A 57,671-nucleotide genomic window follows, 5' to 3' on the forward strand; every position below is an offset into this window, starting at 1 on the left:
ATTTCTCATTTCTCTGGTACTTCTATTTTAGCCGAATTAGGAGATATTGGCAATTATTCTAAGCCATCTCAAATCATTAAATTTGCAGGAGTAGCACCCTATCACTATGAATCGAGTCAATACAACGCCCAGCACACTGGCATAACCAAGAAGGGATCTAAGTATCTTAGAAAGACTTTGTATCAAATCATACTGACTGTAATTAACAATAATCCTGTATTTAAGAAATACTATCGACTAAAGATTTCTCAAGGTAAAGGACACCGTTGTGCTCAAGGTCACTGCATTAGGAAGCTGCTTAGAATCATTTATCATTTACTAGAAACAGGACAATCATTTGATCCTGCATTATTAAGATAAGACAAATGCATCTGAATGCATCTGAACTTTTAAAAAATCACATTTTAAAAGTTCTTTTCATCATGCCTAAATGTAATCCAATATTCACATTTTCAAAGATCAATTTAAAACTAACTAAAAAATCTAGTTATTTTATATTTTCAAACTTTTTCATAAAAAATACTTGAATTTTATATAGTTAGCTCCATGACACTTTCTGGATCTATACGGCACGCAAAATTTGAACATGTGGCCGGCTCATCAAAGCCACAGCCAAACGTAAAATCCGCACCACTATTTCTAAAATAATCGACTATATCATTTAAATCCTGCTTCAACTCAAACACCTCCACATGTGTATGCGGACCTGTTGAATTTCCACTATTTCCACTCTTCGCAATCACTGTACCCTGACTTACCTGCTGTCCACTTGTTACATAGATTTCATTTGATAAATGTGCGTACGTAATCGCATATAACTTTTCATTTACGGCAACCACCATACAAATCGTGTTACCACCACCATTAGGCCATCCACACATATTTCCAAGATAACCATTATTTGAATCCACTGGTGCGTGCGCATACAGTACGATTCCATTCGCAACTGCCTTAACATCACTATACATACCACTTGCGATATCTAAACCTAGATGTAAGCTTCCATCTGGATAGGCCCAGCACCTAGCACTGATTGTACCATTTTCAATTGGATTTTGCCAAAAAGAACTATATGAATCAATCTCATAATTACCACCTACTAAGCAGGACATTCCATTGTTTTCTAATGTCTCATAACCACCATAAGATGGTAATGCATATGAACCCGAAATTATTGAATCAACATTTGAATCTGTCTCATTCTTGAATTTTGATAAATAAGAAAAACGTTGAAATAAGCGATTCTGACAAACATTTATTCGTTTCATATAATCTTTATATATAGAAAGCTTAGCTGTTTGATGATCCAAGCTTTGTTTCTCATCCAAATAAACAGACTGTACTTTTTCATAATCTACAAGATAGGAATTTAAATTCTTTTCAATTCTATATGGCATAAGAATTGAATTCTGTTTTTGAATGCATACAAGCTCTTGACTATATTCCAACCTTTTAAACTCATATAGCCGTTTTTTATGATCGGCTTCCTTCTTTAATTTCTGTACCCTTTGATTTAACTTTTGAATTCTTTTATTCAATGTATCCATTTCATGATTTAATTCAAGTGAAACATCTCTACATTTCAAGGAAAGAAAGCTTGCTTTATCTTCGCTTATCACTTCCACTTTATTTTCTAATCCTGTAATTAAAGCATCATAAGTTGAAATAGATACAGATTGAAGTCCAATAAAAAAACAGACAAAAAGAGATATACATTTCATATGACTCCTTCTACTGTCTGTCTTCTATACATATTGTATTTATTTTTCTAAGTACATGCAAGCACTATTTAAAATGATAAAGCATAACGTACCTGTCGCCACAATGTTCAACGTGCAATCTAATAAACCATAAATCAACACAATCGCAATGAAACACATCATCATTCCAAATAAAGCTGGATTTTCTTTTCTTGTATTGGACGTAAAGATTTCTTTATTTAACACAAATATATAAACCAACAAGATAAGCGTACCCACTATTCCATATGATAAAATCGAATCAATATAAATGTTGTGTGCATGAGGTGCTTTATGTCCATGTACTAAAGGACAAAATTGCTTATAGGTTTGTGGACCCCACCCAAAAAATGGATACATCGAAATACATAAAAATGCCGTTTTCCAAATTTTGATACGCGATGCAAAGGTAGACATATCACTGATTCTAGGAATTAAGTTTGGCTTTAAAAAGACCAATCCACATACGCATAGTTCTAAAACAATGGATGTGATAAATAGTTTTTTCCATCGAATACAATAAAGAAAGATGGGAAAAATTATCACAAACGGAAGCAGAGCTGTTCTTGATCCCGTTAAATACAGTACAAAAAAATTAAAAAGTGCAACGATAAAATAGAAAATTCTATAAAGAATGTTCTCATTCTTTACAAAACGATACATACATATGACACATACAAAATCGATAATCATCGCATAAATATTCGCATTCATAAATGTAGATGTAATTCTTCTTGTTGGTGAATTAAAGATATGGAACTCTAAAAAAGCACGTCCATTCGCAATTGAAATTTGATTAAATTGATACAGTCCATAAATAGCTGCCAACACAGATAAAACAACAATCAAATCACACATCTTTTCAAAACAGTTCTTTGTGACGGACTTACGATAATAAGCTCCATAAAGGCCAATCAAGACAAATAACCATACGTTACCAAAGCCATTCCAATTCGCATGGAGGATCGTAACCACAAATTCCAATCCCACAAAGCTGTAAAAGAAAAGAGCACCTGTTTGTTGCTTAAGTGCATCCACTAATTTATGGCGACATAGAGCCTGCACTAAAATACATGCAATGCCTATACTTGCGATTTGATATGGCAGAAACAAAAATAGTGTTGCCAGTAAAATCATTTTTTCATCTAAATTAAATTCTTTTAACATATATTCTCCCATTAAAATAAGCTGGTTTCCCAGCTTAATTTTAAACGTGGTGCCGACTATCGGATTTGAACCAATGACCTACGCGTTACGAGTGCGTTGCACTACCACTGTGCTAAGTCGGCAAGTTGACTACCCTATAAGGATAGTCTTATTTTTTAAGATTGTAAAGCAGAAATCATCTGTTCATAATAGGTGATTTGTTGCTGTAAAGATGCTAACATCTGATTATTTGTGATAATCTGCGCCTGAATATCCGTAGTATCTTCACCTACCTGTTGTGCATAAGCCAAATCATCCTCTAAGCTCTTCGCATATTGGGAATATACATTATATTCATTTTGTGCACTCGCCAATGAATTTTGATATTCTTGTACTTTCGCTTTATTTTCTTCTTTTTGTTTTTCTTCTTCCTCTTTTGCCTTTTCCTCAGCTGCTGTCTTTAATTCTTCCTGCTCTTTACATAGATCCATAAACTCTTTGCCTGTCTTTGATGTTGATAAAGTATTTACCTCATCCTTCAAATCCTTAGACAATGAACTATAGGTAGACTGCATATCAACAACTGCCATTTTTTCAGTGTCTGATTTTGTATCCCAGTTATTTAATAAATCCATGATTTTTTGATAGCCTGGTAATTTTACTTCTTCTTTTGTTTCTTTAAGATTTTCCATCTTCTTCAACAATTGTTTGTATGTTTTACCCGTTTGTTCTTTAAAATATTCGTTGATAGAAATCTTTTGTTTATCAAGAAGCTTCTTATAATCTGCATCCAAATCAAGCAGTTCAAGCTTTTCAGCATCCGACATCATATTGTCTCCATATTCATCCGCATAAGATACAAGCTTATCGTATGTTTTTTGTTGCGATTCAGAAACAATATTTTGCGGATTATAAATCAACACCTTATATGAATAACCACCTAAAGCGACTAAGCCCGCAAAAATTACAGCCAACACAATCTTCGTCGTTGTTTTCATTGGTTTCTTAGACTTCTTCTCTTTTGGCTTTTTCTCTTTCTTCTCTACCTTTTCTTTTTTCTCACTTTTTTCTTTTTTCTTTTTAGGCTTCTTTGGTCTTTCTTCTTTAGCCACAGGCGCTACATCCTCATCCTCATCCTCTTCATCATTGGACATATCCTGTAACATCGCATGAACAAGATCTAAAGCCTCATTAGACTGTCCTTTTTCTAGTGAAGAAGTTGTAAAATCTTCATCCATATCCTTTAAATCATCTTTATGCTCTTGGTAAAAACGCTCTTCTTCCGCAATTGTTTTCTGACCACGCTCTCTACGAAGCATATCCAAGGCAGAAGATAATGTCTTTTCTGCTTGTTTTCTTTCAGCATCTGACATTTCTTTTTCTTCTTTTGGCTTCTTTAATTCATCGTTATATTCTGTTTTTTTATCTAAAAGTGCTTTTGAATAAGCATCTATATTTGTATCTTTTTTGCTCATAATTTATTTTCCTTAGTACCCATCTATTTTAGCACATTATAAGCCTTCTTTTTCAACAAATTCATAAAAAGATTTTTCCTTCACAAAATCCTCTTTTTTCACCTTTCCAATAGGCTGGGCATAAAAAATAAACTCATCTTGCCCATTCAATTCGAACTTCTTATCACAAATTGATGTTACACATGCCCCAATCCCACAAGTTCCAAGTCCAACACTCGTACTTGCTAGATATATATTTTCTCCGACATGTCCTAAATCCACCAAGGCAATTCGATGTGCAAAATCTCCATATCTCCATTCCGTTCGATAGGGAATGTAACTGAAATAGAAGATCACATTGGCTTTTAAGGCCCACGTCTGATCACACAAGGAAGCTGAAAGAACATCTTTCACCTGATCAAGTGGATTTAAAAACTCAATTTTATGTTCCATCGGTAAATAATGATACGTGCCTGGTTCTAACCCTTCTACATTTTGACATACAAAGTAGAGCTCAAAGCCATGACGAGCCCCACCAGATGGGACAGTACGCAAGGTTGCATACTTTTTGCCCCGTAATTCCTTTACACCTTGACAAGTCCACAACATGTAAGAAAGCTCTAACAGAGACATTGCTTCATTTGTATAGACTCTAGAGCTATGACGTGTATTTATAATATTTAGAAAATCAGTTTGAATCGATAAATCCTTAAAATTTCTAGGTAAATCTATCGATTCTTCTCGCATTCTTTCCTTCACAAGTGGTGGTTGGGGCAACTTTTTATCTTGGTCTGACTCAAAGTCTACATTTTCATATTTTAATTCAGAATAATCCATAGTATCTATTCTCCTAATGCTGTAGCTCATCTAACAAACGAGCTTTTTGTGTTCCTATCAATAAGACTTGTTTATACTTTTCATAAACCGTAATAGAATGAGAGCTTAAATACAAAGCCATCTCACTTGACATAGTCAAATTCGTGACAAAAATTGTCATTTCCTGTCCATTCTTAAATGCACTCTCCATAAATTCAAACGCATTTTCAATTTGAATCTTTAAATTTTCATCCAAGACATCCACCTTATTCTTTTGTTCAAAGAAAGATTTTGTACATTGATCAAAACGATCCTTAGGTGATAAAGCTTCATCCACATTTACCTTTTGAATTTGTTCTAAAACCACATCATATTCATGTTTTTGACGAACACTCAACAATTCACTTTGTACCTTATCATGATAGATATCCATAAATTCTTTAACACAAGCTTTATAAGAAGAATCCATCTTCTTTCGATACTCCTTTAAAAATCCGTACCAAAGATCGGTACAATTCTTTTCAAAAGAATACTGCATTACATTTCTTAATAGCCCATCTATAACTAAATTGACAACAGATACTCTTTCATCAAAATCAGCATTAAATAAGCGAGCATATATTTGACTGGATACATTGCCATTTAAAATATCATCAATTCCATAATCATCCTGATACTTTTTATAAACAAGGTAATACGCAAAGACATCTTCCGCGATATCTTCATGGTGCAAATATTCATAAATCGTATCCTGCGAAATTTCCAGATTCATTTTTTCATAAGTATATAATAAATGCGATAAGTCTTCCCAGCCTCGCGCCGTCACAAATTCCATACCATCTACACTTGTTGAAACCGTATAGAAATGGTTCGGTTTTAATTCTAAATAGCTTAGAATCATTGGATGAATATGACTTGAAATCGCATATTCCTTCCACACATAATAGTCCGTTTCCACATTTATATAGCGAATTCGGTCCATTGTCACAACATCAAAATCACGAACCGATTTATTATATTCACTCGGATTTCCTGCAGCCACAATAATCCAGCCAGCTGGAACTTTCTGATTTCCAAAGGTCTTATTTTGTAAAAACTGCAGCATTGTAGGTGCGAGTGTTTCCGAAACACAATTGATTTCATCAATAAATAGTATTCCTTCCTTTAAGCCTGTATCTTCCATCTTTGAATATACACTCGCAATAATTTCACTCATTGTATATTCCGTAATTGAATAGTTTTTTCCATCAAATACTTTTTCTTGAATAAAAGGAAGCCCCACAGCACTTTGTCTAGTGTGATGCGTAATCGTATAGCTCACTAAACCAATTTGGCATTCCTTTGAGATTTGTTCCATAATCTGTGTTTTTCCAATTCCAGGAGGACCAATCAGCAATAAAGGTCGTTGATTTTTCGATTCAATCGCATATTCACCAAATGAATTCTTTGACAAATACGCCTTAACTGTATTTTTAATTTCATTTTTTGCTTGTAAAATATTCATAATTTTTCTTCCAATCTATATTGAACAGCCCAAGAAGGCACTTTACTTTGATCATAGTCATCTAAATATATAAAAGCCGTTTTATAAGCTGGATTTTTTTTAGGATAGATTCCCTTTCCATCAGTAAAATAGAGTAATCCACAAAGATTTTGAAAGGCATGTCCATCGATCAAATCATTCACATAGCTAAAAACGGGTCGAAAATCAGTATTGCTTCCACCCACTAATGTAAATGAATTTAACAATATATCCATTTCATTTTGGTTTGACACCACATCATCCTTACGAATTCTGTCATCACATTGAATAATATGTACCTTACAGGTCTTATAAAACATGTTAGAAGTACTTAAAATACTGTAGGTATTTGACACAAAACGCTTTGCGAGGGCTTCATCAATCGAATAGCTCGTATCTAATGCGATCACAAACTCATAAATCTTCTTAACCTCTTTGGTTTCCAAAGGTTCCATTAATGGCATGTTTTTATATACGGACAACCCATATGTGTAATAGGATAAATCAAATTCATCTGGGTTAATTTGCAGTTCTTCTTTCATGATGCTAAAACGCTTTAAAAATTGTGCAAAGGAATATTTTGATTTTTTCGCTTGTAAATGCGTCACAAGAAAGGCATCCCCTTCTTCATTGTCTTTCCCTTTTTGTTTGTGATCAAAAAGCGTTTGTTTGGCAACACTCTGCCATTTTTTTTGTAGCGAAGAAGCCATTGGCATTTGTTCATCTTGCTCTTTAGGCCACAAAGCATGATCATCCACCACAAATTCATAATATAGATTTTGTATATCTTCATACGTAGTTAGCCATTCATACACAGTTATACAACTAATCCCTGGAAGGCTTTCAAGCTTACTATAAACATCCTTTCGAGCATAGGATAAAATACGTGAAATACTCTTTTTATGCATCGAATCTAACGTATACTCTACGATAATATCGCAGGCTACATTCCATATAAAATCAATACGATTCTTTTTTAGCCATATATGATTATATAGACAGTGCAAAATACTATGTAAGTAAGCACGATTTAAAAATATTGAATTTCTTTGAAACAAATCAATAATCTTCAATGGATTGTAATAAAAATACATTCCATTCGTTGCACACGTCGCGATTCTATCATCTGCTGTAAATTCTAATGTATTCAGTGCGGTTAAAAAATGTGGCATATCCATATAAAGCTCAGTTCTAACTAGTTCTAAAATATGGATTGCCTTTTCTATTTCCCAATCTTTTTGTCGCATTAAAAATCCTCAAAAGAATACGACGATGACTGACTAAAGTACGTATTCTTTAATTCCATCAATATAGTTCGTTTTTCTAAATCCTTCTCATTCGAAATTAATCGGACCAAATCATTTTGATCCATACATTTCTCATCAATTAACTTTTCAACCATAACACATACATCTTTATATGAATGAAGATAAGAAGTCAAATCATGTGCACGTAAATAAGAATTATATTGTTTTGAACCCATCATGAAGCGAAGAATCGCAACATGAAAGATACAAGCATCGCTTTCTTCAGCACATAGTTTCTCGAAGCAGGCATCATATCCATCAAAGTCGATTCTTCCATCCTTAAAGCATTGACGCATACGAAACCCTTCTCCCTCAATATTTAAGGCAAAAATATGAGCAGGCCCTACTTCATCATAACCACCATTGTATTCTGGATAGAAAATCGAGCCATCCAAAAAGTGAATTTCAATATCCCAAGTGATTTGCGTTAGAATTTGTTTCAAGAAAGTAATGTCCATAACGAAACAATCATAATAGATATGATTCAGTCTTAAACAATTCATAAATACATCACTGCCAATACTCGATAAACCGGATGGTAAGCTTAATTCTTTTAGTTTTCGACAATTGTAGAAGGCATAATCCCCCAGCTTTTGAATCGTACTCGGTAGCTTCACACTTTCTACATCACTTCCACTACATTCATGATAAGAAGCTGGAATATCTAAATTTAATATAGCTTGTGATAAATCTACTTCTTTCTTTGAAAAACAATAGTTTCCTATTTCACATACCTTATATCCATCAATATATTCTGGTATATCAACAAATGGATTAGAGGAATATACTCTTTTTATACGTATCGAATCTTCATTTATTTTTTCATAATATACACAAATTTCCATACAAAAATTATAGCACAAATAGAAAAAAGACAACTACCGAAGTAATTGTCTTGATTTACAAGTGGTGCGGGTGAAGGGACTCGAACCCCCACGCCGAAGGCGCCAGATCCTAAGTCTGGTGCGTCTGCCAATTTCGCCACACCCGCATTTCCAACGTGCTCACATATAATACACTAAGGTAATACAAAATGCAAGCACTTTTTCAAAAAAAAAGAAACTATCTTCATAGTTTCTAATGTAAAATCGTAGGTTTATGCATCATTTCGATTTCATCTTGTATGTATGCCTCTACTTTTTCAAGAAGCTCATCCGTAACCTCAATGTCACCCACCATAAAAGGACCATCTCCCATGTCAGCCTCTTTCACAAACTTAACTTGTGGAAGCTGTGCCATTGGACGATCACCAAATTCTTTTTCAAATTTTTCTAATTGCTTAATAATAGGTTCTGCAATTTTTTTAATCATTTCATCTTCTGTCATACTCAGTATTATAATCAACATAAATCTTTTTGACAAGTTTTATAATTTGTTTAAAAAACAAGCTATATATATATTGATTTCCTTTCAAATCTGAGTAGCAAAACAAGTGAGCTACTAGAAGCATACTACTTCTAGATTTGCTCATAAGCATCCTGCCTACGCCTTTCAGCATAGGTTTTGGGTGCCTTTTTTATAAAATTGATTCAAGTTCCTCTAAAGAAATTGGTCCTGGGCGTAGAATCTGTAGATTTTCTTTTGTACAATCCACAATCGTACTTGCCTGTAAAGCCTTGCATGTGCCTAAGACAATACCATCAATTTTTGGCAATTGCTCATATACATCATCACTCGTAAGCGCTGTTTTTTCTCCTGACTGGTTAGCACTTGTAACCAGAATTGGACTATTCAATTCATCAATCACATCCAAAATAAATTTTTCATCCGGAATACGAATCGCAATCGTGCTCAAGCCATTGGTATAAGCTGCATCAACGCTATCCTTCACATTTACAACTAAAGTCAATGCACCTGGCAAAAAATGTGCGGCAATCTTTTCAATTCTTTCATCTACTAATGCCACCTGCTTCATTTGTTCTACATTAGAAACCATCATCGGAATAGGTTTGGTTTCTGGGCGGTGTTTAGCCTGCTTTAATCTTTCTAAATCCTTTAAATCTCCATATTTAACACCAACTCCATACACTGTATCTGTTGGTAGTGCAATAATTTTATGTTCATTAAATGCACACGCTACTTCATGTACTTGATTTTTTGTATATTCTTTCATGTTCACACCTCTGTCTAAGACATTATACATCTTTTATGATAAAATACACTAAGAAAGAAAGGATGTATACCCATGTTTGAAAATACAATTGCGGCCATTTCCACTTCACTACAAGATGGAGCCATTTCTATCATCCGTTTAAGTGGAGATCAGGCTATTGAAATCGCTCAAAAAATATTTGACCGTAATATCATGGATGCGAAAAGTCATACGATTCATTATGGTTTCATTATAGATCAAGATAAAAATCCAGTTGATGAAGTACTTATCTCTATTTTTAGAGCCCCACGAACATATACTCGTGAAGATATTGTTGAAATCAATTGTCATGGAGGAACCTTTATCACACGTAAAATATTATCCATGGTATTAAGTGCAGGAGCTGACCTGGCAAAACCTGGTGAATTTACCCAACGTGCATTCTATCATGGAAGAATTGATTTATCACAGGCTGAGGCTGTTCAAGATATGATTGAAGCCAGCAACAACACCGCTGCCAATATGGCAATACACGGCATTAAGGGAAGTGTTAAAAAGCTTCTGCAACCATTGATTGATGATTTAATGGATATTATTGCGCAGATTGAAGTAAATATTGATTATCCTGAATATGAAGATGTCGAACAATTAACCACAAATGATTTGCTTCCAAAAACAAAAGAATGGCTAAACAAGATTGATCATATTTTAGCTCGTGTACAAACAGGTCAAATGTTAAAAAAAGGTATTGATACAATTATTGTAGGTAAGCCAAACGTTGGTAAATCTAGCTTACTAAATGCGCTTCTTGAAGAAGATAAAGCTATTGTTACAGATATTGCCGGTACAACTCGTGATTTAGTCGAAGGACAAATTCACATTGGAAGCGTTCAATTAAACTTGATTGATACGGCGGGTATTCGTGAATCAAGTGATAAGATTGAGCAGATTGGAATTGAAAAGAGTCAGGAAAAATTAAAGGATGCCAAGCTTGTTCTTTTGGTTTTTGATGGTTCTAAAGAGTTGGATGATGAAGATAAACAACTATTAGAGCTTACGAAAGATAAGATGCGCTTAATTATCTATAATAAGCTTGATAAAACAGAGGCTGATAAAGATGGTATTTGGATTTCTGCCGCCAACAAAGACATTCAGCCTTTGATTGATGCCTTAGAAAATCTATATCATGAAGATTTGTTGAAGGAAAATCCGTTGCTTTCAAATGAACGACAGATTGGTTTATTAAACCAGGCCAAAGAAGATATGCTACGTGCAAAAGAAGCCATGGATATGATGGTTGAGCCAGACTTAATTGAGATTGATATTCAAGCCGCTCATGATCACTTAAAGGAAATTTTAGGTGAAGTACACCGAGAAGACTTGTTAGATACTTTATTCTCTAAGTTCTGTTTAGGTAAGTAAAAAAATGCGATGATTTTAACCAATCATCGCATATTTTTTATCTACTTTGTTCAATACTATACAACCATCTTCTGTCACAAGAACTAAGTCTTCAACACGAACACCCATTTTATTTGGCAAGTAAATACCTGGCTCAATGGAGAAGATCATACCTGGTTTTACTGTATTTGTATTTGATGAACTTACATCTCCATATTCATGATCCGTTTGTCCAATAAAATGTCCTAAGCGATGTGTAAAATATTCGCCATAACCAAAGCTTGAAATATAGTCACGTGCGGCTGCATCAATATCGCATAGACGAACGCCTGGACGAATGATTTCTTCGGCCTTTTCATTCGCTACACGAACAATATCATGAATCTTCTTATATTCTTCACTTGCTTCTTTACAGAAATATGTACGTGTCATATCGGAACAATAACGATCTTTTTTTCCACCAATATCTACAACAATACTTTCCCCTGCTTTTAAGATGGAATCATCTGGCATATGATGAGGATCTGCTCCATTGGCACCAAATGAACAAATCGGTGAGAATGAAACATCTTGACATCCTAACTCTTTATATTGTTCTAAAATAAAGGCTTCCACTTGTTTTTCAGTCATTCCTTCTTTAATAAAATCTCTTATGCGTTCCATCACAACATCATTGATCTGTGAATTCTCAATCATACATTCAATTTCTTTTTCATCCTTAATAGCACGTGTATCATCCACATATTTAGATCCTAATACAACCTTTAATCCTTCACACTTTTCCATTAAAGGAATCAAGAAGCGTGCTGTCCATTCTTTATCAATACCAAGTGTTTCATTCGAATTGATTACACCTGCCAATAATGAAATAGAATCGTCCGTATCGCTAAACCAGATTTCTTCACAATCCTTTTGTTCCACTGTAAATAATGTATTTAAAAATAAAACTTTTCTTCCTTCATCATTCAAATATAGCGCAAACAATCTTTCACCTGGACCCACATCGACACCAGTCAAATAATAGATGCTGCTTGGTTCACTGACTAAAATTTGTTTAAGTCCATCCGCTTTCATTTTTGAAATAACTTCATCCACTCTTTTTTGAAACATAATTACCCCCCTAGAAAGTCAAAGTAAATTCTGTACCTTGTTTTTCACTGCTTGTCACATTGATTTTAATTTTATGACTTTGTGCAATTTGCGTCGCAATCGATAAACCTAAGCCTGCACCACCTTGATACTTTCTAGATTTATCAACACGATAGAATCTTTCAAATACATGCTTTAAATCTTCTGGTGGAATATAGCTATCTGTATTTCGAATCGTGACAACTGGTTTATTTTGTACTTTTACTAATTTAAAATAAATCTTGCCACCCTTAGGCGTATACTTGATCGCATTATCTAAGAAAATCAAAATCAATTGTTTTAACTGTGACTCATTACCCTGTACCTCTATATTCTCTTCTACTTCGTCTATTAATTCAATACCTTTTTCAAAGGCAATCGATTCAAATGGTAAAACGCAATGAAAACATATGTCACTTAAAGAGCAATTCTGCATCGAAATCTCAATTCGATTGGCATCATTCTTGGCAAGAAACAACATATTCTCCACAAGCTTACGCATTCGATTAGCCTCACTTTGTATGGATTCAACCCATTGTTTTTGCGAAGAAATCGATTCTTTAGAGTGATTCATCAGCACATCACTATCAGCCAAAATAACCGTTAATGGTGTCTTTAGTTCATGACTGGCATCTGCCACAAATTGTTTTTGTTTATCCCATGCCTGCTCAACTGGTTTTAAGGCCCATTTACTTAAAAGGCAACTTAGTATAAAGAATACAAGTAAAACAGTAGATCCAATTTGTAGGGATATAACTAACATTCTTTGAAAGGAGGATTGCATATTGGATATATCGACAAAGGCCACCGCATATCCAGAAGGTATAATCGTATCTTCATCTACTTGAAAATTCTTGATTTTTTCTTTTTTATACGCAAAACCCAATTTTTTAAGAACACCCACATCTTCTTTGTGCTCCACACTTTCAATTAAACTTTGTGCATCATCCGCATAAATATTCCATACCGTACGACTTGTGATCATATATTCATAGTCGTCATCCGTATATATCACAAAGGAATTTCCATTAAAATTCCGATTGTTCGCAAAGGAAATAGAAAAATCTTTGTCCTTTAATCTTAAGGCCATTTCTAAGTTTCGTTCTACATCCTTTTTATCATGCACATAATTCGAGCAGCATACCACGCCAAACACCGAAAGTAGGATGATACTGACAAAGGACATGAGAATCAAAATGAATTTGGTCTGTAATTTTTTAAGCATCGCAAACCTCTAGTCGATATCCAACTTTTCGAATCACCTTAATAGAAACCTTACTCTTTAAAAATTTCAATTTCTTTCTTAAAAAAGAAATATAAACCTCTACATTATTATCCATCGCATCACTTTCACTTCCCCATACTGAGATAATCAAATCATCTTTGGATGTGATCATTTCTGGATGTGACATCAAGTGCTTCAAAATTTCAAATTCTTTGTAGCCCAAATGAATATGTTGACTTTGACAATACAATTCACAAGTATCTAACTGTAACAACAGATCTTCATACTTTAATTCATGTACAATAACTTCTCCTTTTCGTCTTGTCAAGGCGTTGATACGTGCTACAAGCTCGGCAGAAGAGAATGGTTTTGTCATATAATCATCAGCCCCTACATTTAAGCCTTTAACTTTATCTGGAATTTCATCCAATGCCGACAATAAAAGGGTTGGTGTATCCACCTTGTTTTCACGCATTTTTTGAACGATTTCAAACCCATTGATACCCGGAAGCATAATATCTAAAACGGCTACATCATAATATCCGCTTAAAGCTAGATCTAAGCCTTCTTGTCCATCATAGGCCATTGTTACCTGCCATTTTTGTTCTTCAAATATTTGTGCAATCGCATACGCAATATTCTTTTCATCATCTACAACCAATATATTCATAATTTAACACCCTTCTTTTATTAATTTATATATTAACACACAGTTCCATGTTTTCCTCATTAATTTGAATGGAAACGCAAGACTGCAATGCCTTTAGCTTCCGATTTAAGTAGGATACATATAGTGAAACTGTATTATGGTTCACATCTACACGATTTTGCCAAACTCTTTCAAGGACAAGCCATATAGGTAATGTATGAGATTTGCTTTTAATTAAGTATGAAAGAATTTCACACTCATATTTAGATAATTGATATTTAATATTCTTATACGCCAAAGTCTCTTCCTTTTTATTTAAAAGAATATCTTGAAACTGCAGATACGTATCGTCCACTACATTCTCTTTTAACATCACCTTCACACGAGCAATCAATTCCTTTGTAGAGAATGGCTTAGATAAATAGTCGTTGGCACCTAAATCAAAACCAGTAATCTTATCATCTACTTCATTTAAAGCACTCAGCAATAATACAGGAATACCCATTTTATTTTTTCGAATCGACGACAAGACTTCATACCCATTTTTTTCAGGCATCATAATATCTAAAATCAAGCCATCATACATTTCTTTAGAAACTAAATGAATCGCACTATTTCCATCATAACATACATCACAATCATACCCTGCATCCTCTAATACTGCCTGAAGTGCTCTAGCTAAGTTTACTTCATCATCCGCAATCAATAATCGCATATTATCCCTCGATTCTATCCTTAATGGTTTGGAAAGATAAATCTAACGAAGCAATTTCATCAGCGCATCGTTTTAGTTCACTACGAATCAAAGCTTCTTCTAGTATGTTCTTCTTATAATGAATTTGATGTTCTAGATTCGCCCAGAAGTCCAGTGCAATCGTTCGTACTTGAATTTCAACTAAGCAGCCATCCACCTCACAAATCACATGAAGACTTCGGTATCCACTTGGTTTTGGTTGTTTTAAATAATCTTTGATTTCTACGACATGAAACAAAGATGTAAGCCAATCTTTTATCTCATATATTTCGTCTACAAACGAACAAATGATACGAACACCAATCACATCATGAAGAAATGAATAATTCTTTCCTACCTTATGTATAACACTATCTGGCGATTTGATTCTTGAAGTTGTGTATTGTATACATTCTAATGAACTTGTTTCAATTGAACTCAACACAAAATCCAATACTTCTTTAAACCGTTCATAATCCATTCCATAAAACTCTTCATACGTCATATAGTTATCACCATTCTAAACATACTAAACAAGGCTTAAAAAAGGCTTAAAAAAAGTTAGAGATTTGCTCTCTAACTAAAATAATATCCGTTGTAATCATAATAATAGATTCGATAAATAAAACGATTGTTTTTCTTGATACTGAATTGTTCTTCTAAATTTCCATCTGTATCATAGATAGACAATAGTCCGGCAATGCCAGAATCTACGACAATATGATTTCCTAAATTCTGAGCGCTTGATACATAGGCACTAAATGGCACTTCAAATGAATTCACTAAAGTGTATGTACCTTCATTTTCATCAACCAAATATTGATAATAATAGGATGTTGTCCCTTCTAGAATACTTGTTTGAATCCCTTTATTCACTGTCCAATCATAATCGGTTCTTGTCGTTGAATAGCCAAAGTTATTGTCAAACATATACAAATAATATTGACCCGATACTAGTGAATCATCTTCCATATAAGTGACAGTATGTTGTCCTCCACTTGTTAAAAAGTCCCCTACTTTTGTATATAAATAGTCCGTATAATCTGTATCTTTCCAGAAATCTTCATTTCCAATGATATAACCAATGTTTGGATTTGTGCTTAAATCATTTATTTTAATAATCGAGCTTGTTTCTCTAGAAGAAAGAATTGCACTATCATCACTTAGATATTGAAGTGTATTAATATGCATCCAATCCCATTTAGAACCTTCTTTGTGATTTGTACTTTCTTTATAGCTTCCAAATAAATCTTCTAAATCTAAAAGCTCTGTTACTTCTTCGCTATCCACATCCACTTTAATAATGCAGTCTTCAACACTATTCTTTTCTTCATTTGTAGCTAATAAAATCAAATTTCCATCATTATCAAATTGATAATCATGATGAACGATATAGTTTCCTAAATTATATACGTGTTCAATCATTGCTAAATGATTCATTGCGACCATACGATGTGTTGAAACACTCATATATAATGTTTGATTCTGTATCAACATACGATGTGAGCGATATCCAATAATAGGGATTTCTGATCGCAAAATGCCATTTGTATCATACATATAGACAAAATCCTGATCATCTGAATCATTTCCTAATAAGGTATATAGGCCATTGCCTAAATCTTGTTTAGAACCAGACACTCTTTTCAATTGGATATCCTCATCGCCTAATAAAGAGCCCATATCATAGGTTTTCATCACACTTTGACTTGTATCATCCTTATAAGTTGCCGTAAAAGTGATTGTATTTGTACAATTTGGAATCAACCCAATCAATTGAAATTCATGTTCCTTTTGATACGTCTTAGCCTGATATGCCGTAGCCGTAAAGTCTGCATAGTCTGCACAACTTACAATATATGTTATTTTGGCAGCTTTCGATGTATTAAAATAAACATACATCGATTGTGTATTGGTTGAAAAAGGATTGTATTTCATAAATATATTCTGAAGTGTGTAATTTCCATTTCCCTTTTCATTTTCTAAGTTTGATAATGCCTGTTCTTGAAACTCTGTAGTATAAATATCATTGATTGTCACTTTAGACTTGTCATCTTTATAAATGCCATAGCCAACACTTAAGCCAATCACTAATATAAATACCAATATGTTTCCGAGCTTTTTCTTCATAAAAAATTCACCTCGGCAACATTTTATTACGTTTTTCTTAAGATTTCCTTAATTTTTCTTAATTTTTAACATTTATTCAAAAATGTGCACAAAAAAAGAAATAGACAGCTGATTATCATAAGGGCATGAAAAGTATAATCTATTAGAACCGCCTATTTCGTTTGCAGTATATGATGGAAAGCTTAAATGAACCTTAAATGTTTTATTCTTTCTCATGATATAATTTTTATGGTGATACTATGAAATTAATATTTAAACAAAGATTCTTCTCCTGGTTTGACAGCTATGATATTTATGATGAATCAGGTCGTGTTGTATATCAAGTCGAAGGAAAACTTTCTTGGGGACATAAACTAGTCATTTATGATCGAAATAGAAACGAAGTGGGTACTGTATTAGAAAAGGTGATGACTTTACTTCCTAAATTTGAAATGTATAAAAATAATGAATATATAGGATGTTTATCGAAAGAATTATCCTTCTTTTTACCCCACTACAACATTGACTATAATGGATGGCATATTGATGGAACTCTTACAGAATGGAATTATACAATTGTTGATGCGAACTATATGCCTATAGCTATTATTAGTAAAGAAATATTTAATCTAACGGATACCTATGTGATTGATGTCAAAGATCCAGAAAATTCATTAGATGCACTTATGTTTGTCTTGGCAATCGATGCAGAAAAGTGTTCTAGAAACAAGCGGCAAAATTATTAGCACTCACCTATTGACTGTGCCAAAAATTTGTACTATGATATTAGCAGTTAAAAGAAATAAGTGCTAAGGAGGATTCAATATGCGCTATTACCCTAATTATTTTGATGACTTTTTCAATGATACTAAAAAACAAGATACAAATACTGTATTAAGAACAGACATTTATGAAAAGGATGGCTACTATCAGATCTGCATGGAGGTTTGTGGGATTCAAAAAGAAAATATTCAAATCGAATTGAAAGATGGATATTTAAAGATTACAGCTACTCGTAATATAAATAAAGAAAATACGCGTGTGATTCGTCAGGAACGATTCACAGGTTCTTATTCTCGTTCTTTCTATATCGGTGAAGGTTACAAGCAAGAAGATATCAAAGCTCGTTTTGAAAATGGTGAATTGTTCATTTTATTACCTACAAAACCTGTTAAGCGTGAAGAAGAAACAAGATACATTAATATCCAATAATGAGGGACTTGCGTCTCTCATTTTTTTGATTATACTTATGGTTAATCAAGTGGAGGTACAAACAATGAGTGTATTAGATGAAAATGTTGCGATCTTCAAATATTTTGAAGAAATCTCAAAAATTCCTCATGGATCATTTCATGAAGAAAAAATCGCAGACTATGTAGAAAGCTTTGCGAAAGAACATCAGTTTAAATATGTTCGCGATGACATGAACAATGTGATTATTTATAAGAAGGCTACACCAGGCTATGAAAATCACGATACTGTAATGTTACAAGCACATATGGATATGGTTTGTGAGAAGAACAATAATGTTGATTTTGATTTTGAAACCGATAGCTTAAACCTATATGTAGAGGATGGCTGGTTAAAAGCGAAAGGAACAACATTAGGTGCCGATGATGGATTTGGAGTTAGCTACATGTTAGCCATTCTTAGTGATGATACTCTAAAACATCCAAACTTAGAATGCGTATTTACGGTACAAGAAGAAGTAGGTCTATTAGGATCTATTAATTTAAAGAAAGAATACTTCAATGCCAAAAAGATGATTGGTCTTGATGGGGGTGGTGAAGTTAGTACTTGCACCACAACAAGTGGTGGTCGCTATGCCTATGTGAATAAGACATGCACGTTTGAAGACGTAAATAAGCCGACATATAAGCTTACTGTTAAAGGTTTAGATGGAGGTCATTCAGGTGCTTGCATTGATCAAGAAAAGGGTAACTCAATTAAAATCTTATTTAGAGTTCTACAAACATTAAAAGATCTTCAAATCGTATCTGTAAATGGTGGTCTGAAAGAAAATGCGATTCCTAGAGAAGCAGAAGCTACTTTCGTTTCAGACATCAAGCCAAATATAGATCAAATCGTGGCTGATTTAAAAACAGAATTTGAATTTAGTGATAGTAAACTTGATATCCAATTGAAAGAAACAGAGAAAGTCACTCAAGCCTTTACTTCAAAGGATACAAACGAATTGATTACACTATACTATTTATTACCAAATGGTTTACAGCATAAATCTATGGCCATTGAAGGATTAACATTGGCATCCTTAAACTTAGGTAAATTAAGAACCGAAGAAAATGAAGTCAAATGTGCTTTCTGTATTCGTTCCCCATTAGAATCTATGAAAGATGAATTAGGTAACAAAATCAAAATGATTGCGCAATTATGTAATGCGAGTGAACATGAAGATACAAACTTCTGTGGTTGGAACTATGAAGCGAACAGTCCATTAAGAGAAAAATTAAAAGAAGTCTTAGAAAGACAAGGCATAGAAATGGAAACGGAAGCATCTCACGGAGGAATGGAAACGGGTATTCTAAAAGGCTTGCTTCCAGATTTAGATATCATCACATACGGACCTATTGCCCAAGGTTGTCATACTCCTGAAGAAAAGCTAAACCTAGAATCTTTTAAAAAAGCCTATAAAAATCTATGTGATTTAATTGCCGAATTGTAAGAGAAGTCTTGAACTTCTCTTTTATTTTGTGCTATAATATTTAAGCACATGGCGCGTTCGGCAAGCGGTTAAGCCACAGCCCTCTCAAGGCTGTATCACGGGTTCGAATCCCGTACGCGCTCCCATTAATTTTATTGATCGAACTGCTGCTTAGCTTTCGATGCCGAAAAAGCATAGTAAAAAGCATTATAAAAGTGGCTGTGAGATATAGGTGGACCGAAAACGAATGAACAATGATTTGACGGTCAAATCATTCGCTTTTGGTTTTTTTTATTTTGCTATTGCAAAACCCATATCACCAAGCATATTCTAGTTTAAACAACTCTATTCAATTTTATAAAACTAAAAAAGGACCACTATTAACCTATTGATTTAGCAGTCCTTTGAAATATTTGATACTTAACATCTTGAAATAATTCTAAAGAATGATAGAATTATAGTATCAAATGGTTCCACCAAACCATTGGTCATCCCTCCAGAGGTTGGTTCCCTCGTGGAGTTTTTTTTATCCAATTTAGCTCTGTTTAAATTCTACCACCTACAAGGTGGATGTACAATAGAAAAAATAACAAGAAGCCGAAAAAGGCGTTTAAAATAAGCTTTTATCCTATCCAACAACATATAAGCATGCTAATTACTTTATATAAAGGCATATAAATAAAGGCTCTAGCCAATATTCAAATATCGACTAAAGCCTCTTTTTATTAAGATTGTGAGATTCCATAAGCTTGTTCATACAATTCCATAAGGTTGGCATCTACTGGTTCTAGTAAAAGAATTAGGACCTATATTTAGGCATTAAACCATTTTCTCCAATAGCCATTTCAAGCAAAGAACTTAAAAAGAAGTTATTAAACCATCCGAAATTAAAAGAAGGAATATTAGAACTTATAGGCTTAAAATAGCATTTATTACGTTTAGTAATATAACCACTTTCATGGTAAAATAGAAACGGTTACAATATGAGAAAGTGTGAATTAAATGAGTGAAACAGGTACAAATTATAAAACATATATGACTATTGATGAACAAATAGAATATTTAAAAGAGAGTAAAAAAATTGTCGTTGATGATGAAGACAGACATTATTTTGAAGAGCGAAATTACATTTCTTTGATTAATCCATACAAAGAATATTTTTCAACGGGGAGAAATAATAAAGGAAAGTTGGTTTATAAAAAAGAAGCAAATTTTAAAGAATTGATAAATCTAATAAACATAGATGATAAATTTGCAAAAAAGCTTTATGAAGCAATCGGCTATTTCGAGAGAAAGTTAAAAAATGTTCTGTTTTCAGAAATCTGTAAATTATATATAGATAATGAAGAAAAAGATATTCATTGTATTTCTTATGTGAGTGAAATACAATCGTTTATAACAAAACAGACCGAGCTTTCTCCACAGTTTTGTTCAAATTTTAATTATTTATATGTAACAGAAAAGGGAAATATTAAGAAAATAATTGATAATTACAATATTAAAAGAAAAACTGATGTTTTGATTCATATTTATAAAATTGCAACAAATTCTAGCATAGATGGAAGTGAATTAGAAGATTATGAAGAATGTTCGAATAAATTAATTCGACATTGTTATAAAAAACAACAAATAGTTCCTTTATGGATTATTCCTAATGCTTTGACTATGGGAGAATTACAAACGCTATTTTTGATGCTTCCTGATGAACCTCAAAAAAAGATAATATCGAAAATAATGAATATAGATACAACTAAAGTAAGTTCAAAAAACGTCGTTGCTTTTGCTGGACAGATTGAGCAAATTAGAAAATTAAGAAATATTGTAAATCATTATGAACCAGTTCTCCCCTTTTTAATGTCTGAGATTAAAACAAAAAAAATTGAACAATCTCAATTGTTTACTACACTAGAAATTTTATTTAAAATATACCCTATTGTTGATATAAAACCTGATGAAATCCAAGCTAAAATAAATCCATCTAACGCAAAAATTATACGTATTCTTAACGTTATGTACAAAAGCATATTATCGTAAAATATAAAAAGTTGTGGCCGATTTAACTGTCATAACTTTTTTCATATTTAAAATTTGATAGGGATAAATAAGCCTTTAAAGTTTAAAGGGTTTTCTTTGTCTAATTTAGATAAAATAAAAGGCAAACCCTAATGATTGGTTACATTAGTGATTCGCCAGTTTGTGACCCCTGGTCACCTTCGTCATATGTAATATACCATATTTTTTGCAAAGGTGCAAATTTTTTATAATCCCCATTACAATATGCCTTATCTTTTTACAAAGTGTCAAAACATTTTAGGTCCTGATTTTTTTTTTACTAGAACCCATCTACTGGAATAGACGTGTAAGAACCATTCTATCCCCTACAAAAGAAATTGCTATCTTATTGATTTCAAAATCTGATAAGAATTCAAGCAATTCTTCCTTTGATCCTTCTAGTCCTATGGACGGTAATATACGTTTGTTGCTCATCATTTAAGACCTCCTACGTTCAGTGTAGCAATCCAATGTGGAAATAACATTAATTTCGGAAATTTATTTGAGAAAAATAGAAAAAAGCAAATACAAAGATTCTAACATCAAAAAATAGGAAGGCTGGTTGATAGTGAATTTTTAAGAAAGTCGACCAAGTTAAACCTGTTAAAGCAGCATTTTATGCAATCTATTTAATCTAGAGCTATAGTCTTAATTCTTGCTTGAGTTCAAATGCAATGTTATACTCATGCACAAGAAGATAATAGGAGAAAGATACATGAACAGATATGAAATTTTTAGGTCTTTAAAACATTTAGAAGAAAATGTGAGCCAACATGAATTAATTGGTGTTGCATACGGAGAGACAATAGATGATGCTGCTGATGAAATTGATGAATGTATAAAAGCAGATTTGATTGCAGATGAAGACAATATTTACGCTGAATACAACGTAGATGTTAAACCTTTTGACCCAGCGGTATTGGAACTAGAACAATATGAGTATGCAGCTTCTGGAATACTATATCCTGCTGATTCTAATGCTCCTGAGAATATAATTCACGAGTATGGGATTAAAGAATTAAAATGTGAAAATTAGAATCGTATAGGAATTGAATTTGGAGATATTCGCTTAGAATGTCTCTTTTTTTGTGCTTGCTTGATTTCTAATTGGAAAGGCACAAAAAAGGAGCTGGCAGAAAGGGTTAAACGCCAGCTCATGGAATAAAAGTGTTGGATGATATTGATTTACAAGTGTTATGATTTATGGCTCATCCAACAATGCCTAGTATAGCAGTGTGATATGTTATATTTCAAACATAATTTGAGCATTTTATTATTTTTGAACTTTCAAATACGATCCCCATAGGGCAATGATTTGAGATTCAAGTATTCTATAACCAATAAGAATCACTTCTTTTTAAACTGAATACTGAGTACAATTTGTTCATCAAAATCGAAGATAATTTTTGAAATCATATCATGGACATATGCATATTTTTCATCTTGCGTCATTTCAAAATATTTTGAATTGGATACAATGTCTAAAGAGGTTAATTCTTTTAAAGCTAAACTTCTTTCCTTCTCTAATTTTGCCATAGTAAATTTATACGTATCAAAGTCAATAATATTTTCTTTATAGGCATTAAAGACTTCTTCTTTTTTCACATCCAAAGATGACAATATCAACTCCTGTTTTTTATGTTTTTCAATAGTCTTGATTCTAAATTCTTCCAAGAATAAAGTTTCAAATATTTCTTTTTCTAAGAAGGATTGATTTACTCTTTTGTTACATTTACTACAATAATAATATCTATATATTGTACTAACACCCGAATTGTGTTTTATAGTACATACGTGTTGCATCATTTCCCCACAAGAGCAATATACCAAATGATGAAAAGTATAAGTCTGCTTTTCTAGACTATGCACTTCTCTATGTGCTGCCATTTTAAGCAACTCATTATATTTATTTAAATTCATGATTGGCGGAACAAAATCGTCATAAGAAGCTCCGTGAAATTCAAAAACTCCTATATTCAATTTACGTATCAGCAATTCTTTTAGGTGTCTCCAAGATTTACGATATCCATATTTAGCAAACACCATCTTGCTTATATCTTTTAAACTATACCCCTCTATATAACAATCCGTCATATAATTAATAATTTCAGCTTCATCTTCATTTATTACTAGTTTTCCATCCTCTGTTTTATTCCAACCATATGGTGCTTTCCCTCCACATGGGTATTTTCCACTACGTACCATCTGTTCAAGCCCTGCAATGGTTCTTTCGCTGATGACCTCTCTTTCCCACTGACTTATCAACGATAATAGACCTACAAACATTCTTCCATTTGCTGATGTGATATCCAGTCTATCTACAACGGCAACTAAAGAACAGTTGTAATCCATCACTTGTTTTATTAGTTTATAAGTGTCAACAACATTTCTGGTTAAACGATCTAACTTGAACGCAATAATTGTATGAATTTTTCCTTTTTTCATATCATCAAGCATTCTTGCCATTTCAGGGCGTTCTAAATTTTTGGCAGAATAACCATCATCTTTATAAATTTCAACTTCATCGTTTGGATAATACAAATCTATATACTTCTTACATTGTACCTCCTGATCGCCTAATCCGTATCCATTTCGTGCTTGGTCTAAAGTGGATACTCGTAAATACATAGCTATAATTCTCTTCATAAATTAATGTCCTCCTCAAAGAAAAAAATGTGTAGATGGCAGTACTGCCACCTACACATAATTATTGATGATTTGCTTTGTATTCATTTACATATCTATAGTAGGTGGCTTTCTTCATCTTTAGCTCTCGCATTAATTCTAACGAACCCAGCTCACCGTTTATTACCTTCTGGTAATGCTTTGCAAAATCCTTTGCCGACATTACACGCTTTCTACCATACTCTTCCCAATTACCGTGTAATCTTTTTTCTTCGATTCCTTCTCGTTGTCTCTTTTCCCTTCTTTGCATTTCCGTTTCTGCCTGCATAGCATAAATTTCAATTATTACTTTATTGATTGTTTCAGTAATTAATTTATTCATCTTATCTGCTTCTTCAGGCAATTCAATCGTTGTTGTAGGAATATCAAGAATCATAACTCTAATCCCATGTTCTTCATAATACCTCAACTCATCACAAATAGCTTTTTTATTTCTTGCAAGTCGATCCAGTTCATAAATTACTAAAGTATCACCTTCTCGTAACACATCTTCCTTCAAAACTGTATAACGTGGGCGATCGAATGTTTTCCCAGAGATTTTATCAACAAATACTTTTTGCAATGGATAATTGTGCTTTTCACAAAACAATTTGATTCCGTCTACACCTCGATCTAAATTCTGCTCTTTTGTACTGACTCTATGGTAACCATAAAACATAATTTTCACCTACATTCCTACAACTATTATAAAATAACAGTTCCGAAAAGTATACATTGTGAGACTACTAAAAATAATCGTTTATACTAGTATCAAAAAGTATTAAAAACATAAAACGAGACTAGTATCACTTAATGAGACGTATTTATAAGTAGTGAAATAAAGACCTGTATATTCTATCCCCTAGACTTAATTCCCTGTTACTTCTTCTTTTTAGAAAAAACTAGTTCCCAATCAATATAATCCTTGTTGTTAAATGATTTTGGCGTATCTTTTATTTTTATGCCAGCCTCATAATTCTTATCTTTACCTTTAGAGTACAAAGTGAATTTTGGACATTTGCCATTCAAAAGAGATTTTATATCCTTTTCGCTTAGTTCAATTTCATTCCCAAATACATTTACTTGCTTTTGTAATGCAAATGAACATTGTGTCCTGTCATCTTTTTTGTGAGAATAAAAATCTCCATACTTCCCTTTTAATTTATAAATAGGCTTGCCACACCACGGACAACTACCATACTCCGTCCATTCACTGGACTTATCATATTTATTTAATGAATAGTTTGATAAATTATTGAAATATTCATTTAAAAACGATTTTGTTTCTATCAATGCATCATCAATAGATAAATCCCCTTTATAGACCGATTTCAATGTTTTCTGCATTTCTACGGTTCTTGCAGGTGACATATCACAATGAACTTTCTGTAAAGATTCAACCATGTATTTTCCTTTAGGCTCAATCCTATACACGTTTCTCTTCAATGAAATATATCCAACATTTATTGCTTTTTCTATGATACCTGCACGTGTTGCCTCGGTCCCAATCTCGCACCCACTAAGCAATAACTTATATTCATCTTCAACCGACTCATTGTCTTTCTTAAAAGGGTGTGTAAGATAGTTTCCTAACGTCTCTACAGTATAATGACTTGGAGGGGATGTTTTCTTTTCCACTGGATTAAAATCAACAGTAATTCGATCACCTATCTTTAAATTTGGTAAACTAATATCTTTAGCGTCATCCATTTCATATTTCATCCATCCAAATGACTTAAACATTTTCCCTTTTAACTGAATAGTTTCAGGATTAAATCTTCCTACCTGTATTGCAATCACCGATTCAGTAACAACGCATTCATCTTTTGTAAATACAGAGAAGAAACGATTATATATGGTTTTATAAACGTTAGCTTCTTTTTCTGACAAAGATGTAATATCCGCAACATTTTCTGTTGGCGATAACGCAGAGTGTGATTCGATCTTAGAATCATCGAACACACGCTTAGTATCTTTAAAAATTAATTCTCCATTCTTGTCGTGGATAAGGATTAAATTTTTTACCCTATCTTTCTCATTCTCGCTTAGAAACTCTGTGTTTGTTCTAGGATACGTTACAAGTCCCATCTCATATAGAGTCTGAACAATTGATAATGTCTCAGCAGGCTTTAATTTAAATTTCTTACCACAATACCCCTGTAGTTTACTTAAAGAAAACAATCTAGGGCTGGTCTTTACAGTGTCCTTGGAAGAAGCATCTACAACTGTGCCTCCAGTGACATTATAATCATTGCAAATAGACAAAGCATTAGCTCTGTCAGTTACTTCAAATTTCATTTTTGAAACAAGCTCAATACCATCGACATTTGAAATTAACGAATAATACTTTTGAGGAACAAAATCCTCTATAGATTTATCTCTTTCATATATAGCGATGACTATTGGACAAATAACACGTCCAATCGACATCATTTGATTTGCGATTGATGAGATTGATCTTGTTAAATTTATTCCAAGTACCCAATCAATATATGTTCGAGCAAGTCCTTCATAAAATAAATTATCATACTCGGAGTCAAGCTTCCTCTCATCCATCTGCTTAACAATTGTTTGAGGTGTTTGATCTGGCAGCCACAATCGAGATATTTTCTTTTCTGAGTTTAAACCTGCATTTAAAATCAAACGAATAATAACTTCACCCTCTCGATCAGCATCGCCTGCACAAATAATTTCATCAGTATCAGAATCATTTATAAGCCTACATATAATGTCAAATTGTTTTTTCACATCACTTTTTAAATTGAATTCAAACGGATTTGGATAAAAGGGTAGATTTTCACCCCACGGAACTTTATGACCAAAATACTGGTCCATATCCTTCAATTCAAGCAAATGTCCAAAAGCGTATGTAACAACGATAACACCATTAGATAAATACCCATCATACTTCTCGTTAACACCAAGTGCACTGGCAATTGTCCTTCCTAAGCTTGGTTTTTCCGCAATAATTACCTTCATAAACACCTCCAAAAAAAGTGGAAAGGTGGCAATACCGCCATCTTTCCTATCGTGATTTATTCATTTCTTTTTCCTGCCCTACAGAACGATTTAATTCATCAATTGATACTGGATTACCTGACATATCACGCATCCTTTGTAAAACACTCTTATTTTGTGGTTTATCAATAACAACATTATGATTCTGTACCTTATTTTTTTCTTCCTTGTATTGATTCAATCTTTCGTTCCAACTATCTGCATGAGCAGGACTAACATATCTTACATCCATCCCATTGTTATTAAATGAATCTAAACAAGATACAATATGCATTGCGGATAGGCTGTTGTTTTTATTTCCGCCCTTGCTAGGCATATAGGCAATGCCTTTAAACTGATATTTATCATTGAAGGATTTGATACCATTGATTTTCGATTCATTGAGATTGCCATCAGAAATAAATGCATATTTAGCTAAGTTATGCCCAGTTTCTTTCAACAAAGTCATGTATGATAACATATCTATATTAGATTCAAAAACCAGTAATTGCTTTTCGTTTGACGGAACTAAATCAGTTCTAGTTTGAATAAAAGTTTCAGCCTTGTCATCAATAAACATTCCCTTATTTGTTTTTGAAAGACGGCTCATAATACCTAAATCAATCCCTTTATTTTCTAGAAAAGAAATAGACTTTATTAATGAATCATTTTCATTTAATTCCATATTAGTTAAAGGAACATCCTTTGTTTGAGGAATAGACTTAACTAAATCATTTATATCCTTTAGCATATGTATTTTAATCGTATCCAAAGAAATTGTGTTGTTTCTGTATCCAACAATAATATCGTTCCAGTCTTTGCAGGATGGGATATCAGGAATAATCGGTTTAGCATCTATGCCGGTTTTAGATAATTCACTTGAAATCTCCTTAGCTTTGTTCTGCCCCCAGTTTTCCTTTCCTTCATAGTCATTGTCAAATAATATACGAACTGTATTATAGCCATATTCTTTACATGTTTCAGGTATGCATATATCATGATTTATCGAACTACATGACAGATATGCAAACCGTGTATAATCTACACCACACTCTTTTAGCAAAGACATATATGATATCATATCTATATTTGCTTCAAACACTAGAAGAGGCTTATTTGAATTCCCTTTTTCGCCGAAACGACCATTTGTTTCAGGGTCATAAAACCATCCGACCTTATAATTACAATTTTTAAAATCACCTTTAAACTTAATTTTAGGAGAAACCGACCTCTGGCAAACCGAAGAAATATACATGTTATCCTTTCTACCGACAAAAGCTACTTTAGGACCATACTTATCCGATATTTGATAAATCATTTTTTCAGTTATCATTTTGTTGACAATATCTTTATCCAACCCCCTAGTTTTGGTAAGATAAGCAATCGACTGTCTCATAGATCTATTTTCCTCAGTATCAAAATTCAACTCTTTTAGCTGATTGTACAAATCTAAATGACGATTATTATCCGATAATTCAGCAGGCTTTTCTCTGACAGTCTCAACATATTCTTTATCTAAATCAATATGAGGCATCAACTTCAAGACTGCATTTTTAAAATCAACACCCATGATTTCCATGTACAGTTTGACGCATCCACCACGTTTACCTTGGCTATTCCAAAAGAAGAAATTACGTTTTAAATCAAAAACAAGTGAATCATGGTCACGGTCACGCAACGAAAATCTACCATTCTTTTCAAGATTCAATCCACATAGTATAGCTACATCATCAATTTTCATTTGCAAATCTATTTGTTTTGCGATCTCCTTTAAATCGTTGGATTTAGATTTATCGCTTCGGCTTTGATTTATTTCTCCACTATCAGATATAGAATCATTTTCATGTTCCTGTCCATCATTAACATTCTCAACATTTGATTCTGTAATTGTTTCGACATTTAAATCCGCTTCATCTATTGGATCAACGATATTTTCAGTAACATCTGGTTGATACTCATTTGCAAACAAGATATCGTTTACACTGTCATCAATATCTTCCAGATTCATATTCACGCCTTCAACAGCGTGTTCCATCTGTTTGTTGTATTCATCCTCCAAGCCAAGGAATACAATTTGTTCCTTATCAAGATAAAAATTATAGTATCCTTCACCATCAAGTATACCCTGATAAACATCATCCACAATTGTATCTCTATAAGCTTCAAATGCATCTGAATATGAAAAATAAGACTCATCATCATATTCTGTAACAATTAACACTGATCCATCAGTACTTTCGTTTATATCCCATTCCAGTGATTCAAGATCCTTAACAAAACTTCTTACAATACTTCTTTTTAAATTGTTGTTGTACTTTTGTTGAGCTTCTATTGCAGATAGAGATGAAGGATTTGCTGTCTGCTGTATAATCCGATCTGTATCAAACCTTTCTCTTATATTGTTATACTCATTCATATTAAAAATAATCCTCCAAAATATTAAAAGATGGCAGTACTGCCACCTTTATTACACGTCAAATAAATTTTCATCCACATCATAATCATTGATTATGTTTTCAAACTGACTATTCTTACAATTCATAAATAACAATTTAGTGTCGTTGATGAAGTCAGAAACAAAATCCATAAAATCTTCATAGTATATTTCTTTTAAATCTAAATTAAAATATTCCACCTCACTAGTACCAGATTCATTAACAAAAAATTCTTTTTCCATACTTAGTTTCATTAAATTCACATCCAATCGTTAAGTATAATCATTAATCTATGTTTCCTGTTCATCCATTTCTATTTCATTTACAAACGAAATACCTTTAGACATTTTTTCCATCAAATGAAAAGCTTCTGATCTAAGGCGAGGTTGTTCAATAGTTAAATCACCAATTTCAATAATTAACGCATCCAAATCATCTAAATAAGATTGAAATGCAATATGAAAACAAGAAATTACTTCATGCATGTGTTTATAAACTGTTAATTTATTGCCGTCTTCAATTTTTAAAGATGATAGTGTGTGGGGGTTGACTATTCTAAGTTCTTCTCCAAACACATACATCAATAGATTTTTATAAAACAATCGTTTTTCATTATTTGAAAAATGATAAAAATCAAACAGTTTCAAATACGATTCTACGAAGATATCCTGCCATCCATATTTCAAAACCTTCAACAACGTATCATAATTTTCTTTTTTCTTAATCACTCTTTCAATTGATGAATCACGAACATAATTCACTTTGTTATGCATAAAGCCATCAATTTGATCAATATAATATGTATCAATCAAATCAAAATGAAGAGTATGATTTACACTGTCATAGACAGGTTTTAATAATCGAACGGGTGGACTATTTAGCATAGGCTTATTCTCTTCTTCAAATTCAAGGATAGAATCCCATCCTTGTAGAGTATTTACAATCACTCGGTTTGACGGTTGAAAATTCATAGCAATTAAAGCACAATTAAACCATTCTAAATCTGTGTTGAATTTCATAACACGTATGTTCCTTACAAAAACACTCTCAGTTTTAAATGCACTATCTATAATATACTCATGAATTTGTTTTATTATTTTAACAACATTTTCATTCATTTGAATTCTCCTTAAAGATACATTTGTATCCAATAGATTTTTCATCCTTAAAAACAGGCATAACCTTAAATAGCTGAGATGATGTATGTCCATATACATAAGCAGCCTGATAGCATTCTACATCATTGTTGTTATAATCTTTGGTAAAATACTTAGAATCTTTACGATGTGTTTTGGACTCTGATTCCCCTTGTATCCAATCATCTTTAACTCCAGATTCTGTTGAATCTTCATCATTCTCAATGCTTTTCACATAAGAAATATAATCTTGTATTTCCTCTTCACTAAGATTCCAACCTGCTGGAATTTCAACACCATCAACAGTAATGACTTGTTCTGCTACATCTACAATTTCACCACTTTTTGGATCTTTCTTTTTATTTGTAATTGTTTTAACTTTACGATTATCATCATGTAAGCCATGTACTGTATAAGTACATTCCGTTTTATCAAAGCGAACATTTGCTAAGGCTTTTAAATCACTGTCATAAACCAATTTTATTGTAACAACATCACCATTTTTTAAGCCTTTGTTATTTTTAATAGAATATTGAAAAGAATCAATCAGTTTATTTATAGTCTGATCATTGCCTGTGTAATGTACTTCATGACTAACAACTTTAACCTTACCCTTTTTATTCCAACCCGTTTCTTTTACTTTGATATTTTCAAAAGGCTTCAACTCCACTATATCCTGTTTACTACAACCACTCATAAACATAGCACAAAGAAATATCAACAATATATATTTCATATTATGTTTCATTCAATCACCTTCATTTCAATGTCTAAATAAATATATTAAATCGGTACTGCAAAGGTTACATCCCCATAATAGGCATGCAACTGTGAAATTGAATACGTAAAAGTACGCCAATCCGTAATGGCTGTAGCATAATCGTTCGTTATACCATCAATATTACCTTCGTGAACTGTAACCTGATCTCCATTCACTGCTACAACAATAAATACGTGATTATGACCATTCTTGTTATCACTTGAGCCGACAGCTCCCGCCGTAGGATCTTTTGAAAATTTAAATTTATCACCGTGAGCAGCCAACAATTCGCTAACACATTTATAGCCAGGACCACTAAAACCAGGATCATAACCATAAATTTCATAAAAACGACCCCAAGCAAACCATGTACATTGTCCATATAATCCGCCCTGTGCATAAGGATTTTTTGTAATCCATGCATCTGTATTAGAAAAATCTGGAGAACCTGTAATATCGCCACCACCATATTTCATGGCACGCTCCACTTTTGTGATAGCTCCCTTCCATTTATGATTATCATCCAAATTGTTGTTCAAGCCACCAAATCCAGCTGCATGAAGTTTAGGCATTGTAGTCCGATTTACGTCTCCATAAAACTCAACCATTGACCCATCCCCAGACAAACAGGCATGACTGCTATCATTATTTCCTTGATGTGTGTGTGCATCCGCTTTAATATCACATATGATAATATAGATCTGCTCACCAGAATCCAATGTTATCCGGAATTTTTCACCAATAGTGGTCGTATAATAAGTCGCCATAGCATTGCAATACCATTTATAGCCACCGTCTTCAATATAAGCAAGTCCCCATTCATCATGTTTAATCTGACCATATTTATTTTCAAATAATAGCTTATATTGTTCAGATGCTGTGTTTGTTACTGCTGATTCATTTGCCAAATCTTTAATTGTGTTGCCTGTATCGCACATTTTAATATCCGTAAATGTGTAACTCTGAGATGAAATAAATCCTAGAACACTAGAAATCACAATAAAAATACACATAAACATGAGTACAACAGGAATCATAGAAATAAGAACCGACATAATAACAGGAATAGTAGCAATTGCTGTATAAATCGCTGACAATGAATTAATAAAAGCTTTACCGATGTTTTTCAGAGTACGGAACGGATGTCTTATACTTGACATTATTCGTTGAATATTCTTTCTCTGTCTCCACATCTGACCAATCGTTCGTACAGACCCACGAGCTGCCTTATTGACATACCACATAGTTTTATTCGTGGTTGAATCTGGATCATTACCTCTAATCATAGCGTTTGTCAGTTTACGTGACTGATTACGAATAGTATTTATAGATGATTTTTTTTAAAGAAAAACTTTTCCGTTTTAAATAATTGCTATAAGCCTGAACATGAGTTTGTCTTGATAAGGTTCTATTATATGCATTCGATTTAAATTTTACAGTAATAGCATCTCTTCGCTCAGGCAATGACGATTCCGCCATTTGATTTGGAACATAACGATTATGAGCCAGTTTATGTCTATAAAGGATTGCATCTCTACGTGATTTTCCAGATATAATATCTGTATAACTCATCTGGGATGGCTTAACATCGTTCACCTTCGCATTTCCAAATGCTTGAGATTTTTCTTTGATACGTTCCATACGTTTGTTGTTGTATATAACTTTTGAAACGCCATATACCACTGGACTAGCCACTCCCCTAGCAACACGAACCGTGTTTTGTGCAATCATTGCTGAATTGCCCGCAAGAAACATACCTGCATCTGATGTTAAATCTTTTCTGCCATATCCCCCCACATCATAGACATCAGGTGTATAACGATTTACTTGAGTTGCAATCGTAGACAGTGTTCCACGAGATATGTCATGTGCAGTATAGATAGAATTTGACATTAGATACTTGCTTGAATCTAATACACGGCCTCCTACATCGACTGCAACGGCTGATGAGTAGGAAGTTGCTCTGATAGTTTGATGCAACGCAGTGGTTCCTGCATTTATTATTTGTTGTCTGTTTACCAAAATAAACCTCCTTAAAAAAAGATGGCAGTACTGCCATCTTAGTTGAAAATCAATTGCATGCCTAGATAAATGCCATCACTATCCTGAATCGGTGTACAAGAACCACTAAAACCAGACGATAGTAAATCATTCTGACAAGCACTTGGAGCACTCGACATATCATATCCTTGCGAAAACAAGTATTGCTTATTTGATGGTTTAGGGCGTGATGGTTGATTTGTCGTTGTCTGTGTTTGCTGTGGTATCTGTTGAACAGGCTGCTGTGGAGTTTGATAGCTTTGTTGATTTTGTGAAGAGGAATTCTGTGTAGAAGAATTCTGCACTTGTGGGCTTTCTTTCTGAGAAGAATTATCGCTTTTTGCCTCATCTGAATTGTCTTTCTTTACATCCTGTTCACTTTTCTTTTCCTTCTTAGCATTTATATATATAACTGTTGATTTTTTGGCTACATTTCCACTTTTATCAGTAGCCTCAATAATTAAATGTACTGAATCACCATATGAATAGCTTTCCTCTTTAACATACTTTTTAATTTTGATTTTACTGTCTGGCGTCTGGTTATCGGAAACGGAATAAAATGAATCTACTTTTAATTTACGTACATCATTTAAATCCATTCTATGATCTATATCTTTCTTTATTTTAATCACTGGTTTTTTTGTGTCTACAACATTTATAACTATATTTTGTTTTTCTATTGTGCTATCTGTATATTTTCCTGTAATCGTCTGAGCACCAAGCTTGAATACGTCTATTTCATCAAATGTGATTTCGTATCCGTTCACCGAGATTGTATTTGAGCTAATTCGATTACTGTCATCAACAGGATTACCCGCAACCGATTCAACCAAATCAACAACACGAACAAGATGTCCATATTCAATAGTATCGTCATTCAAAACAATACTGTGATTGTCTTTAAAAACGAAAAGAAATAGAAAGCAAAGAATCCCAAAAACAGATATACTAATCAAGAACATTTTGAAATAATGTTTAAAATCTGCATCTTCAAGAAAGCTCATAAGTCTCTATCATGTTCCTTTTCTAAACTATTCTTTGACTCTGATATATCTCTGCTTTTCATCTGTCTATTAATCGATTTATTTTGATGAAATTCGCCCTTTTCCATGACAAAATTACAGATTTTATCTGCATCTTTAACAGCATCCTCCAAGTATTTATAGTTATCCTTTATTGCGGTAGACCAGCTTTGTATGTATGCTACATTGTTATTTTCATTTATACTAGTATCAATCCCCAGTTCAGCACAAATGTATGCAGACGCAATTTCCGCACGCAATTCTTCTTTTGCATACTCCTCGCTTCCAAATTCACCAGTTACTTCTCTTTCTAGACCTTTGGAAGTACTATGAGCAATTTCATGAGCCAAGGTAGATAATAATGATTCTTTATTAAAGAAGTGATTATCTGGTGGTAAAACAATTCTATGCTTATTGATATCGTAATAACATCGCACATTTATTTTAGATTGATAAAGCTCAACACCAGTCTCCTTCATAAAACCTTTTAAAAATTCAAACTTCTCATCATTAGAGTAGATATGTTGTTGAGGATCTTTTTCAATTTCTTTTACTAAGTCCTCGCTAAACACATATTTTACACTAGCGTAAGCCCATTTAAAATTACTTTCTGTCGCTTCGCCAGACCGTATCATTTCTGATTTTTTTGATACTCCAACGAGTTTTCTATCTGAATAATCTGTCGCACCATCTTTGAAATAGTTAAACATCGGATAAATAATAGGAATTCCTTTTCCTTTTGCATTTTCAAGATGATATCCCTTGTCTTTAATCTGATTAAATGTGAAGAAACGATTCCCTTCGTATTTCTCTTCCTGACTATAAAAAGTCAAAAGAAAACGATTTAACCCAGAATATTTACGGTTACTGATGCCATTGCAAGCTCCACCAACTGTTCTCCAGTTTTTACTCCATTCCGCTTGTTTCTCATCCAAACAATGGATAAATCGTTCTGCAAGTTGCTGTTTTACAATTTCAGATTTATCATTTTTCACATTTCACACCTCCTACATCCTATTTATACGCATTATGTTTGCGTCATTGCCAAAATTAAAACCAATATGCTGTAAAGCTAACAAAGACTTATCTTCGTTTACATCATTCATTTCACTTGCAAATTTCAGATCCTGATAAAGCCCATTTGCATACAACGTATCTAAACATGCTTCTATGAGTTTACATGAAGTCTTGTCATCATGTAATGCGACTAATAATTTAGCTCCTAATTCTGAACAACATCCTAGTGTTTTGTCTTCATTTGTGAGAATTTTGTATTTATTATTTTCTATATATATGTATGGAAAATCCCTACGCTCATCATTTTTAAACTCTTCTTTTGTGTGAACAAGAAAATACTTTTTATCCATATTTAAAATCTTTTCCAAATTATTTAAAAGCATGAGTCGAATATCATTTGTACGTGTATCTTTAAAAACAATAGTATTATGATGCAAGTTAGATGGCATCCCATTATTCTCATGTACAGAAGAGTTTATATTATCTTCTTCATTTGGTACATCACTAGAGATTTCTTTATCCGAAGATTCATCAGCATCTAGCCGCTTTAAACCAGAACCATTACTATCTTCCCCCACACTTAAAGTGGCAGTACTGCCATCGTTATCGGTTTTGCAATATATAACAGATTGATTCTCAGACGAATATGTAATATCAATAGAGTCTAAAAAGTAAAGATTTGTTTTTGACATACGAAAACTTCCCCGTACCTGAACAACTGTACCACCAATCAAAAGACTACCATGACATTGCCCAGTCGATGTGTCGGCGTCATCAAAAAGTGCTTGAAACACTTCTGCATTCCAAGCACGCCCTACAAAATATCCTTTGAAGTTAAAAATTTGAGAATCCAATGGAAGCGTATCTATCGAAGATTCTTCATCCCAGCTTAAAACAGTCATCTTTTTTAATTTAAACATATAGACCTCCTAAGTGGCAGTACTGCCATCGTTTTTTAATAATCATCTGGATTAAATTGAAAGCCCGAATTTTGTGAAGGATTTGATGCAGTAGATGTGACATTATATAAGCTTTCACGATTATCTACTTGATGGTTCTGTTCTCTACTTTCACCTTTAGAAACATTTAAAGCAGTATCTGATTGTGTCATATTCTGAACATCATCTTTTTTTTGTGCATAATTAGGCATCATCACTTCACGCATTCTATCTTCTTTTTCTTGCTTTTCACGTTGTTCTTTTTGCAAACGCAAAGATTCTTCCTGAAGCTTACGAATTCTTTTTTCTTCCAATTTCTTCTTGTCTTCTGGGTCTGTATTCCAGAGTTCGTAACAAATTGTATCTTTAGGGAATTTGTCCGTGAACGGAACAATGGTCTTACCATAACGAATCAAGCCAGAACCTCTAGGAGCATTCTGAACATATCTGCATTGCTCATCAGATAAATTTAATAATCCTTTTAACTGAACTAAGTCTAATTTTTCCTGACGTAGCATAATAAAGAAATCTGAGTTTGCAAGCATAGTACTTGTCTTATCCGAACGTAAAAGGTCCGTTACATTTTGTGTGATACCAGTACATGCACCGCCAAATTTACGCACCCATTTCCAGAACTCATACAAGAAGTTTTCGGAATATTCATTATCAAGTAAACGATAGATTTCATCTATGTAAACCCAAGTATCTTTACCTTGTTCGAAATTTTTAAGCATCTGTTCTTTAATTGTTTCCAAAATGATTTTGTTTCCAAGTGGCTTGATAGATTCTGACATATCATGAATATCAAATACCACCATTCGACTATTGATATTTACATTTGATTCATGTGCAAATAGATCATAAGTACCTTCAACGTATGTCCATAACCCTTCATACATTTGATGAGCAACATCCCCTTTATAATTATTCAAATACTCATGGAATGTTTTTAATGTAGGCATACGAGCACTTCTTGGATTGGTAGTCAGTTTTGCTTCATAATCCAAAAACATAGAGTGAACAATCTGGTCAATAATTGACTTTTGCTCTCCGGTCAAATATCCATTTACTCCAATCATTTCAGCCATCATTACAATGGCAATTTCTGCTTTACGTGACAAGAAGTCTGCTCTTGATATATCACCGTCAAAAGGATTGAAATGTAAACTTGAGTTTGTATCCACTTGAAGAATTTGACAATCCGTTCTGTTGGAATATTTATTTAAGCCATCTACAAGCTTCTTATACTCTCCTTGTGGATCAATAATAATAATATTTGCATTTGGATCACCTAAGAACAAGGGAGTAATTTCCTTTTTGGCAATAAATGATTTTCCCATCCCAGTTGGAGCCATGATAAATGCATTACGGTTAACCAGTCCCTTTCGATTACATAGAATCATGTTACCTGTTGTTTTGTTGATTCCATAAAATATTGGCTGATTTTCATGCAATAGTTCCTGAGAAGTAAAAGGCATGACATAAGCACAATTATTAGTTAAGAGTGGACGAGATAATCCTTCTTTAGGTAAACCTAAAGGTAATGCACAGTTAAATCCAATTTCCTGCTCATAGTCCATTTTGATAAAATCACACGTCATTCTTTTTCCTGTACGTTCTACAAGATTAATGACATTATTCATTTCATCCATTGATTTTGCATTAACCAGTACTAAAAATTGACAGTTAAAAATTCGTTGGTCATTATCTTCTACGAGTTGACGCCATGTATTTACAGCCTCACTTTGTGATCTCAGATTAGGAGGCAAATTCCCTGAAAAATTAGCACGTGCTAGGTTCTTTTCGTTCTCAGCTTGAATCTGCATATCCACTTTTTCATAAGTCCTATTAATAAGGGCAATAGAATCTTCTTTTGACTGTAACTGCATGTGAAACGTCATAACAATATTACTTTCAATTTTTGATAATTCGTAAATTAAATCATCCTTTAACCAAGTAGGATAGTTTTGAATCACCATCGCACAACAATATCTTTCCCCCATCATAAAATAATCCTTTTTAAAATCAAAAGAATATGGTGATATAAAGTCTTTCGTAGTATTTCCAACACCTAAATCACTGTATTTAAAATCGAATGGGCGTGATGGAAATGTGATAGATGCCAATGTTTCAAGTCTTTCCTGACCAGACATCACTTCTGCTTCACAGCCAAGATTTGAAAGTTGATCACAAAAATTCTCAGCTAACAAATCCAATGTTTTCTTTGCATCCAAGAAATTTCTTTCTTTACATGTAAACGTAAATATCTTATCTGAAACAATAGAATTATTTCCTAATTCCATATTATCACGCACACGTTGATTTAATTCTGCACGAATAATATCTAACCCATCTGCTCTATGTGGCATAACAATATTCTTTTCAAACTCTTCCCTATTTAATAAGCGGTTATTAATAACAAGAGATACATCTATATCGTTCCCTAGCGACTGAAGAAAGTCAGAATACATAGCTATAATCTGCTCTTTCATCTCATTTGGAGCAATTTGATAATTTATATCTGTAAATTTTACTGCACGAGAATACAAGTCATCATCCATACAGCAAATGCCATCTTCAAGCATTTCCTTGTAACGAATCACATTTTGAGCGATACGGGCACGTTTGATTCTCTTTTTTGTATCTCTTTTACTTTCTGTATTCACGGCAGTACCGTTTGTTGATTGATTTGTCTTTTCTCGATTTTTTAAAAACATCCTTTGATCCCTTCTTTGTAAAATAATAAATCTCGTTTGAATAAATTACTCTTTGTTTAACAGTATAAAAGCGGTGTATCGCCGCCAGCTTTTCTTGATATGGTCTGGAATTTTGCCACTTTGCCCAGCCCATAGCAAATATTCCAAAACATAAAGCAATTGTTACGTAAATACAGATATCCTGTGGTATATGCAGTAACAGATATGAAACAAAATAAAATGACAATCCAACTACCACTGCAATAAACGACCAGAATAACTGTCTTACAGAAAGCCCTAAAAAGATTTTCTCTTCATAGGTTGTTATATCTTTAGGTACATATGAAGATTCCATAAGTATACTCCTTTCATTCAGTAGAATAAGAAGGTGGCAGTACTGCCATCTTCTTTAATTTAATTAAGGCACACATCTTAATTATCACAAGAACATCATCGTTCTAAATCAGAATTAGAAGATTTTTCATGCTTATGTTCTGTGTTTAAATTGATTTCATTTGTTTTTTCTTTTTGGGTAGTCTTTTTCACATCTTTTTCGACTGTTACTACTTTTTTCTTTTCACGTATAAGCTTTGTATCAAAGATTTCCGCCATTTGTTTCCTGTTTAACTTTACAGGAATTGGCTTATCAAACTGATTCTTACCGTCAGGCGTGAAAATCGGATGCCCATCCGCATCTCTAAGTCGCTGACTCTCAAAATAAACTGTCCATGTCGAAGTTTCACAATCCATATACATCACTTTTTTTTGAGCGATTTTTGTATCATGAACAGCATCTCTTGGAACCTGAATATAGGCTTTTCTTGAGTTAACATCAATTCCATTTACATCTTTTGGAAACTGAAGTTTTCTATGATTTGCAGAGGGCAATAAAATACGATACATCAATAAAGGCTTACCATCTTTACCCGTTGCTCTGCTATGTTCATAGTCACGATACTCATTTGTTTTTGGATCTTTATACTTTGCTTTTAACATCTGTCTTGAAAAATATACATGTGGTGCTGCCATAACCTACCTCCCGATTTTTGTTCTAACTGCTATGAAGTTTCTCCTAAGTGTGTGCAAGAAACTATATTAACGTGTATGACAAAACGTTAATACCAAAATTAATTAACCTGAAGCAATGACTTACTCCATCCTCCAGTCTGGAAGACTGCAATAAGCAATAAAATCGAGTATCCCATCATTGTGAACATTGCTCCCGTTGGATTACTCGAAACATCTAACGCTGAACCTATGGATGCGTTGACAATTTGCACGTAAAAAACACAAACAATACAAATAAATACACCTTGCAAAGCAAGTGCTAAAAGACGTTTGATAAATGAAATTCCAATATGTTTGAATTCGTTGTTACAGAATGTACAGAACGGTAACGGTGCAACTGCCGTAAAGACATATATCTCAATAAAACGTATCTGGCATACAAGTTTAACAATCACAATGGAAGCGTGATTCACACAGTTTGCTAACTGAGCAACAATATATCCTCCTAGAATTGTTCCAGCTTCCTTTTCTTTAAAATAATCTATCAACTCTTGCGATATATCATTTGAATTAAACTCCAACAAATTAAAAGTTGAAGATTGTTGCATTCCCTTTACAATTTCACTTGAAATTTGAAAACACATTAAAATAATGATACTCATATTCTTTGCAATTGTAATTGCAACTGCTACCTTCAAAAATGCCATCAAAATCCAATAGATACCATCCAACCCTTTTGTATCTGTTCGATTAAATATGGCAGCCAACTCAAAAAACAGAAATAAAGAAATAATCACAGAAGCAACTCCAGTGCCAATTACATTTGATAAATCCTTAGAAGCTGACCATAACGCTTGAGATGGAAATCCATCAATTACATCATTTGGTGCAGCCTGTGCTAACTTCATCACATCATTCAAACTAACGAAATAGTTTGCAAAAACATTTCCAATATCGGATGCCAGACCATTGAAAAATTCATCAAGCATCTACATCATCCTCCCTTCTCTGAACAGACAGTATTAACTGTAAATTAGATATATATTTATTTAAAACGACCTTTTGCTGATCGATTGAATTTTCGATAATTGAATTGTTATCTTTAAAAGCAATCCCTTGTAATTTTAAAGAATCATCATCTAACAGCCTGTTTATAGATTTTAAAGATGTTTGAATATCATCTAATGTACTCAATAAATCTCTAGATGCTATACATAGCTTTTCGTTTAGAAAGAGCGTATTCAATAAACTGGCATTCAACGGTTCACGATAATTTTCTATCATAAGATTTAATCTTTCTTTTTTAGCATTTTCTATACATGAATCTAAATCATGTAATCTACTTTGAAATTCCGTCATTTTCATCCTCCAAAGAAACAAAGGAGGCAGTACTGCCCCCCTTTTCGTTCTAGCCAAAGTTAACGTCAATCGTTGTTAACCATGCAGCCGCAGCAATGATCAAAGCTCCACCAACAGCACGTAAAACACCTTGTTTGATATCCTGTCCATTATGGTCATTCAATCCGCCTGCCATGACAACAATACCCCAAACAGTCCAAACGCCTCCAAAAGCAATTAAACCCTTTGAAATAATACTAAAACCTTGTTGCAAATAATTCATTTTCTTTACCTCTTCTTTCTAATATATAAAAAGATGGCAGTACTGCCATCTAATTACCAAAAATATTTATGGACGATTTATACTGGTATCTGTTGCAGGAAGAAAGCCGTCCACATCATATCTTTCTTCTTCATTGATTCTTTCTTCCACAAAATCTAAATCATCTTGAGTCTGATACACAGCGTCATCGCTAATCAATAAATCCGTTTTACCAGAGTATTCACCACGCTTGTATCCATCTAATTTATTTTCTGACTCAGATTGATTATTCTTTATATATTCATTACGTTGTTCTTCACGCATTTTTTCTAAGTTACGCACTTCTTCTAAGAAAACATCAATATCAAAGAAGTTTTGTTTTGCAATCTCTTTATCGTGTGCATCACAAGTTTCATCCACTCTTGGATGATCTTTGACATCGTATTTCCAGTCTTCATAAATATGCTGACCTTGAATATGAATCAAGCATTTGCGATTATCCAACATTGCAATATCACCAATTGAGTATACGTCACTTGCAATCAACTGTTCACCAACCGTGTAAGATGAACTTGTTCCTTTACTTGTGGAATGTGTAACGTGCGTAACTGTTTCCTTTCCTGCCAGTTCAGAAATAACCTTTTGCGTTGTTGGACCTTTAGACCCTAAGAACAAAGTAATAGAACAGTTCTCGAAAATTGCCTCCCAATCATCTCCATACAATGACTTGGATTTAATTTGTGAAATACCTTGTACGATTACAGCAGTGCTGATTTCACGAGAACGCATTGTACTGATTTTACGGTTAAAATCTGGTTGCTTTCCACAGTTAGCAAACTCATCATTAATGATTCTTACGTGTATTGGCAGTTTGTGGTCTGCACGAGCATCTGCAATGTAATAAAGCTGAGTATATAATTGCTGAAGGATGATAGATGCCATGAAATTAAAAACATCATCTGAATCATTAATAACAATAAACAAAATAGATTTTCTTAGTCTGTTTTTAGGTAAATCCTCATACGACGGTTTATCTGACCTACCTTTAGTAAATCTTTCATAAACATCACGATCAATATCAAGTTTTAAATCGTTATGCTTTTTCTCATCAGCTGAAGTTATCATTGGCTGACCTAATCTTTCAAGATGTAACTCATCCTTTTGTAAGATTCTTTTCAATTCTGGAGAAGCAAAGATAGATAATCGGACACCAATTGAAATCAAAATAGATTTTGCTGTCTTACCAGAGACGAAAAGTCAAGGACTTTTTCATCAAATCCAAAAAGAAGTCACATTTTGCGGACTTCCTCACGGAGCAGACGCTTGATTTTGTCCTCCATTGTCTCTTTTGCGGTCTGGCTGAAATGCACACGGACGATATAGGTTGTCTTGCCGATCTGCTTTCTGACAGTCGGGCAAGTGGCGGTGTTGGTTGCGGTATTGTTCATTCAAAATCCTCCTGTAAATGAAAAATGCCCGGTGACTGTTCATCATCGGGCGGTGTCGGTATGAGAGAACAAGGCAAGGCGGCAACATTAAGGTATCTATAAAACCATTGCCGTCTTTGCCACGCTTGCCGTGTTCCTGTTGTCAATCTCGGAGATAGCAGACCCATGCTGTGCCGTCTTTCTCGGTCACAAGTCTGTCCCCGATACGGCTCTTTGCCGTTCTCATGGTGCGTGAGGAAATCCCACGCTCATTGACTGCCTTTTCCAGCTCTGCACTCGGCATACGCTTTCCGTCCGCAAGCAGTTCCAGAATGAGCATTTGCGCCTGTGCGGTCTTGCTTTCGGTCTTGGCGGTGTCTGTCCCGGCAAGAAGCTCGTCAGCGGTAATGTCATAAGCCCCTATCCACTCAAAGCCTTTCTCGTCTCCCAGAGAAAAGGCAAGGGACTGTCCGGGCGGCGCAAGGGAGCTTTTCTCATGGATAAGCACCCTCGTTGTGGGACTGTCCTTCAGCTTGCCGATAAAGAGCAGACTGCGGACTGCCGCCGTAATGTCGATAGACCCTAATCCCCGGTAGGTGCTTTGCGTTCCTGCGGCTTTGTTCAGGTGTCCAATCAGCACGATAGCGCACCCGGTAGCCTGTGCAATGTCTCCCAGACTGCGGAATATCGGGCGCACCTCGTTTGCTCTGTTCATGTCCACATCTGCGCCCAGAAACGCCTGTACCGGGTCAATGATAACAAGCCTTGCGTTGTTCTCCCGGATTGCCCTTGCTATGCGCTCATCGGCAAGGGTCAGCGGTGTGTCCCTATCGTCAATGACAAGCACTCGTTCAAGGTCTGCGTCAGCTTCCATCAGCCGGGGCTTAACGGTATCGCCCAAACCGTCCTCGGCGGTCTGATAGATGATATTAAAAGGCTCAATTGTTTCCATACCGGGCAAGGGCTTTCGGTTGGTGCAAGCCGCCGCAAGACGCATGGCAAAGTAGGTCTTTCCCTCGCCGGGGTTGCCCTGTATGATCGTCAGCTTTCCAAAGGGGATATACGGAAACCATAGCCAATCCACGCTCGTCAGCTCCACATCTGCCATACGGAGCATGGGGACAGGCTGGGCGGTGGGCAGCTCTCGTAGCGTGATTGTTTCCGCTATAAATTTGCGGCTGGGAATGTCCCCTTGCTGACGGAGAACATCGTTCCAGTCTTTCCTTGCCGGGACAAGGCGAATGACGGCGATCTCGCTGGGAATGGACTGTGCCAGTCGGGTACAGGCTTCGCTTCCTGCGGTGTCGCTGTCAAGGCAGAGGAACACTTTTTGGGTGTCCTTGCGTTCAGAAAGAAAACGGTCAAGAGCTTTGCCCGAAACGCCGCCCAGGGCAAGATAATTTCTTTTCTGCCAGTCCTGCGGATAAAGGCAGATGAATGATAACAGGTCAATCGGTGCTTCAAAGACAAAGAGCTGGTTGCCGTTTCCCTCATAGCGGAACGGATAGGACTTGTCAGACCCGGCAATGTCCTGTCTGAATGGGTCTGCCGTTCCTCGCACATGGGCGTATCTCGGCGTACCGCTTCGGTCTCTGCCGACAAACACAACATTGTGCCGCTTTGCTTCCTCGTAAATATCCCCGGAAAGAAGAAAAGCCTCAACAAGCGTTTTGTTGAGACCTCGGCTTTCGCAAAGAAATTGAATTGCTCTGTCGGCTGTTCTGTTGTGCAAGGGCAAGTGAAACGCTGTGGGCGGTGTTGTGCTGGCTTCGCTCTGCCCCTCGCCGCTTTCGCCGGTCAGGAGCTGGACAGCTTCGGGAAAGGACTTGCCGTAAAACTCCATGACGAAATCAATGGGATAGCCGCCCTTGCTCTGGCTGTGGCGAAACCACTTGTTTCCCCGGACGGTCAGGCTGTCATGTTCTTTCCAACGGTATTCCCGTCCGCTTTTGATAAGTGTCTCTCCCTGTGTGCGGAGAAAATCTTCCAGACTGACGGCGTTTGCCCGGTCAATCTGTGCTTGGGTGTAATTCATCGGGATAGTTCCTCCTTTTTCTGTCGTGTTTGGGGTCGATTTTGGAGCTTTTGTTCCTCTGTACGCTCGTTAAATCGGGCGGCAGTATCTACGCATGACTTGACCTTCCAAAGGCGGTGTAAATCGTCTCTGACAGCCTTAAACTCGCCATAGGTGGTTTCGTGCGCCTGTTCCAGCTCGTCATACTCGTCGGACAGCTTTTTCATATCCACCTTGCCGTCCGGGAACTCCCCGGTCAGCTTTCGTCTGGCGGCGTAGAACTGTATCAGTTCCGCTTCATGCTCTGCCTTGTACTTGGCTCTGGGCTTCTCAAACTTGATTTTCTGCAAGCCGTCATAGACAGGCTTCAAGTTCTGGAAAGCAGCGGAGCTGTCATAGAGCTGCTTGATTTCTTTCATTCGTGCGGTCTGCCCGTCCAGCGTTTTCTTCAAGCTCTCTGTGGTGGAGCTGTGTTCATTGACACGGCTTTCCAAATCTTCAAGGTTGTAAATGCCGTTTGCCCGGAGATAATTGAAAGTCTCGTTCATCTCCTTTAGGTTGCTGATTTTGCCTTTCTGGGAATAAGCCCCGGCTTTGCGCTGGGTGTAGTAGGCGTTCAGCAGAGAAACAAGGTTGGGTGCCTGCGGCTTGGCAAGCTCCGCTTTTGCTTCGGCAATCCAATCAAACAGGAGAGCGATTTTCTTCTTGATGTCCCGGATAACGGCATTGGTTGCTCTGATCCAGCGGTTGAACTCGCCTTTCTCGGTGCGTATGCCTTTCTTCTCCATTGCCCGGACGGTTGCGCCCTCATGGACGGTGGGAAGAAGCTCCACGCCCTGACGCTCATAGCTTCGGTGGTCGATACGAACATCAATACCTTTTTCCGCAAACTTGGCATTGCATAGCTCCGCCCATGCTTCACGCCAATGTTCCAGCGTTTCGGGACTGCCCCAGTCGGTAGTGGGAACGGCGTTGAACACAAACTTTCCGTCTGCGTCTCGGATACGGTTGCCGTCCTCGTCCAGCTCATACACCCGGCGTTGCTTTAGTCCCCATTTGCCGTTCTGCTCGATGGGGCGGATGGGGCAAAGCACATGAAAATGCGGGTTTGGTATGCCGCCGTCCTCCCGGTCTGGCTGGTGTACGGCGAAGTCAACCACCATGCCACGGCTCACAAAGTTCTCCAACAAAAATTGCCTTGTAAGAGCGATGTTTTCCTCAAGGGAAAATTCATTCTGCAAGGCAATGTCAAAGCTGTATGCAAGCTGGGCGTTCTTTCCACGCTCGGCTTTTTCCACGGCGTTCCATAGGGTCTGGCGGTCTGCGTATTCTGGCGGTGCATGGGACGGCAGGAGAATATCGGAGCAGATCACGCCGCCCTTGCGGGTGTAGTCGCTGTATTCGCCGTAATACTCGCTATACAATCGCTCCCCGGCACGGTAGGCGGCAGAAGCGATAGCGGACTGTCCTGCGCTTCGCTTAGTCTGCGTGACGCTCAGATGAAATAGTGCCATCGGCTTTCAACTCCTTTTCTCTGTTTGCTTGGCTGATATGGGTAATCGCCATGTGACGGACGGCTCGCTGGACTTCGGACAGAGAAAAGATGTGTTCCATCAGCTCTGTCATTTCGGTGCGTGTGAGATCTTTGACCTCCGGGGCAAGGCTCTCAATCGTGCCGCCCAGATTGCAAAGGCGGTGGGTGCGCTTGGTGCGTTCGCCTTTCTCCAGATACTTCTTTCTGTTCTCCAGACGCTCCAGCTTGTGCTGTTCCTGTGCAAGCTGCGTCTCGGCTCGTTCCTTTTCGGCTCGAAGCTGTTCAAGGGTTTTCGGTTTTGTCATTGTAATTGACCTCCTTTTTTGATTTTGCGGATAAAAAAAGACCGTCAACTTTTCGCATAGTGCGACCAGTCAACGGTCTGATTTTCGGTATTCGGTTTTTGTGTTCAGTTAGACAAACTGGAATTTGTCTATCACTTCGTATATGGCTCTGTATCTTTACCATCATATACGAACACTTTTATTTCCGTCTTCGTATCAACAGCTGCATGAATACCAACAGTGTATTCTTTATCGGCTGCAACCTGCAAGAATGAATAGCATCCACCTGAAGATATCTTGTCTGATACGATTTCTGGTTCTCCCTCGCACAGTAAATGCACTACAATATCAAAATCATTTCTATTCTGAATCGTCAAAGCTCCTGTTTTGGATATAACTTTTGAATCGGCATAATTTATCACATATTTCTCGGATGTTGACGCTTCCATGCAAGTCACAGAGCAATCCCACATTATAGATGCTTTTTTCTTTCTATAAACTTCAGAAGACCTAAACGCTGAAAGTGTAATTCCTATTATTACCACCAATACACATATAGTTACTATCACGATTGTAGCTTTTTCTTCACTTTACTCACCTCCACAAATTCCGATTTGCTTGTTCCATAAAATTCATTTTATTCGCCTTCAAACTTGCTGGCGGCGAACAGCATTTTATGCTGTTTGCGGACGGCAAGTCCACAAGGGATAGCCGCTTTAGCGGCGCAAGGGGGTGTAGCCACCTTGACGGAACGAAGTGACGCAACATTCTCGGTCAAGCAGTTTTCTTCTGCTGACGGAGAATGAAGCTCCGCAGGACGCACGATACTCCCGATAGGAGAGTATAGAAGTGCGCCCTTTAGTTCCTAAAGGGATTTTATCAGTGCGACAAACTGAAATTTGTAGTTATCTATACTCATTTGGAATTTCGATATGAAATGTCTCACACAATAACTTCACATCATGCACATCATTCTCATCAAATTCGTATCCCAGATGGAACATTACTTGACTATATGGTTCAATACAGGAAACCTCTATCTCCTCAATTTTTCCTTTGCCCGAAAAAGTTTCTATCGGAAAACAATCCCCCTCATAAAGAATTTCACCTTCGCCCGTATATTCAAAACAATGCAAATCAACAATTCTGTTTTTCGCATCTTCCCATACAGTATGGTTCAATGTTGTATATTCCATCTTAATCTCATAAAAGTCATTAGCTTTCATCATCTCTATAAAGTTCTGATAATCTTTCTTTTCTACAAAAATATCAATATCGTTATGGGCTCTTGACTGATATCCAAGAAGAGCATCTACACCCCAGCCGCCATCAAGAAAGACTTTAATCTCCGCATCTATTGCAAATTGAAGAATCTGTTTTACATCTGTTATATTGACCATCTTATCATCTCCGCAAAATTCCGATTTGTTGCTCAATTTCGTATTCAAATTATACCATAAAACTTGTGAACAATTCTACCGCAACTTTGGACTATATGAGAAAAGTCCGAACAGTTTTCTGCCCGGACTTCCTCGCTCAATTATAAATCAACTCTGCTTTCACAACTTCCTCTGCCTGCGCCTTGCAAGCGTTCATCTGCCGCACCCATTCCATTTGGTTTTCAGCTTTCAGTTGCTCGGTCACGCCGTTTTGCTCTGCCAGTGACCGCACGATCAGCTCCATGCGGTTTCGTGCCGCTTCTTCAATCTCGGCGCAATGTTCAAAGAGCTTGTCGGATAGCACCAGTTCATTGAACAGTATCGGGCGGTGCATTTCTAAATACGCCTTGCGAAGTCTGCCGTAGTGTCCGATGGGCTTGGTCTTGCGGATAATGATGTTCGGGATAAGATAATCGCCGTTCTGCCTGTAAGTGATATTCATGCTATCTGCGCTCCTTTCTGCGGCTCTCTCTGCGGTAAACTGCTGACAGGGACGAACACGCCCTTTGCAATGTCCTCTGCACGAATGGCGGCTTTCTTGGCTTCGATTTCTGCTTTTTTTCTCCCCTTGATTTTGTCCTCGTATCGCTTCTGCGCTCCGCTGGCTTTCCGCTTCAAGTAGTTCTGATGAAGCCTGTCCTTGCGTTCCTCACGCTTGCGGATTTCCTCTAATTCTTCCGGGGTCAGCTCCACTTCTCCAAACGCCGGGGGAACGAATCGCCCAACAAAATTGAAGTAAATCTCGACCTCCTGTGTGGTCTGTATACTGCCTTTGCGGTCACGCTCATGCACAAGGATTTTCTCGATAAACTCGTTGAGCATGGCAATGGTCAGCTTGTCGAAGTTCTCGTACTTGTCAATCAGAGCGATAAAACGATCAGCGTCCTTTTCGTGCTTCTCATAGCTCTTGACAGCCTTTTCCAGAGCAGAGATTTCGGCGGTAAGCTCGGACTGTTCCTTTTCGTATTGAGCGTCCAGAGTGGCGTATCTGCTGTCGGACAGCTTTCCTAAAATGTTGTCCTCATAGATTTTACAGAGCAGGACTTCCAGCTCGGACACTCTCTGCTTTGCGGTGGCAAGGCGTATCCGCTGTTTCTTAACCTCTGCTGTCTGCTGGCTGGACTGCGCTTCCTGCACCACACGGACAAACTCGGCTCGGTCATGCTTCGCATACTCGGCAATGGCTTTGAGCATTTCAGAGACAAGGGACAGTACCACATCTTCATTGATACGGTGCTGTGTCGTGCAGAGCTTTCCAACTGGGACTTTGCTGTATTGGGAACAGGTATATTGAGAAATACGCTTGCCGTTGTTGGTACGGTGGACATACATCTTGCCGCCGCAATCGGCACAATAAAGCAAGCCTGTGAGGGGAGCTGCTTCGCCCCAGCCGTCCGGGTAGCGTCTGACATTCCCACGGATTTTCTGCACAAGGTCAAAGGTCTGCTGGTCAATGATAGGCTCATGGGTATTCTCGAAAATTGTCCATTCGTCCTCCGGGACATAATGGCTTTTCTTGTCCTTGAAGTGCTTTCGGGTCTTGAAATTGATGGTGTGTCCCAGATATTCACGCTTTTCAAGAATGTTGCAGATGGTGGAAGAACCCCAGCCGTACACATCTTTGAAAGTCTTGTTTTTGTTCACGCCCTCGCCGTGTTGGGCAAGGTAAGCAGACGGAATAAGCACCTTTTCCGATTTCAGTTTGCTGGCGATCTGATACGGACCGTAGCCCTCAATCGTCATGGCAAAGATGCGCTTGACCACCTCTGCGGCTTCGGGGTCAACCAACCATTGGTCTCTTGCTTCGTTCCAGAGATAGCCGTAAATAACCGTGCCTGTGAGGTGCTTGCCGGACTTGCCTTTGGACTGGAAAGTGGAACGGATTTTACGGCTGGTGTCTCTGGCGTAATACTCGTTCATAATGTTGCGGAAAGGGGTAAAATCATCGTCACCTCTGGCGCTGTCCACGCCGTCATTGATGGCGATGAGGCGAACGCCACGCTGACGCAGGATTTCCATAATCTGACCGACTTTCAGATAGTCACGACCCATGCGGCTCATGTCCTTGATACACAGATACTCCACATTCCCGGCTTCAACCTCTTTCATCATTGCCAAAAATCCGGGACGGTCAAAGCAAGTACCACTAATGCCATCGTCCGTGAAATGGACAATGTTTGTAAAGCCCTGCCGTGCGGCGAACTCCTCCAACATTGCTTTTTGATTGGATATGGAATTGCTCTCACGCTGCTGGTCATCATCTTTGCCAAAGTCATCACGGCTCAGTCGCTCGTACAAAGCTGTGATTTTCTCGTTTTTTCTCATAACTTGCGCTCCTTTCTTCGGTTTTAGGTTGTGTGTTCTAAGAGACTTCCCAACCGCTTGATTAAGAAGTCTTTTAGAGCATACAACACCTGCTCCAAGCTTATAAATCTGATAATTCAGGATAGCTAAATCTCTATATGTGTAAGTAATAGCACCATTTGTTTCGGCGGTATGTTCTGCTTGTAATTGTTTGAACAATCTATCTACATCTGACTCAAAATCATCATTCCCATCCTCTTTGGCTTGAGAATGTTGAAGTAGCATTAAAACTGTGTTAAAGCTAAATAGATTTTCATCATCTCTACACTCAGACATAATTAAATAAATCATAGCCATAAGCCATGTCATTTCTGCTTTAACGAAAAATTCATCTCCACCTGATTTATTTTTATCAGTTGTATTAGAAATAAGATTTTGTACAAAACTTTGAAAATCTTCAGGTCTTTTAAAATATTCAAACGGATTATATCCCATTGATTTATCCATCTTTACAAGATTTAAATAACTAACATTATATCCATTTCTTTCAAAAGCTTTTCCACACTCTTCCGCAACAGACCCTTTAGGATCAATGACAACATAGTTACAATACATTTGAAGAATGTTTGGCTTAACAAAATAACGTGTCTTACCAGTACCCGAACCACCGACAACAAAGATGTTATCGTTGATTCCAGTATGCCAAGTATCCATATCTACTTTCACATTCTTACTTAGAATTATGTTCGCATCTTCATCTCGTTTTGCTTCAATTTTATTCTCCAAAGCGTCATTTTTTGATGCTTCTTTGAAAATATCCCCTTTTCTTGAAGACCCATACTCTCGCCCTTCTTTAGTGTTTTTTTTAGATGCATCATGATAAATGATACCAATAACAACCATTCCATTAAGTATTAATCCTAATATAAATCCGTAAACGGAAGGTCGATAATACTCTCTCACTTTATAACACACACTTATTGCCTTAAAGACATTATCAACTGTATTACCACCCTGTGCCTGAAACACAGTAAATGCATTGTATACAGCTCCTGCTAAAAACATAATATAAATAAAGACAATACCTAAAATAAAAATTTGAATTTTGTCCTTGTTCTTTTTAAGAAGAACATTTACGCTTTGACTACTTTTGGTGCTACTTGATTTTTTAGATGAGTTCTTATTGCTTTTACTCATCCCACTTATTCTCCTTTAAATTCATTGCATTAATGAATTCTTTGGCATCTTTCTCAATTTGATCAAAAGATTCTCCTGAAGTAGTTGACCGCTCAATAAGATAATTTGAAAATTCATTAATTATTTCTAACATGTCACATTTCATAGAATTGATAACATTGTTCTGCCTCAAAATAGCTAATCCAGCCTCTTCGATTACCTCTCCAGATGTATACTTACCATTCTTTTTATCCATAAAGCGAAACAACGCCTCATTACATCGTTGAATCTCTAAATCGTATTTATTATTAATGGCTTTAAGTTGTTCTATAGACTTCATACTGTCCTATCCTCCCTGTGTTTAGTAGGTTTACGATTATCACGTGTTTTTCTATTTCTTTTATCATACAATTCTTGTCTTCTTTTCTTTGCATAATCCAATGATTTATCATTATTTGCAAAATGATTGATATAATGATCGAGTTGAGTTGTGTTTAAACTATTAATAAATTCCATATCTGGAACAACGTCTTCATTTTCTTCAGGCACATAATCACTCACATGAGACATTGATAAAATCTTATCAACCATCACGTCAATTTCATCAAGTGAATGACAACCTAACAAATCATTCACGACAGAGACATTTTCACTACGATTATTGTCATCAATACGATTTAAAATAGACTGAATAGAATAATCCAATCCTTCTACCCCTTTTAGATTAGATGTATCCATCCACTCATCCATATTAATCACCTTAAATTGCATGCTGTTCACATTATTCATAAAATCATCTACTGATGTATTGGAATTAAACAAACTGTCACGGATACTGAATCCCATCAATTCCAACGCTTCTTTTAAATCATCATAAGACTTTACTTTCGGAATTAAAAAATCCAGACACTTCTTCATAGAAATCTCTGGTGGAACACTTTCTAAAATTGATTTATCAGGTACAACATCATCTACCTGTGTTTCAACATGTATATTAGCTTTATCAAATACTATATTCTGTAAATCGCCAAGATTTTCGGCGTCTGTATGTAAAACAGTGTCAACAATCTCCGCATTATCTGTCCTTTCATTCTCTTTAATAAAGGACTCAATACTTTCTAATGTAAATGGCACTCCATTCTCATCCATGACAGATGATAAATCAATTTCGTAATTGGAATCTGGAAGTGAAATTGTAAATTTCTTTCCCTTAGACTTATCTTCCCAATAGCTTTTAAATTCATCAATATTTTGCATATGCTCAACACTATCATATGTAGAATCAACCTCAAACAGTTGATTTTTGGTAAGTACTAAGAATTTTTCATCAACAGGAAGCTCGATTGTAGCTGTAATGCCATCTCCATTTGATTTTTCATTCCATGAAATATACTTATTAGGAATCTCTATAAATTGATTCCCATTTGTTTGTGGCATACGAAACCAAGATACATTATCGTCTGCTAAAGCAGGTATATCATTCACAAGTTGAACCTTTAGACTTTCATCTGCTGTAAACTGAAATACATTATTTAGATCATACTTATCATGGATATTAAAGCCAATTTGTTTCAAAACCTCTTTTAAATCATTATAAGTCGCAACTTTGGGAAGAAAATAATATAACATTTTTCTTACAACGTCTCTTGGCTCGTCAAATATTACTTCAGGCGTCCCTTCATCCATGAATGGATTCACTGTTGCCCTATCTTTATAATCTTTCTCATTTTGTTGTGGATCCACTTGCTTTTGATCATAGCTATATTCAGGTTCACGGTCTTGAGTATATTCTTTGGACTTGTTAAAGATTCGATTTACAATATTCATCAGTTTGGCATCCCTTAATCTTTGTGAAAGTGTGGGTTTATGAGATATGACCTCAAGTTCTCTTGTGATAACTTCCCATTTAGCTAAATCTGTCGAACATATCGTAAGCATATATTCTGCACTATTAATAATTGGCATATCTGGATTCTCAGGATCCATCACAATCTTGTTGTCTTCATCTCGAATAGTAAATGCTGTTACAATCTTCTTTTCAAAATCAGTTAATGATTTACCGTTGGAAACAGCTTTTTTCACAAGCTCTTCCAAGTCATCAGGTCTTCTCATTAAACAATAATCAATATTCATGTTGCGAGTCATTTGCTCAATAATTTCCTTATCCTGAGCTGTAACAGGTATACGTTCAATATCCGATTTTTTCACATCATAAGCTATATGAGCAAAAGTAGATTCATGTTTAAATCTGTGTCCTTTGTTCCCTTTTAAATAATCTTTATAATGAGCTTCACCATATTTAACATTTGCATATTTTACAGAAGTCAAAAAACGTCTTAACGCCCTAGCAATATTTTCTCCAGTATTAATGGCAATATGAAATACTGCTACACTTGCATTTTTCGAAGATGATTCAGTGGACATTACTCTTATCCTCCTTCTTTAACATCTCTTTAAAGCGCTTTACATCTACTATGTGAAGAGCCATTAACAACCCTGCAATCACCAGAAGGCTGATTCCATTAGAAACAACTAAAGCTGTTAATAAATTTACCCAATAATAATGAATCAAGGGAGTTAAACGAGTCAAAAAGCAAACAGCTAAGATTACGAAAATCACAATTGCAGCCTTTAACTTAGCGGATTTCAGTTCGATTGTATAATAATCTTTTTTTACAGCCATAATTATTCACCAAACGGATTAAAAATATCATCATCCATCACATCCTGATGGATATTTTGCTCAATAATATCGGTGGCAGCACTGCCATCTAAGGACTCCGTTTTCTTTTTTCTTCTTTTCTTCGTAACTGTATTTAACGTTGCACTTAAACATTCCCATTCGGATACTTCTTTACCAAGCTTCTCAAAAGAAGCCATTAATTTCTTTTCAGCAGATAAAACTTTATTCAAGTTAGAGTCTACAGCTTCCAGCTCGTTTTGCAATTCTGATTTTCTTTTTGTCAAAGCATCCTTTTCTTTATAAAGATTTTTCAAAATCTCATTCTGCATTCTGTCAAAATCCATTTGTATTTCCTCCTTGTCATAACGCATAAAAAAAGTCCTGTCAGGGTACAGGACTAATAAGGTGAAACATACATATTTATAAATTTCACCTGAACTATCTGGACTTACATCATGTGAAAAAAGCCATAAGGGCATGATTGCCAGAATAATTTGATAACCAATCATATAAATATCTACTTATTAACTAAGTCTTTTAAAGATTTAGAAGATGTAAATTTCACATACTTAGAAGCAGGAATACAAATTCTTTCCATTGTCATAGGGTTGATTCCCATACGTTCTTTACGTTCATTAACTACAAACTTACCAAATCCTGCAATTTCTAAAGTATCACCTTCCGATAGTGTTTCTATCATCTTTTCAAACACGCAAGATACGATCTTATCTATATCTTTTTTTGAAATGGTATCAAATTGTTCACTTACTTCTTGAATTAAAGCTGTCTTGTTCATCTTTGCCCACCCCCTTTTCTTTTATTAACATCTATAATGTAAAATATTTATCTAAAAAATACAAATTCTATGTAAATGCTAACTACACATTAAATTGACATAGCTGACCTTCACTACCATCTGGTGATGTGTTGGTATACAACTGATTGTACCTGCACCTAAGCAAATCATTGCCTTCACTACCATAAGAAAACATGCTGATATTCAACATCAAATCAATGGCATTACAGACTACTATAAAATTTTAACCTTACCACGAATGGCAAAGGTGTGGTTTTAGTTCATCTGTACTTTCGGCATTTCTGCCAAGGTCCGTGAATCGACCTTATATATTAAGCTTATCATTCAAGCCAACTAATAGTTGTCTTATTAAAACACATCATGATTCATTACTTGCAATACACGCCCTTCACTACCATGTGAAATCGTGCTGTACTGCAACAAAGAATGCTATACTTTATTTTCCCTTCACCCTTCACTACCATGTGAATACACGCTGATGTACAACTAGCTTTCTTATTTGAAGTTTCTGTATTATCCTTCACTACCATGTGAAAACACGCTGATGTACAACCAAGTACGAATTCAATCAAGCACCAAAACCCCTTCACTACGCATGGCATTACAGACTACTATAAAATGTTAACCTTGCCACGAATGACAAAGGTGTGGTTTTAGTTCATCTGTACTTTCGATATTGCTATCAAGGTCCGTGAACCGACCTTATATAAAAGTTAAGGCAATCTGCCTTAATTTATATATTTAACTAAAACTGGCTAATGAGTGTAGCCATATCTTCTAAATTCTTTTTGCTAATGTTTTTTTCTTCGAGCACAGGATTTAATTTAGAATAACTAATCTCATTAATGGATACGCCATGATATGAAAGTTTTCTTTCAATCACAGACTTTAACATGGATGGACTGGCAGCCTGAATCTTTCTACCTAAATTTCTTTGAAGAAATTTAAAGTCCATTTTATTACAATTAAATACATCACCAGATGCAATGACTACATTTGCAAGGATTTCCTGCAATAATTTCTTTTCCTCACATTCCTTTCGGAAAATCTCGTAAAGTTCAGCACGATATTTTTTATAAGCGTTTGAAAAATGCCATCCTTTGATTTCACTTTTTTCTTTGCTGGTTCCATCTTCATTGTAGTTGTCTGGATTTGTTGCACGTCTGGATGTATCCATCTTCTGCGACAATTCAGTTTTCTTATCCTCATGATTTTTGATTTCTAAATGATATGTTTTAACACCATCTTCTGTCGAAACCGTAAGACTTGTACTTGTAAAGTACAAACCAACATTACCTTTTCCAAGCTGCCTTTTCAATTCACCTGTCTGTTTATTAAATTTATCAGGCACATGTCCTTTCAACGTGAGCTGGATATAATACTTCCATTTCCCTTTGATCTTTTCACGTTTTACAGCACAGTAGCAGATTTCCGATTGCAACGCCTTCCATTCATACAACGTGCATTTAGCAAGGTCGATTGAAAATTCAAGGCCTTGCCATTTAACCAATCCAGCTTTCTTTTCATCATCTAAGATGAATCGAATTCCTGTTGTGTTCTGACTCCCACAAAGACTTTTCAAAGTATCTTTTCTTTTATAATGCACACAAGGGTTTACTTTGTCTTCATCACTTCTGTACTGGTC

General features: G+C 35.4%; 56 protein-coding genes, 3 tRNA genes and 2 pseudogenes (1 of these 61 running past the window's edge). 8 read left to right on the forward strand and 53 right to left on the reverse strand.

Translation table 11 applies throughout. The features are described 5' to 3' along the window. On the forward strand, positions 1-360 hold a 360-nt coding region (locus DWY01_RS05140), incomplete at its 5' end, for a transposase (protein ID WP_147332159.1). Between the two features lie 170 nt (positions 361-530). On the opposite strand, the gene DWY01_RS05145 is transcribed toward DWY01_RS05140, so the two are convergent. The 11 genes from DWY01_RS05145 to DWY01_RS05195 all read right to left on the reverse strand — a co-directional run bounded on the left by DWY01_RS05145 (position 531) and on the right by DWY01_RS05195 (position 10,097). Further along, entirely contained in the window at positions 531-1,721 is a 1,191-nt protein-coding gene (locus tag DWY01_RS05145) for a peptidoglycan DD-metalloendopeptidase family protein (protein WP_117994235.1), read from the reverse strand. Positions 1,722-1,760: 39 nt separating this feature from the next. Beyond that, positions 1,761-2,906, reverse strand: a complete 1,146-nt coding sequence (locus tag DWY01_RS05150; RefSeq protein ID WP_158553656.1) for an O-antigen ligase — start codon at positions 2,904-2,906, stop codon at positions 1,761-1,763. 47 nt (positions 2,907-2,953) lie between these two features. Further along, positions 2,954-3,028: transfer RNA gene (locus tag DWY01_RS05155), tRNA-Thr, on the reverse strand. 33 nt (positions 3,029-3,061) lie between these two features. Further along, on the reverse strand, positions 3,062-4,360 hold the full coding sequence (locus tag DWY01_RS05160; protein WP_117994252.1) for a hypothetical protein: 1,299 nt from the start codon (positions 4,358-4,360) through the stop codon (positions 3,062-3,064). Between the two features lie 36 nt (positions 4,361-4,396). Further along, positions 4,397-5,176: a SagB/ThcOx family dehydrogenase gene (locus DWY01_RS05165; RefSeq protein ID WP_117994256.1), complete on the reverse strand. Its 780-nt coding sequence runs from the start codon at positions 5,174-5,176 to the stop codon at positions 4,397-4,399. Positions 5,177-5,189: 13 nt separating this feature from the next. Next, positions 5,190-6,659, reverse strand: a complete 1,470-nt coding sequence (locus tag DWY01_RS05170; RefSeq protein ID WP_117994260.1) for an ATP-binding protein — start codon at positions 6,657-6,659, stop codon at positions 5,190-5,192. Beyond that, on the reverse strand, positions 6,656-7,924 hold the full coding sequence (locus tag DWY01_RS05175) for a VWA-like domain-containing protein (protein WP_117994265.1): 1,269 nt from the start codon (positions 7,922-7,924) through the stop codon (positions 6,656-6,658). Before DWY01_RS05175 ends, DWY01_RS05170 begins: the two co-directional genes overlap by 4 nt. Then, positions 7,924-8,829: a leucine-rich repeat domain-containing protein gene (locus DWY01_RS05180; protein ID WP_117994268.1), complete on the reverse strand. Its 906-nt coding sequence runs from the start codon at positions 8,827-8,829 to the stop codon at positions 7,924-7,926. Before DWY01_RS05180 ends, DWY01_RS05175 begins: the two co-directional genes overlap by 1 nt. 62 nt (positions 8,830-8,891) lie before the next feature. Continuing rightward, positions 8,892-8,975 (reverse strand) — tRNA-Leu (locus DWY01_RS05185). 86 nt (positions 8,976-9,061) lie between these two features. Further along, entirely contained in the window at positions 9,062-9,295 is a 234-nt protein-coding gene (locus DWY01_RS05190; protein ID WP_243001967.1) for a hypothetical protein, read from the reverse strand. 205 nt (positions 9,296-9,500) lie between these two features. Next, positions 9,501-10,097, reverse strand: coding sequence for an L-threonylcarbamoyladenylate synthase (locus tag DWY01_RS05195; RefSeq protein WP_199519886.1), 597 nt, complete (start codon positions 10,095-10,097; stop codon positions 9,501-9,503). 72 nt (positions 10,098-10,169) lie between these two features. Between DWY01_RS05195 and mnmE the strand changes: the two genes are divergently transcribed. Then, entirely contained in the window at positions 10,170-11,498 is a 1,329-nt protein-coding gene (gene mnmE / locus DWY01_RS05200; protein ID WP_117994281.1) for a tRNA uridine-5-carboxymethylaminomethyl(34) synthesis GTPase MnmE, read from the forward strand. A 15-nt stretch (positions 11,499-11,513) separates the two neighbouring features. Here the strand turns inward: mnmE and DWY01_RS05205 are convergent, their stop codons facing one another. From DWY01_RS05205 to DWY01_RS05230, 8 genes and pseudogenes are all read right to left on the reverse strand, one after another. Next, positions 11,514-12,587, reverse strand: coding sequence for a Xaa-Pro peptidase family protein (locus tag DWY01_RS05205; RefSeq protein ID WP_117994285.1), 1,074 nt, complete (start codon positions 12,585-12,587; stop codon positions 11,514-11,516). A gap of 10 nt (positions 12,588-12,597) precedes the next feature. Continuing rightward, positions 12,598-13,830 carry a cell wall metabolism sensor histidine kinase WalK gene (locus DWY01_RS05210; RefSeq protein WP_117994288.1) on the reverse strand — a complete coding sequence of 411 codons (1,233 nt, stop codon included), beginning with the start codon at positions 13,828-13,830 and terminating at the stop codon, positions 12,598-12,600. Further along, the gene (locus DWY01_RS05215; RefSeq protein WP_117994292.1) at positions 13,823-14,500 is read right to left on the reverse strand and encodes a response regulator transcription factor; all 678 of its coding nucleotides are present in this window, start codon (positions 14,498-14,500) and stop codon (positions 13,823-13,825) included. The genes DWY01_RS05210 and DWY01_RS05215 overlap by 8 nt, the downstream gene beginning before the upstream one ends. Before the next feature lie 25 nt (positions 14,501-14,525). Continuing rightward, entirely contained in the window at positions 14,526-14,852 is a 327-nt protein-coding gene (locus tag DWY01_RS11965) for a winged helix-turn-helix domain-containing protein (RefSeq protein WP_371412815.1), read from the reverse strand. Continuing rightward, positions 14,846-14,942: pseudogene (locus DWY01_RS11970) on the reverse strand (DNA-binding response regulator); the annotation flags it as partial. The pseudogene DWY01_RS11970 and the gene DWY01_RS11965, both read right to left, overlap by 7 nt. Next, positions 14,916-15,194, reverse strand: a pseudogene (locus DWY01_RS11975) (response regulator); the annotation flags it as partial. The pseudogenes DWY01_RS11970 and DWY01_RS11975, both read right to left, overlap by 27 nt. Position 15,195: 1 nt before the next feature. Beyond that, positions 15,196-15,717, reverse strand: coding sequence for a GTP pyrophosphokinase family protein (locus DWY01_RS05225; protein WP_117994301.1), 522 nt, complete (start codon positions 15,715-15,717; stop codon positions 15,196-15,198). Between the two features lie 71 nt (positions 15,718-15,788). Beyond that, the gene (locus DWY01_RS05230) at positions 15,789-17,342 is read right to left on the reverse strand and encodes an aryl-sulfate sulfotransferase (protein ID WP_117994305.1); all 1,554 of its coding nucleotides are present in this window, start codon (positions 17,340-17,342) and stop codon (positions 15,789-15,791) included. A 239-nt stretch (positions 17,343-17,581) separates the two neighbouring features. On the opposite strand from DWY01_RS05230, the gene DWY01_RS05235 reads away from it, so the two are divergent. The 5 genes from DWY01_RS05235 (at position 17,582) to DWY01_RS05255 (ending at position 22,017) form a co-directional block, all read left to right on the forward strand. Then, positions 17,582-18,067, forward strand: coding sequence for an LURP-one-related/scramblase family protein (locus tag DWY01_RS05235; RefSeq protein ID WP_117994309.1), 486 nt, complete (start codon positions 17,582-17,584; stop codon positions 18,065-18,067). A gap of 79 nt (positions 18,068-18,146) precedes the next feature. Then, positions 18,147-18,533: an Hsp20/alpha crystallin family protein gene (locus DWY01_RS05240; RefSeq protein ID WP_117994313.1), complete on the forward strand. Its 387-nt coding sequence runs from the start codon at positions 18,147-18,149 to the stop codon at positions 18,531-18,533. A gap of 64 nt (positions 18,534-18,597) precedes the next feature. Then, entirely contained in the window at positions 18,598-20,004 is a 1,407-nt protein-coding gene (gene pepD / locus DWY01_RS05245; RefSeq protein WP_117994317.1) for a beta-Ala-His dipeptidase, read from the forward strand. Positions 20,005-20,054: 50 nt separating this feature from the next. After that, positions 20,055-20,129 (forward strand) — tRNA-Glu (locus DWY01_RS05250). A gap of 856 nt (positions 20,130-20,985) precedes the next feature. Then, a complete protein-coding gene (locus DWY01_RS05255) occupies positions 20,986-22,017 on the forward strand; it encodes an Abi family protein (RefSeq protein ID WP_117994321.1) in 1,032 nt (343 codons plus the stop codon). 309 nt (positions 22,018-22,326) lie between these two features. On the opposite strand, the gene DWY01_RS11510 is transcribed toward DWY01_RS05255, so the two are convergent. Then, positions 22,327-22,473: a hypothetical protein gene (locus DWY01_RS11510; protein ID WP_158553658.1), complete on the reverse strand. Its 147-nt coding sequence runs from the start codon at positions 22,471-22,473 to the stop codon at positions 22,327-22,329. A 277-nt stretch (positions 22,474-22,750) separates the two neighbouring features. On the opposite strand from DWY01_RS11510, the gene DWY01_RS05260 reads away from it, so the two are divergent. Further along, a complete protein-coding gene (locus DWY01_RS05260; RefSeq protein ID WP_117994326.1) occupies positions 22,751-23,071 on the forward strand; it encodes a hypothetical protein in 321 nt (106 codons plus the stop codon). Between the two features lie 311 nt (positions 23,072-23,382). Here DWY01_RS05260 and DWY01_RS05265 read toward each other — a convergent pair whose 3' ends face one another. The 33 genes from DWY01_RS05265 to DWY01_RS05430 all read right to left on the reverse strand — a co-directional run. After that, positions 23,383-24,681 carry a recombinase family protein gene (locus tag DWY01_RS05265; protein ID WP_117994329.1) on the reverse strand — a complete coding sequence of 433 codons (1,299 nt, stop codon included), beginning with the start codon at positions 24,679-24,681 and terminating at the stop codon, positions 23,383-23,385. Between the two features lie 61 nt (positions 24,682-24,742). Then, positions 24,743-25,378, reverse strand: coding sequence for a recombinase family protein (locus DWY01_RS05270; protein ID WP_217798216.1), 636 nt, complete (start codon positions 25,376-25,378; stop codon positions 24,743-24,745). A 200-nt stretch (positions 25,379-25,578) separates the two neighbouring features. After that, entirely contained in the window at positions 25,579-27,678 is a 2,100-nt protein-coding gene (locus tag DWY01_RS05275; RefSeq protein WP_117994332.1) for a DNA topoisomerase, read from the reverse strand. Between the two features lie 46 nt (positions 27,679-27,724). Next, on the reverse strand, positions 27,725-30,112 hold the full coding sequence (locus DWY01_RS05280) for a toprim domain-containing protein (protein ID WP_117994336.1): 2,388 nt from the start codon (positions 30,110-30,112) through the stop codon (positions 27,725-27,727). Positions 30,113-30,163: 51 nt separating this feature from the next. Next, positions 30,164-30,385 (reverse strand): hypothetical protein, encoded by a 222-nt coding sequence (locus tag DWY01_RS05285; RefSeq protein WP_117994341.1) that lies wholly within the window; start codon positions 30,383-30,385, stop codon positions 30,164-30,166. 36 nt (positions 30,386-30,421) lie between these two features. Then, the gene (locus DWY01_RS05290) at positions 30,422-31,249 is read right to left on the reverse strand and encodes a hypothetical protein (RefSeq protein WP_117994345.1); all 828 of its coding nucleotides are present in this window, start codon (positions 31,247-31,249) and stop codon (positions 30,422-30,424) included. Then, entirely contained in the window at positions 31,242-32,015 is a 774-nt protein-coding gene (locus DWY01_RS05295; RefSeq protein ID WP_117994350.1) for a hypothetical protein, read from the reverse strand. The genes DWY01_RS05290 and DWY01_RS05295 overlap by 8 nt, the downstream gene beginning before the upstream one ends. Positions 32,016-32,050: 35 nt before the next feature. Continuing rightward, complete coding sequence (locus DWY01_RS05300; RefSeq protein ID WP_117994354.1) at positions 32,051-33,313, reverse strand: CHAP domain-containing protein; 1,263 nt, start codon at positions 33,311-33,313, stop codon at positions 32,051-32,053. Positions 33,314-33,338: 25 nt separating this feature from the next. Beyond that, positions 33,339-34,049, reverse strand: a complete 711-nt coding sequence (locus DWY01_RS05305) for a hypothetical protein (RefSeq protein WP_117994359.1) — start codon at positions 34,047-34,049, stop codon at positions 33,339-33,341. Between the two features lie 38 nt (positions 34,050-34,087). Next, entirely contained in the window at positions 34,088-35,071 is a 984-nt protein-coding gene (locus DWY01_RS05310) for a hypothetical protein (protein ID WP_117994364.1), read from the reverse strand. After that, positions 35,068-36,084 carry a zincin-like metallopeptidase domain-containing protein gene (locus DWY01_RS05315; protein WP_117994368.1) on the reverse strand — a complete coding sequence of 339 codons (1,017 nt, stop codon included), beginning with the start codon at positions 36,082-36,084 and terminating at the stop codon, positions 35,068-35,070. The genes DWY01_RS05310 and DWY01_RS05315 overlap by 4 nt, the downstream gene beginning before the upstream one ends. A 12-nt stretch (positions 36,085-36,096) precedes the next feature. Continuing rightward, the gene (locus DWY01_RS05320) at positions 36,097-37,026 is read right to left on the reverse strand and encodes a hypothetical protein (RefSeq protein WP_117994372.1); all 930 of its coding nucleotides are present in this window, start codon (positions 37,024-37,026) and stop codon (positions 36,097-36,099) included. Positions 37,027-37,061: 35 nt separating this feature from the next. Next, entirely contained in the window at positions 37,062-39,761 is a 2,700-nt protein-coding gene (locus DWY01_RS05325; protein WP_117994375.1) for a VirB4-like conjugal transfer ATPase, CD1110 family, read from the reverse strand. Beyond that, the gene (locus DWY01_RS05330) at positions 39,694-40,095 is read right to left on the reverse strand and encodes a PrgI family protein (protein WP_117994380.1); all 402 of its coding nucleotides are present in this window, start codon (positions 40,093-40,095) and stop codon (positions 39,694-39,696) included. The genes DWY01_RS05325 and DWY01_RS05330 overlap by 68 nt, the downstream gene beginning before the upstream one ends. Before the next feature lie 95 nt (positions 40,096-40,190). After that, positions 40,191-40,769 carry a hypothetical protein gene (locus DWY01_RS05335; protein WP_117994383.1) on the reverse strand — a complete coding sequence of 193 codons (579 nt, stop codon included), beginning with the start codon at positions 40,767-40,769 and terminating at the stop codon, positions 40,191-40,193. Between the two features lie 98 nt (positions 40,770-40,867). Continuing rightward, positions 40,868-41,737, reverse strand: coding sequence for a hypothetical protein (locus tag DWY01_RS05340; RefSeq protein ID WP_117994387.1), 870 nt, complete (start codon positions 41,735-41,737; stop codon positions 40,868-40,870). Further along, positions 41,730-42,107: a hypothetical protein gene (locus DWY01_RS05345; RefSeq protein WP_117994391.1), complete on the reverse strand. Its 378-nt coding sequence runs from the start codon at positions 42,105-42,107 to the stop codon at positions 41,730-41,732. Before DWY01_RS05345 ends, DWY01_RS05340 begins: the two co-directional genes overlap by 8 nt. Positions 42,108-42,156: 49 nt before the next feature. Further along, the gene (locus DWY01_RS05350; protein WP_117994394.1) at positions 42,157-42,369 is read right to left on the reverse strand and encodes a hypothetical protein; all 213 of its coding nucleotides are present in this window, start codon (positions 42,367-42,369) and stop codon (positions 42,157-42,159) included. Between the two features lie 66 nt (positions 42,370-42,435). Next, a complete protein-coding gene (locus DWY01_RS05355) occupies positions 42,436-43,473 on the reverse strand; it encodes a type IV secretory system conjugative DNA transfer family protein (RefSeq protein WP_199519887.1) in 1,038 nt (345 codons plus the stop codon). A 164-nt stretch (positions 43,474-43,637) separates the two neighbouring features. Next, positions 43,638-43,796, reverse strand: a complete 159-nt coding sequence (locus DWY01_RS05360) for a transposon-encoded TnpW family protein (RefSeq protein ID WP_006428300.1) — start codon at positions 43,794-43,796, stop codon at positions 43,638-43,640. 142 nt (positions 43,797-43,938) lie between these two features. Beyond that, entirely contained in the window at positions 43,939-45,810 is a 1,872-nt protein-coding gene (locus DWY01_RS05365) for an AAA family ATPase (protein ID WP_117994402.1), read from the reverse strand. Continuing rightward, a complete protein-coding gene (gene mobQ, locus DWY01_RS05370; protein ID WP_117994405.1) occupies positions 45,807-47,303 on the reverse strand; it encodes a MobQ family relaxase in 1,497 nt (498 codons plus the stop codon). The genes DWY01_RS05365 and mobQ overlap by 4 nt, the downstream gene beginning before the upstream one ends. Continuing rightward, positions 47,269-47,628 carry a DUF3847 domain-containing protein gene (locus DWY01_RS05375; protein WP_097773907.1) on the reverse strand — a complete coding sequence of 120 codons (360 nt, stop codon included), beginning with the start codon at positions 47,626-47,628 and terminating at the stop codon, positions 47,269-47,271. Before DWY01_RS05375 ends, mobQ begins: the two co-directional genes overlap by 35 nt. A gap of 131 nt (positions 47,629-47,759) precedes the next feature. After that, positions 47,760-48,056, reverse strand: a complete 297-nt coding sequence (locus DWY01_RS05380) for a hypothetical protein (RefSeq protein ID WP_243001968.1) — start codon at positions 48,054-48,056, stop codon at positions 47,760-47,762. A 456-nt stretch (positions 48,057-48,512) separates the two neighbouring features. Next, positions 48,513-49,007 carry a lincosamide nucleotidyltransferase Lnu(C) gene (lnu(C), locus tag DWY01_RS05390; RefSeq protein ID WP_016147248.1) on the reverse strand — a complete coding sequence of 165 codons (495 nt, stop codon included), beginning with the start codon at positions 49,005-49,007 and terminating at the stop codon, positions 48,513-48,515. A gap of 136 nt (positions 49,008-49,143) precedes the next feature. Then, positions 49,144-49,488 (reverse strand): TnpV protein, encoded by a 345-nt coding sequence (locus DWY01_RS05395; RefSeq protein ID WP_016147250.1) that lies wholly within the window; start codon positions 49,486-49,488, stop codon positions 49,144-49,146. Then, a complete protein-coding gene (locus DWY01_RS05400) occupies positions 49,485-52,547 on the reverse strand; it encodes a DUF4368 domain-containing protein (protein ID WP_243001969.1) in 3,063 nt (1,020 codons plus the stop codon). The genes DWY01_RS05395 and DWY01_RS05400 overlap by 4 nt, the downstream gene beginning before the upstream one ends. Beyond that, complete coding sequence (locus DWY01_RS05405) at positions 52,540-52,866, reverse strand: hypothetical protein (protein WP_117994417.1); 327 nt, start codon at positions 52,864-52,866, stop codon at positions 52,540-52,542. Before DWY01_RS05405 ends, DWY01_RS05400 begins: the two co-directional genes overlap by 8 nt. Then, positions 52,863-54,950, reverse strand: a complete 2,088-nt coding sequence (locus DWY01_RS05410) for a hypothetical protein (protein WP_117994421.1) — start codon at positions 54,948-54,950, stop codon at positions 52,863-52,865. The genes DWY01_RS05405 and DWY01_RS05410 overlap by 4 nt, the downstream gene beginning before the upstream one ends. Then, entirely contained in the window at positions 54,940-55,209 is a 270-nt protein-coding gene (locus DWY01_RS05415) for a hypothetical protein (RefSeq protein WP_117994426.1), read from the reverse strand. The genes DWY01_RS05410 and DWY01_RS05415 overlap by 11 nt, the downstream gene beginning before the upstream one ends. 2 nt (positions 55,210-55,211) lie before the next feature. After that, positions 55,212-55,553: a hypothetical protein gene (locus tag DWY01_RS05420; RefSeq protein WP_117994430.1), complete on the reverse strand. Its 342-nt coding sequence runs from the start codon at positions 55,551-55,553 to the stop codon at positions 55,212-55,214. Positions 55,554-55,726: 173 nt separating this feature from the next. Then, positions 55,727-56,005, reverse strand: coding sequence for an HU family DNA-binding protein (locus DWY01_RS05425; RefSeq protein WP_117994434.1), 279 nt, complete (start codon positions 56,003-56,005; stop codon positions 55,727-55,729). Between the two features lie 766 nt (positions 56,006-56,771). Then, on the reverse strand, positions 56,772-57,671 hold the 3' portion of the coding sequence (locus DWY01_RS05430) for a hypothetical protein (protein ID WP_117994437.1). 471 nt of this gene lie beyond the right edge of the window; only the last 900 of its 1,371 coding nucleotides appear in the window; its start codon lies off the right edge, out of view; it ends in the stop codon at positions 56,772-56,774.

Origin of the sequence: Eubacterium sp. AF22-8LB, assembly GCF_003458715.1 — a bacterium.
Lineage (GTDB): Bacteria > Bacillota_I > Bacilli_A > Erysipelotrichales > Erysipelotrichaceae > Holdemanella.

Bases quoted from the DNA above. Each gene is read 5' to 3' on its own strand.
- DWY01_RS05230 (WP_117994305.1), bottom strand. From the start codon at position 17,342: ATGAAGAAAAAGCTCGGAAACATATTGGTATTTATATTAGTGATTGGC.
- DWY01_RS05350 (WP_117994394.1), bottom strand. From the start codon at position 42,369: ATGAATTATTTGCAACAAGGTTTTAGTATTATTTCAAAGGGTTTAATT.
- DWY01_RS05280 (WP_117994336.1), bottom strand. From the start codon at position 30,112: ATGAATGAGTATAACAATATAAGAGAAAGGTTTGATACAGATCGGATT.
- DWY01_RS05265 (WP_117994329.1), bottom strand. From the start codon at position 24,681: ATGAAGAGAATTATAGCTATGTATTTACGAGTATCCACTTTAGACCAA.
- DWY01_RS05270 (WP_217798216.1), bottom strand. From the start codon at position 25,378: ATGTTTTATGGTTACCATAGAGTCAGTACAAAAGAGCAGAATTTAGAT.
- DWY01_RS05195 (WP_199519886.1), bottom strand. From the start codon at position 10,097: ATGAAAGAATATACAAAAAATCAAGTACATGAAGTAGCGTGTGCATTT.
- DWY01_RS05240 (WP_117994313.1), top strand. From the start codon at position 18,147: ATGCGCTATTACCCTAATTATTTTGATGACTTTTTCAATGATACTAAA.
- DWY01_RS05345 (WP_117994391.1), bottom strand. From the start codon at position 42,107: ATGACGGAATTTCAAAGTAGATTACATGATTTAGATTCATGTATAGAA.
- mobQ (WP_117994405.1), bottom strand. From the start codon at position 47,303: ATGGCACTATTTCATCTGAGCGTCACGCAGACTAAGCGAAGCGCAGGA.
- DWY01_RS05175 (WP_117994265.1), bottom strand. From the start codon at position 7,924: ATGCGACAAAAAGATTGGGAAATAGAAAAGGCAATCCATATTTTAGAA.
- DWY01_RS05375 (WP_097773907.1), bottom strand. From the start codon at position 47,628: ATGACAAAACCGAAAACCCTTGAACAGCTTCGAGCCGAAAAGGAACGA.
- DWY01_RS05365 (WP_117994402.1), bottom strand. From the start codon at position 45,810: ATGAATTACACCCAAGCACAGATTGACCGGGCAAACGCCGTCAGTCTG.
- DWY01_RS05190 (WP_243001967.1), bottom strand. From the start codon at position 9,295: ATGATTAAAAAAATTGCAGAACCTATTATTAAGCAATTAGAAAAATTT.
- DWY01_RS11510 (WP_158553658.1), bottom strand. From the start codon at position 22,473: ATGATGAGCAACAAACGTATATTACCGTCCATAGGACTAGAAGGATCA.
- DWY01_RS05360 (WP_006428300.1), bottom strand. From the start codon at position 43,796: ATGAACAATACCGCAACCAACACCGCCACTTGCCCGACTGTCAGAAAG.
- DWY01_RS05320 (WP_117994372.1), bottom strand. From the start codon at position 37,026: ATGTTTAAATTAAAAAAGATGACTGTTTTAAGCTGGGATGAAGAATCT.
- DWY01_RS11965 (WP_371412815.1), bottom strand. From the start codon at position 14,852: ATGTTAAAAGAGAATGTAGTGGACGATACGTATCTGCAGTTTCAAGAT.
- DWY01_RS05330 (WP_117994380.1), bottom strand. From the start codon at position 40,095: ATGGAATCTTCATATGTACCTAAAGATATAACAACCTATGAAGAGAAA.
- DWY01_RS05290 (WP_117994345.1), bottom strand. From the start codon at position 31,249: ATGAATGAAAATGTTGTTAAAATAATAAAACAAATTCATGAGTATATT.
- DWY01_RS05150 (WP_158553656.1), bottom strand. From the start codon at position 2,906: ATGTTAAAAGAATTTAATTTAGATGAAAAAATGATTTTACTGGCAACA.
- DWY01_RS05260 (WP_117994326.1), top strand. From the start codon at position 22,751: ATGAACAGATATGAAATTTTTAGGTCTTTAAAACATTTAGAAGAAAAT.
- DWY01_RS05165 (WP_117994256.1), bottom strand. From the start codon at position 5,176: ATGGATTATTCTGAATTAAAATATGAAAATGTAGACTTTGAGTCAGAC.
- pepD (WP_117994317.1), top strand. From the start codon at position 18,598: ATGAGTGTATTAGATGAAAATGTTGCGATCTTCAAATATTTTGAAGAA.
- DWY01_RS05205 (WP_117994285.1), bottom strand. From the start codon at position 12,587: ATGTTTCAAAAAAGAGTGGATGAAGTTATTTCAAAAATGAAAGCGGAT.
- DWY01_RS05170 (WP_117994260.1), bottom strand. From the start codon at position 6,659: ATGAATATTTTACAAGCAAAAAATGAAATTAAAAATACAGTTAAGGCG.
- DWY01_RS05415 (WP_117994426.1), bottom strand. From the start codon at position 55,209: ATGGCTGTAAAAAAAGATTATTATACAATCGAACTGAAATCCGCTAAG.
- DWY01_RS05325 (WP_117994375.1), bottom strand. From the start codon at position 39,761: ATGTTTTTAAAAAATCGAGAAAAGACAAATCAATCAACAAACGGTACT.
- DWY01_RS05395 (WP_016147250.1), bottom strand. From the start codon at position 49,488: ATGAATATCACTTACAGGCAGAACGGCGATTATCTTATCCCGAACATC.
- DWY01_RS05285 (WP_117994341.1), bottom strand. From the start codon at position 30,385: ATGAAACTAAGTATGGAAAAAGAATTTTTTGTTAATGAATCTGGTACT.
- DWY01_RS05340 (WP_117994387.1), bottom strand. From the start codon at position 41,737: ATGCTTGATGAATTTTTCAATGGTCTGGCATCCGATATTGGAAATGTT.
- DWY01_RS05380 (WP_243001968.1), bottom strand. From the start codon at position 48,056: ATGGAAGCGTCAACATCCGAGAAATATGTGATAAATTATGCCGATTCA.
- DWY01_RS05225 (WP_117994301.1), bottom strand. From the start codon at position 15,717: ATGACGTATGAAGAGTTTTATGGAATGGATTATGAACGGTTTAAAGAA.
- DWY01_RS05355 (WP_199519887.1), bottom strand. From the start codon at position 43,473: ATGATAACTTCAGCTGATGAGAAAAAGCATAACGATTTAAAACTTGAT.
- mnmE (WP_117994281.1), top strand. From the start codon at position 10,170: ATGTTTGAAAATACAATTGCGGCCATTTCCACTTCACTACAAGATGGA.
- DWY01_RS05160 (WP_117994252.1), bottom strand. From the start codon at position 4,360: ATGAGCAAAAAAGATACAAATATAGATGCTTATTCAAAAGCACTTTTA.
- DWY01_RS05420 (WP_117994430.1), bottom strand. From the start codon at position 55,553: ATGGATTTTGACAGAATGCAGAATGAGATTTTGAAAAATCTTTATAAA.
- DWY01_RS05310 (WP_117994364.1), bottom strand. From the start codon at position 35,071: ATGAGCTTTCTTGAAGATGCAGATTTTAAACATTATTTCAAAATGTTC.
- DWY01_RS05400 (WP_243001969.1), bottom strand. From the start codon at position 52,547: ATGAGTAAAAGCAATAAGAACTCATCTAAAAAATCAAGTAGCACCAAA.
- DWY01_RS05425 (WP_117994434.1), bottom strand. From the start codon at position 56,005: ATGAACAAGACAGCTTTAATTCAAGAAGTAAGTGAACAATTTGATACC.
- DWY01_RS05215 (WP_117994292.1), bottom strand. From the start codon at position 14,500: ATGAATATATTGGTTGTAGATGATGAAAAGAATATTGCGTATGCGATT.
- DWY01_RS05275 (WP_117994332.1), bottom strand. From the start codon at position 27,678: ATGAAGGTAATTATTGCGGAAAAACCAAGCTTAGGAAGGACAATTGCC.
- DWY01_RS05405 (WP_117994417.1), bottom strand. From the start codon at position 52,866: ATGAAGTCTATAGAACAACTTAAAGCCATTAATAATAAATACGATTTA.
- DWY01_RS05300 (WP_117994354.1), bottom strand. From the start codon at position 33,313: ATGATTAGAGGTAATGATCCAGATTCAACCACGAATAAAACTATGTGG.
- DWY01_RS05180 (WP_117994268.1), bottom strand. From the start codon at position 8,829: ATGGAAATTTGTGTATATTATGAAAAAATAAATGAAGATTCGATACGT.
- DWY01_RS05410 (WP_117994421.1), bottom strand. From the start codon at position 54,950: ATGTCCACTGAATCATCTTCGAAAAATGCAAGTGTAGCAGTATTTCAT.
- DWY01_RS05235 (WP_117994309.1), top strand. From the start codon at position 17,582: ATGAAATTAATATTTAAACAAAGATTCTTCTCCTGGTTTGACAGCTAT.
- DWY01_RS05255 (WP_117994321.1), top strand. From the start codon at position 20,986: ATGAGTGAAACAGGTACAAATTATAAAACATATATGACTATTGATGAA.
- DWY01_RS05335 (WP_117994383.1), bottom strand. From the start codon at position 40,769: ATGGCAGCACCACATGTATATTTTTCAAGACAGATGTTAAAAGCAAAG.
- DWY01_RS05145 (WP_117994235.1), bottom strand. From the start codon at position 1,721: ATGAAATGTATATCTCTTTTTGTCTGTTTTTTTATTGGACTTCAATCT.
- DWY01_RS05210 (WP_117994288.1), bottom strand. From the start codon at position 13,830: ATGCTTAAAAAATTACAGACCAAATTCATTTTGATTCTCATGTCCTTT.
- DWY01_RS05295 (WP_117994350.1), bottom strand. From the start codon at position 32,015: ATGAAACATAATATGAAATATATATTGTTGATATTTCTTTGTGCTATG.